This is a genomic window from Pseudarthrobacter siccitolerans, assembly GCF_030823375.1.
Classification (GTDB): domain Bacteria; phylum Actinomycetota; class Actinomycetes; order Actinomycetales; family Micrococcaceae; genus Arthrobacter; species Arthrobacter siccitolerans_A.
On sequence record NZ_JAUSXB010000001.1, the window covers coordinates 3,748,050 to 3,805,720 of the forward strand.

Annotated in this window: 51 protein-coding genes and 1 pseudogene (1 of these 52 only partly in view); 38 read left to right on the forward strand and 14 right to left on the reverse strand. The window is 65.1% G+C overall.

Translation table 11 applies throughout. The features are described from left to right. Positions 1–107: 107 nt before the first annotated feature. Complete coding sequence (locus QFZ36_RS17505; protein WP_306638266.1) at positions 108–347, forward strand: hypothetical protein; 240 nt, start codon at positions 108–110, stop codon at positions 345–347. Between the two features lie 124 nt (positions 348–471). Here the strand turns inward: QFZ36_RS17505 and QFZ36_RS17510 are convergent, their stop codons facing one another. Continuing rightward, positions 472–1,992, reverse strand: a complete 1,521-nt coding sequence (locus tag QFZ36_RS17510) for a sodium:solute symporter (RefSeq protein ID WP_306638268.1) — start codon at positions 1,990–1,992, stop codon at positions 472–474. A 270-nt stretch (positions 1,993–2,262) separates the two neighbouring features. Between QFZ36_RS17510 and QFZ36_RS17515 the strand changes: the two genes are divergently transcribed. The 11 genes and pseudogenes from QFZ36_RS17515 (at position 2,263) to QFZ36_RS17565 (ending at position 17,151) form a co-directional block, all read left to right on the forward strand. After that, positions 2,263–2,838, forward strand: coding sequence for a cupin domain-containing protein (locus tag QFZ36_RS17515; RefSeq protein ID WP_306638270.1), 576 nt, complete (start codon positions 2,263–2,265; stop codon positions 2,836–2,838). A gap of 372 nt (positions 2,839–3,210) precedes the next feature. Then, positions 3,211–4,275 (forward strand): agmatinase, encoded by a 1,065-nt coding sequence (gene speB, locus QFZ36_RS17520; RefSeq protein ID WP_306638272.1) that lies wholly within the window; start codon positions 3,211–3,213, stop codon positions 4,273–4,275. A gap of 5 nt (positions 4,276–4,280) precedes the next feature. Further along, positions 4,281–5,972, forward strand: a complete 1,692-nt coding sequence (locus QFZ36_RS17525; protein WP_306638274.1) for a thiamine pyrophosphate-binding protein — start codon at positions 4,281–4,283, stop codon at positions 5,970–5,972. Between the two features lie 152 nt (positions 5,973–6,124). Then, positions 6,125–6,622: a MarR family winged helix-turn-helix transcriptional regulator gene (locus tag QFZ36_RS17530; RefSeq protein ID WP_306638276.1), complete on the forward strand. Its 498-nt coding sequence runs from the start codon at positions 6,125–6,127 to the stop codon at positions 6,620–6,622. Then, the gene (locus tag QFZ36_RS17535; protein WP_306638278.1) at positions 6,615–8,819 is read left to right on the forward strand and encodes an MDR family MFS transporter; all 2,205 of its coding nucleotides are present in this window, start codon (positions 6,615–6,617) and stop codon (positions 8,817–8,819) included. The genes QFZ36_RS17530 and QFZ36_RS17535 overlap by 8 nt, the downstream gene beginning before the upstream one ends. 171 nt (positions 8,820–8,990) lie before the next feature. Then, on the forward strand, positions 8,991–10,724 hold the full coding sequence (locus tag QFZ36_RS17540) for an ABC transporter ATP-binding protein (protein ID WP_306638280.1): 1,734 nt from the start codon (positions 8,991–8,993) through the stop codon (positions 10,722–10,724). Continuing rightward, a pseudogene (locus tag QFZ36_RS17545) lies at positions 10,721–12,794 on the forward strand (ABC transporter ATP-binding protein). Before QFZ36_RS17540 ends, QFZ36_RS17545 begins: the two are co-directional and overlap by 4 nt. 92 nt (positions 12,795–12,886) lie before the next feature. Next, entirely contained in the window at positions 12,887–13,303 is a 417-nt protein-coding gene (locus tag QFZ36_RS17550) for an acyl-CoA thioesterase (protein ID WP_306639261.1), read from the forward strand. Between the two features lie 93 nt (positions 13,304–13,396). Further along, entirely contained in the window at positions 13,397–13,630 is a 234-nt protein-coding gene (locus tag QFZ36_RS17555; protein ID WP_306638282.1) for a PLDc N-terminal domain-containing protein, read from the forward strand. Positions 13,631–13,700: 70 nt separating this feature from the next. Further along, entirely contained in the window at positions 13,701–15,932 is a 2,232-nt protein-coding gene (locus QFZ36_RS17560; protein ID WP_306638283.1) for an McrB family protein, read from the forward strand. Then, entirely contained in the window at positions 15,919–17,151 is a 1,233-nt protein-coding gene (locus QFZ36_RS17565) for a 5-methylcytosine restriction system specificity protein McrC (protein ID WP_306638284.1), read from the forward strand. The genes QFZ36_RS17560 and QFZ36_RS17565 overlap by 14 nt, the downstream gene beginning before the upstream one ends. A 75-nt stretch (positions 17,152–17,226) precedes the next feature. Here QFZ36_RS17565 and QFZ36_RS17570 read toward each other — a convergent pair whose 3' ends face one another. Then, positions 17,227–18,882: a sensor histidine kinase gene (locus QFZ36_RS17570; RefSeq protein WP_306638285.1), complete on the reverse strand. Its 1,656-nt coding sequence runs from the start codon at positions 18,880–18,882 to the stop codon at positions 17,227–17,229. A 94-nt stretch (positions 18,883–18,976) separates the two neighbouring features. On the opposite strand from QFZ36_RS17570, the gene QFZ36_RS17575 reads away from it, so the two are divergent. Further along, positions 18,977–19,744: a response regulator transcription factor gene (locus QFZ36_RS17575; protein ID WP_306638286.1), complete on the forward strand. Its 768-nt coding sequence runs from the start codon at positions 18,977–18,979 to the stop codon at positions 19,742–19,744. Here QFZ36_RS17575 and QFZ36_RS17580 read toward each other — a convergent pair. The 3 genes from QFZ36_RS17580 to QFZ36_RS17590 form a co-directional block, all read right to left on the reverse strand. After that, positions 19,717–20,127 carry an Hpt domain-containing protein gene (locus QFZ36_RS17580; RefSeq protein ID WP_306638287.1) on the reverse strand — a complete coding sequence of 137 codons (411 nt, stop codon included), beginning with the start codon at positions 20,125–20,127 and terminating at the stop codon, positions 19,717–19,719. The two genes, QFZ36_RS17575 and QFZ36_RS17580, sit on opposite strands and share 28 nt — an antisense overlap. Before the next feature lie 377 nt (positions 20,128–20,504). Beyond that, a complete protein-coding gene (locus QFZ36_RS17585; RefSeq protein WP_306638288.1) occupies positions 20,505–20,969 on the reverse strand; it encodes a very short patch repair endonuclease in 465 nt (154 codons plus the stop codon). A 23-nt stretch (positions 20,970–20,992) separates the two neighbouring features. Beyond that, positions 20,993–21,421, reverse strand: coding sequence for a pyridoxamine 5'-phosphate oxidase family protein (locus QFZ36_RS17590; protein ID WP_306638290.1), 429 nt, complete (start codon positions 21,419–21,421; stop codon positions 20,993–20,995). 191 nt (positions 21,422–21,612) lie between these two features. On the opposite strand from QFZ36_RS17590, the gene QFZ36_RS17595 reads away from it, so the two are divergent. The 4 genes from QFZ36_RS17595 to QFZ36_RS17610 all read left to right on the forward strand — a co-directional run bounded on the left by QFZ36_RS17595 (position 21,613) and on the right by QFZ36_RS17610 (position 26,449). Next, entirely contained in the window at positions 21,613–23,340 is a 1,728-nt protein-coding gene (locus QFZ36_RS17595) for a purine-cytosine permease family protein (protein WP_306638291.1), read from the forward strand. A 212-nt stretch (positions 23,341–23,552) separates the two neighbouring features. After that, entirely contained in the window at positions 23,553–24,215 is a 663-nt protein-coding gene (locus tag QFZ36_RS17600) for a DUF6318 family protein (protein ID WP_306638292.1), read from the forward strand. A gap of 65 nt (positions 24,216–24,280) precedes the next feature. Beyond that, positions 24,281–25,201, forward strand: a complete 921-nt coding sequence (locus QFZ36_RS17605; RefSeq protein WP_306638294.1) for a hypothetical protein — start codon at positions 24,281–24,283, stop codon at positions 25,199–25,201. 177 nt (positions 25,202–25,378) lie between these two features. Beyond that, positions 25,379–26,449: an alkene reductase gene (locus tag QFZ36_RS17610; RefSeq protein ID WP_306638295.1), complete on the forward strand. Its 1,071-nt coding sequence runs from the start codon at positions 25,379–25,381 to the stop codon at positions 26,447–26,449. 229 nt (positions 26,450–26,678) lie between these two features. Here the strand turns inward: QFZ36_RS17610 and QFZ36_RS17615 are convergent, their stop codons facing one another. Then, positions 26,679–26,975, reverse strand: coding sequence for a hypothetical protein (locus QFZ36_RS17615; RefSeq protein ID WP_306639262.1), 297 nt, complete (start codon positions 26,973–26,975; stop codon positions 26,679–26,681). Positions 26,976–27,118: 143 nt separating this feature from the next. Between QFZ36_RS17615 and QFZ36_RS17620 the strand changes: the two genes are divergently transcribed. The 11 genes from QFZ36_RS17620 to QFZ36_RS17670 all read left to right on the forward strand — a co-directional run bounded on the left by QFZ36_RS17620 (position 27,119) and on the right by QFZ36_RS17670 (position 39,046). Beyond that, on the forward strand, positions 27,119–29,536 hold the full coding sequence (locus QFZ36_RS17620) for a Tex family protein (RefSeq protein WP_306638296.1): 2,418 nt from the start codon (positions 27,119–27,121) through the stop codon (positions 29,534–29,536). Between the two features lie 122 nt (positions 29,537–29,658). After that, positions 29,659–29,979, forward strand: coding sequence for a hypothetical protein (locus QFZ36_RS17625; protein WP_306638297.1), 321 nt, complete (start codon positions 29,659–29,661; stop codon positions 29,977–29,979). A gap of 543 nt (positions 29,980–30,522) precedes the next feature. Next, on the forward strand, positions 30,523–31,299 hold the full coding sequence (locus QFZ36_RS17630; RefSeq protein ID WP_306638298.1) for a glycosyltransferase family 2 protein: 777 nt from the start codon (positions 30,523–30,525) through the stop codon (positions 31,297–31,299). Between the two features lie 25 nt (positions 31,300–31,324). Beyond that, the gene (locus QFZ36_RS17635) at positions 31,325–32,296 is read left to right on the forward strand and encodes a glycosyltransferase family 2 protein (protein ID WP_306638299.1); all 972 of its coding nucleotides are present in this window, start codon (positions 31,325–31,327) and stop codon (positions 32,294–32,296) included. A 181-nt stretch (positions 32,297–32,477) separates the two neighbouring features. Then, positions 32,478–33,569, forward strand: a complete 1,092-nt coding sequence (locus tag QFZ36_RS17640) for a hypothetical protein (RefSeq protein WP_306638300.1) — start codon at positions 32,478–32,480, stop codon at positions 33,567–33,569. 13 nt (positions 33,570–33,582) lie between these two features. Then, on the forward strand, positions 33,583–34,395 hold the full coding sequence (locus QFZ36_RS17645) for a glycosyltransferase family 2 protein (RefSeq protein WP_306638301.1): 813 nt from the start codon (positions 33,583–33,585) through the stop codon (positions 34,393–34,395). Further along, on the forward strand, positions 34,392–35,675 hold the full coding sequence (locus QFZ36_RS17650) for a lipopolysaccharide biosynthesis protein (protein WP_306638302.1): 1,284 nt from the start codon (positions 34,392–34,394) through the stop codon (positions 35,673–35,675). The genes QFZ36_RS17645 and QFZ36_RS17650 overlap by 4 nt, the downstream gene beginning before the upstream one ends. After that, complete coding sequence (locus tag QFZ36_RS17655) at positions 35,672–37,450, forward strand: glycosyltransferase (protein ID WP_306638303.1); 1,779 nt, start codon at positions 35,672–35,674, stop codon at positions 37,448–37,450. Before QFZ36_RS17650 ends, QFZ36_RS17655 begins: the two co-directional genes overlap by 4 nt. Beyond that, entirely contained in the window at positions 37,447–37,800 is a 354-nt protein-coding gene (locus tag QFZ36_RS17660) for a hypothetical protein (protein WP_306638304.1), read from the forward strand. Before QFZ36_RS17655 ends, QFZ36_RS17660 begins: the two co-directional genes overlap by 4 nt. Continuing rightward, a complete protein-coding gene (locus QFZ36_RS17665) occupies positions 37,797–38,000 on the forward strand; it encodes a hypothetical protein (protein ID WP_306638305.1) in 204 nt (67 codons plus the stop codon). Before QFZ36_RS17660 ends, QFZ36_RS17665 begins: the two co-directional genes overlap by 4 nt. Beyond that, positions 37,997–39,046, forward strand: coding sequence for a hypothetical protein (locus tag QFZ36_RS17670; protein WP_306638306.1), 1,050 nt, complete (start codon positions 37,997–37,999; stop codon positions 39,044–39,046). The genes QFZ36_RS17665 and QFZ36_RS17670 overlap by 4 nt, the downstream gene beginning before the upstream one ends. A 68-nt stretch (positions 39,047–39,114) precedes the next feature. On the opposite strand, the gene QFZ36_RS17675 is transcribed toward QFZ36_RS17670, so the two are convergent. The 4 genes from QFZ36_RS17675 to QFZ36_RS17690 are packed head-to-tail and all read right to left on the reverse strand — an operon-like array spanning position 39,115 to position 42,363. Next, on the reverse strand, positions 39,115–40,236 hold the full coding sequence (locus QFZ36_RS17675; protein ID WP_306638307.1) for a glycoside hydrolase family 16 protein: 1,122 nt from the start codon (positions 40,234–40,236) through the stop codon (positions 39,115–39,117). Between the two features lie 3 nt (positions 40,237–40,239). Next, a complete protein-coding gene (locus QFZ36_RS17680) occupies positions 40,240–40,635 on the reverse strand; it encodes a DUF1622 domain-containing protein (RefSeq protein ID WP_306638308.1) in 396 nt (131 codons plus the stop codon). A 51-nt stretch (positions 40,636–40,686) separates the two neighbouring features. Then, on the reverse strand, positions 40,687–41,547 hold the full coding sequence (locus QFZ36_RS17685; protein WP_306638309.1) for an NAD-dependent epimerase/dehydratase family protein: 861 nt from the start codon (positions 41,545–41,547) through the stop codon (positions 40,687–40,689). Positions 41,548–41,598: 51 nt separating this feature from the next. Next, positions 41,599–42,363, reverse strand: coding sequence for a nuclease-related domain-containing protein (locus QFZ36_RS17690; protein ID WP_306638310.1), 765 nt, complete (start codon positions 42,361–42,363; stop codon positions 41,599–41,601). On the opposite strand from QFZ36_RS17690, the gene QFZ36_RS17695 reads away from it, so the two are divergent. Continuing rightward, the gene (locus QFZ36_RS17695) at positions 42,313–42,468 is read left to right on the forward strand and encodes a hypothetical protein (protein ID WP_306639299.1); all 156 of its coding nucleotides are present in this window, start codon (positions 42,313–42,315) and stop codon (positions 42,466–42,468) included. The genes QFZ36_RS17690 and QFZ36_RS17695 overlap by 51 nt on opposite strands. A gap of 108 nt (positions 42,469–42,576) precedes the next feature. On the opposite strand, the gene QFZ36_RS17700 is transcribed toward QFZ36_RS17695, so the two are convergent. Beyond that, complete coding sequence (locus QFZ36_RS17700) at positions 42,577–43,497, reverse strand: MSMEG_6728 family protein (RefSeq protein WP_306638311.1); 921 nt, start codon at positions 43,495–43,497, stop codon at positions 42,577–42,579. 155 nt (positions 43,498–43,652) lie between these two features. On the opposite strand from QFZ36_RS17700, the gene QFZ36_RS17705 reads away from it, so the two are divergent. Then, entirely contained in the window at positions 43,653–44,243 is a 591-nt protein-coding gene (locus QFZ36_RS17705) for a hypothetical protein (RefSeq protein WP_373427054.1), read from the forward strand. A gap of 158 nt (positions 44,244–44,401) precedes the next feature. Here QFZ36_RS17705 and QFZ36_RS17710 read toward each other — a convergent pair whose 3' ends face one another. Then, positions 44,402–45,058 carry a LysM peptidoglycan-binding domain-containing protein gene (locus QFZ36_RS17710; RefSeq protein WP_306638312.1) on the reverse strand — a complete coding sequence of 219 codons (657 nt, stop codon included), beginning with the start codon at positions 45,056–45,058 and terminating at the stop codon, positions 44,402–44,404. 288 nt (positions 45,059–45,346) lie between these two features. Here QFZ36_RS17710 and QFZ36_RS17715 point away from each other — a divergent pair, with 288 nt between their 5' ends. The 3 genes from QFZ36_RS17715 (at position 45,347) to QFZ36_RS17725 (ending at position 48,039) form a co-directional block, all read left to right on the forward strand. Beyond that, positions 45,347–46,408, forward strand: coding sequence for an adenosine deaminase (locus QFZ36_RS17715; RefSeq protein WP_306638313.1), 1,062 nt, complete (start codon positions 45,347–45,349; stop codon positions 46,406–46,408). A 264-nt stretch (positions 46,409–46,672) separates the two neighbouring features. Beyond that, positions 46,673–47,599 carry a pullulanase X25 domain-containing protein gene (locus tag QFZ36_RS17720; protein WP_306638314.1) on the forward strand — a complete coding sequence of 309 codons (927 nt, stop codon included), beginning with the start codon at positions 46,673–46,675 and terminating at the stop codon, positions 47,597–47,599. Positions 47,600–47,736: 137 nt separating this feature from the next. Beyond that, positions 47,737–48,039 carry an acylphosphatase gene (locus QFZ36_RS17725; RefSeq protein ID WP_306638315.1) on the forward strand — a complete coding sequence of 101 codons (303 nt, stop codon included), beginning with the start codon at positions 47,737–47,739 and terminating at the stop codon, positions 48,037–48,039. A gap of 41 nt (positions 48,040–48,080) precedes the next feature. Here the strand turns inward: QFZ36_RS17725 and QFZ36_RS17730 are convergent, their stop codons facing one another. After that, a complete protein-coding gene (locus QFZ36_RS17730; RefSeq protein WP_306638316.1) occupies positions 48,081–51,737 on the reverse strand; it encodes a TM0106 family RecB-like putative nuclease in 3,657 nt (1,218 codons plus the stop codon). 86 nt (positions 51,738–51,823) lie between these two features. Next, on the reverse strand, positions 51,824–52,555 hold the full coding sequence (locus tag QFZ36_RS17735; protein ID WP_306638317.1) for a GntR family transcriptional regulator: 732 nt from the start codon (positions 52,553–52,555) through the stop codon (positions 51,824–51,826). Positions 52,556–52,772: 217 nt separating this feature from the next. Here QFZ36_RS17735 and QFZ36_RS17740 point away from each other — a divergent pair, with 217 nt between their 5' ends. The 5 genes from QFZ36_RS17740 to QFZ36_RS17760 form a co-directional block, all read left to right on the forward strand. Next, positions 52,773–54,194: an MFS transporter gene (locus tag QFZ36_RS17740; protein WP_306638318.1), complete on the forward strand. Its 1,422-nt coding sequence runs from the start codon at positions 52,773–52,775 to the stop codon at positions 54,192–54,194. Next, entirely contained in the window at positions 54,191–55,216 is a 1,026-nt protein-coding gene (locus QFZ36_RS17745; RefSeq protein WP_306638319.1) for an L-idonate 5-dehydrogenase, read from the forward strand. Before QFZ36_RS17740 ends, QFZ36_RS17745 begins: the two co-directional genes overlap by 4 nt. Positions 55,217–55,310: 94 nt before the next feature. After that, entirely contained in the window at positions 55,311–56,522 is a 1,212-nt protein-coding gene (gene manD, locus QFZ36_RS17750) for a D-mannonate dehydratase ManD (RefSeq protein ID WP_306638320.1), read from the forward strand. 35 nt (positions 56,523–56,557) lie between these two features. After that, a complete protein-coding gene (locus QFZ36_RS17755) occupies positions 56,558–57,523 on the forward strand; it encodes a sugar kinase (protein WP_373427088.1) in 966 nt (321 codons plus the stop codon). A gap of 65 nt (positions 57,524–57,588) precedes the next feature. Next, positions 57,589–57,671 carry the 5' portion of a mannitol dehydrogenase family protein gene (locus QFZ36_RS17760; protein WP_306639264.1) on the forward strand. Its footprint extends 1,306 nt past the window's final position, so the window shows 83 of its 1,389 coding nt (coding positions 1–83); the start codon lies at positions 57,589–57,591; its stop codon lies off the right edge, out of view.

Here is a 57,671-nt window from a genome sequence, read left to right on the forward strand (position 1 = left end):
CCGCCCACCCTTGACCGGGGCATCCTGCAGTGCTGTGATGAAAGTGTGGCGCCCGCCAGCGCCCACAGGAAAGAGCACGTCACCGGCGAACAAACGGAGGTTGCACAATGAACACCACCGGACAGCACCCGGACATGCCCCACCTTGATTCCGTAGAGGCCGATCCTGCCTACGATTACGCCGAAGACATACCCGTCAGCGAAGAGGACTGGGACACCGAGGATGAATTCCTGGACGCGGAAGAGCCTGTGGTCCAGTCGCCCCCGGTAGTGATTGATGCCGAGGACCGGGTGGTCCCGCTGGACCCTGACGAGGTCCGCGAACCTGAACAGAACGGCACCGAGTAGAACAGCCTAAAAAGATAGGGCGGCACCGGGCAGAACGCCACTGAGCCAGACGGACGACGACGGCACCTTCCTTCGCTGGGAAGCGAAAGGAGGTGCCGCCGTCGTGAGTTTCCTTGAAGCTGCCCTAGGCGGCGGGGACTGCTTCCGGGGAAGCCTCCGGTGCTTCCTGACCGGAGACGCGGCGCTGCCAGTTCCGCATTACCTCGGGATCGGTGGGCTTCGTCAGCAGGGAAACTGCCACGTAGACCACGGCCGAGGCGAGCAGGCCGTAGTAGATGGGCTCGTTGGCGTAGATGCCGTCCAGGGGCGCTTTGGCGTTGATTTCCAGGATGATCATGGTGCCCAGCGTCACCACGGAACCCACAGCCATGGAAGCTGCGGCCGCGGCGCCCGTGCCGCGCTTCCACACCAGGCCGCCGAGGATGGCCACGAGGAGTCCGCCCACCAGGATGTCGTAGGCGATGGTCAGGGCCGCGACCACGTCCTTGGTGATGATGGCGATGACAATGGCAATGATGCCCAGGACCAGGACCCAGATGCGGTTGGCTTTGACGTCATGCTCGGGGTTGTCGCTGTCCTCCGTGTTGATGTCCTTGCCGAACCAGCTGGCCACGAACGGCAGGACGTCGGCCCGGGCCACCGTTGCGGCGGCGATCAGCGCGCCCGAGGCGGTGGACATCATTGCGGCCACTGCTGCCGCGAGCACCAGTCCGCCGATGCCCAGGGGCAGCAGGTTCTGGGCCACCTCGGCGTAGACGTCGTCCTTGGCGGCGATCTTGATATCGGACAGGGCCACGCTCGCGGCCATGCCGATCAGGGCGCCGGCAACACCGTAGAGGATGCAGTAGATGCCGGCAGTGGCGCCGCCCCACCGGGCCACCGCGGGAGTCTTGGCCGTGAAGACCCGCTGCCAGATGTCCTGGCCGATAAGCAGGCCCAGGGTGTACACCACGAAGTAGGTGATGATGGTCTGCAGGCCGATCCCGTCGATCTGGAAGAAGCTCTCATCCACGCGACTGCGGATGCCGTCGAAGCCGCCCGCGGCGTTCAGGGTGAAGGGGAGCATCAGGAAGAAGATGCCCACGGTCTTGATGACGAACTGCACCTGGTCCGCCAGGGTGATGGACCACATGCCGCCGACGGTTGAGTAAACCAGCACGATTGCGCCGCCGACTGCGATGGCGATCGCCCGGTCCCAGCCGAACAGCACCACGAAAATGGTGGCGTACGCGCCGGTGGACGTGGCGCACAGCATGAGCGTATAAGCGAGCATCACAATCCCCGACGCCTCCGTGGCCCTGCTGCCGTAACGCAGGGTGAGCATTTGCGAGACGGTATAGATCTTCAGCTTCTGGATGGTTCCGGCGAAGAGCAGGCTCAGCAGCAGGACGCCCGAGCCGATGGCCACCACCAGCCACATGCCGGAGATGCCGAACTTGTAGCCGAGGCCAACCCCGCCAACGGTGGAGGCTCCGCCGAGGACGACGGCGGCCATGGTGCCGGTGTAGAGGAAGGGGCCGAGGCGGCGGCCGGCTACCAGGAAGTCACTGTTGTTCCGGGTGCGGGACTTGCCCCACCAGCCGAAGGCCAGCATTGCGAGAAGGTACACCACCACAATGGCGATGTTGATGACACTTGCATCCACGTTGGACTCCTTGGAGCTGTGTGGCAGCCGGGGTGGCATCCGGGATGACGGGAATCCGGAAACCGCTGCGCAGGGTGGGGTGAGAGTGGGTTCTCGATTATTGCCTGATAGGCAACAGATGTTTTCCAAAGAGTAGGCTGTGACCGTGGTAACAGTCAAGGGGAAACCGGTGCCGGAAACCACGCCCGCCATGGACGCGTCACAGAAGCGGCTGGCCATTAGTATTGCTCCAGAGTCGGGGCCGGGCTGCCGGCCATGAAAGGTACGCAGATGAAGGCACTGCCAGTTGAGCCAAGCAACGTGCCCGTTGCCATCGGTTCCAGGATCCGGGCCGCACGGCAGTCCCAGAGGCTAACCATCGAGCAGGTTGCTGATGCCACAGGGCTCACCAAGGGCTTCCTCAGCCGGGTGGAACGCGACCTGACGTCGCCGTCGGTCGCGTCGCTAGTGACGCTGTGCCAGGTCCTGTCGATTTCCATCGGAGACCTGTTTGCCGCGCCGGAAACCCACCTCACCAAGCGTAACGACGGGCCGCGGATCTCCCTCGGCGGGCAGGGCATTGTCGAGCGGTTGCTCACAGCCCGTTCAGAGCGGCGGATCCAGATCATCCAGGCCTGCATCGAGCCGCACGGCCGCGGCGAGTCTGAGCTCTACGCCGTGGACTGCGACGTTGACGTGCTCCATGTGATCAAGGGCAATATCCGGCTGATCCTCACAAATGAGCAGTACGACCTCAGCGCCGGGGACACCGTCACCTTCCCTGGCCGCGAGCCGCACACCTGGGTCAACCCCACAGACAAACCCGTCGAGGTTCTCTGGGTCCTGGTCCCCGCCGCCAGCCGGTGATGTGCGCCTCTGTGCGTTCCTCCCCGGTTCGTGCGGCCACCCTGGTTCGCTCTGCCCGAAACTGCGCTCCGCCGCCGTTATCCCGCACGGACCATGACGGCGTACCCCTTGACGGTTGATGTGTTGTTCCGGTCCCTGTCCCTGAGCGGTTCGCCCGTTTCCAGTGGGACGCGAATCCGTCAATCTCAAGAATGAGGTGGACCCGGGCGGCGGCAGGCCGCCCAAACCGTGCAGTACGACGTCCTCCAGCACACCGTTAAGACCCTTAGCCAGGGCACAGGCATCTTTAGTAAACATGTGGTGCACATATGAAAACAAGCTGTATGATGGCAGTCACATCAGTCCCTCAACTCCTCGAAGGAGAGGCCTCCATTGGAAGAGCTGCGCATCGAAGCCAACGGCAACCTTGGCCCCATCGATTCATCCCGTATTCCCCGCTACGCCGGGGCTGCCACCTACGCGCGCCTTCCGCGCCTTGACCAGGTGGATAAGGCTGACGTCACCGTGGTGGGCGTGCCCTTCGACTCCGGCGTCTCCTACCGGCCGGGGGCCCGCTTTGGCGCAAACCACGTCCGCGAAGCCAGCCGCCTGCTGCGCCCCTACAATCCCGCATGGGACGTCAGCCCGTTCGAAAACATCCAGGTGGCCGACGCCGGGGACATGGCGGTCAACCCGTTCAATATCAACGAAGCCATCGAAACCATCCAGCAGAACGCCCTGGACTTGACGGCGGCGGGCAGCAAGCTGGTGACCCTCGGCGGTGACCACACCATCGCCTTGCCCCTGCTCCGGGCTGCCGCCGAGCGTGCCGGCGAACCGGTCGCCATGCTCCACTTCGACGCGCACTTGGACACCTGGGACACCTACTTCGGCGCCGAGTACACCCACGGCACCCCGTTCCGCCGCGCCGTCGAGGAAGGCATCCTCGATACCGAAGCCATCAGCCATATCGGTACCCGCGGCCCGCTGTACGGCAAAAAGGATCTCGACGACGATCACCGCTTCGGGTTCGGTATCGTTACCTCGGCGGACGTCTACTACCAGGGCGTCCTGGAAACCGTGGCCAAGGTCCGTGACCGGATCGGCAATCGTCCCCTGTATATCTCGGTGGACATCGACGTCCTGGACCCGGCCCACGCTCCCGGTACCGGAACCCCGGAAGCCGGTGGCATCACCAGCCGCGAACTGCTCGAAATCATCCGGGGCTTCCGCGGCATGAACCTGGTGGGCGCCGACATCGTGGAGGTCGCCCCCGCCTACGACCATGCTGAAATCACCGGCGTCGCTGCCAGCCACGTCGCCTACGAACTGGTGACCCTGATGGCCGACAATGCCGTACCTGGTGACCGCTTCGGCGCCGAAACCGGCTACGCCGCCCAGGCCCTCGGCCATGAGGCCCGCCGCCCGGCAGGCTTCGCGGCTGCCGGCAAGGAGTAGCCAGGGTGATCGATTTCGATCCGGGGACCGCAGCCCCCACAAAAGGAACAGGCGCCCGCAACGGCGGGGACCTCGTCGTCGAGACCCTCGAAGCCCTGGGCGCCAAGACCGTCTTTGGCATTCCCGGGCAGCACGCGCTGGGACTTTTCGACGCGATGGGCCGGGGCAACCTGCAGTTCGTCTCCTCCCGGGTGGAGAACAATTCCGCCTTCGCCGCGGACGGCTACTCACGCGCCACCGGAGAGGTGGGCGTCCTGTTCCTCTCCACCGGTCCCGGGGCCCTGACGTCCCTGGCCGGGCTGCAGGAAGCCTACGCCACCGGCGTGCCGATGGTGGTGGTGGCCAGCCAGATCCCGCTGGATGGCCTCGGCGCCCGGCGCAAGGGAATGCTGCACCAGCTCGATGACCAAAAGGCGTCGGCCGCCAACGTCACCAAGAGCCAGCGGCTGATCCAGCATGCGTCCGGCATTCCGTCTGCCATCCAGGACGCCTGGACCGAAGCGATCTCCTCGCCCCAGGGGCCGGTGTGGATCGAAATTCCGCAGAACGTCCTGCTCGATCCGATCATGGTTCCGCCGGTGGAGGATGCGGTCGCGGAAGCGGCGGACAACCCGCCGCGCGTTGAGCTGGTCCGCGAAGCGGTGAAATGGCTGCAGGCGGCCGAGCGGCCGGCGATCATCGCCGGCGGCGGAACCCGCCGGGGCAGGGCGGAGAAGTCCCTGCTGTCCATTGCGGAGAAGCTTCGCGCCCCGGTCATCTGCACACCGGGCGGCAATGGCGCCTTTCCGTGGAGCCACGAGCTGTCGCTGCAGTCCTGGATCGAGGACCGCCACATGACCGATGTGCTGGAGGATGCCGACGTCCTGGTGGTCATCGGTTCATCCTTGGGCGAGGTCACCTCCAACTACTTCACCTTCGAACCGCGCGGGCGCATCATTCAGATTGACGCCGAGCCCCGGGTGCTGGAATCCAACCGGCCCGGGTTGGGCATCCGCGCCGACGCCGGGCAGGCCCTGGCAGCCCTGGACCAAGCCCTGGAGCCTTCACATCCCGGGCCCAACTGGCACGGAGTGTCCCCGGAGCACCTGGTGCAGGAATCGCTGGCCAAGGTCCGGGCACGCCTGGAATCACAGGACCTGGCCAAAGAACTGAAGTTCATGGCAGATATCCGCGAAGCGGTGCCGGCGGACATGCAGACCTTCTGGGACATGACAATCTCCGCCTACTGGGGCTGGAGCTGCTGGGACGCCCGCGAGGGGCAGTTCCATTCGGCACAGGGTGCCGGCGGCCTCGGCTACGGCTTCCCGGCAGCGATCGGCGCGGCAGTAGGTCTGGAAACCCTGGGCAAGCCCGGCCGGGTGCTCGCCGTCTCCGGCGACGGCTCGTCGATGTACTCCATCTCCGAACTTGCCACCGCCAGGCAGCACAACGTGCCGGTCACCTGGCTCATTGTGGACGACGGCGGCTACGGCATCCTGCGCGAATACATGGTGGGCGCCTTCGGCAAGGCGACTGCCACCGAGCTGGCACGGCCCGGCTTCGTCAAGCTTGCCGAAGCCTTCGGTGTGCCGGCCACAAAAGTGGCGCCCGAGGACGTGGGGGAGGCGCTCAAGGCGGGATTCGCCGCCGACGGGCCCAACGTCGTCGTGGTGGAAACGCTCCTGAAAATGTTCGCGCCCACGCACCTGCCTGAATAAAGTACGACCTTAACTCAATATCGAAGAAGGGTCCCGGCTCCCACTGTGGAGCAGGGACCCTTCGGCGTTCCCGCTTCCCCTCCTTTAGTTTCCCAAAGCAACCAAGTTAAGATATAGTTGCTTCAGGCAAACAAGTAAGGAGTGCCGAAGCAATGGCAGTAGCACCGGATACAGCAGCGGACCTTGTCTACCAAATCTTCGATCTCCAGCGCGCAGTGCGGTGCATCTCCAGCGCCAGCATGCGCGGGCAGGACACCGGAGTGGCCCTTCAAGGGGTGCTGCGATTCGTGGGGGAGGGGGAAACCCGTGCCACCCGGCTTGCTGAGCGGCTGGGAGTCAGCGCGCCCGTCCTCAGCCGCCACATCGCGGACCTGGAGGAGCATGGCCTGGTGGTCCGCCGGCAGGATCCCGACGACGGGCGGGCCCAGCTGGTTGCCCTCACGCCGTTGGGAGCCGAAAAACTCCGCAACATCGAGGAGCAGCGGACCGCGGTCCTGCAGGACTACTTGCGGGACTGGAGCGAGGAGGACGCCGGAGACACGGCGAAATCCCTCCGCAGGCTCATCGAATCACTCAAGAAATCAGCCCGGGCAACGGCGGCCGGCGCCACCAATGAAGTCAAAACCTTGGAGGAGTCCCTTAATGGCTAACGTCACCGCCACCGCGCCGCACGAGCGCGGTCGAGCCGGGAAGCAGGAATCGCGGCAGTCCAAACGCCACGAACCCGGCGCCCCGATGAACCACCGGCAGATCATGGAGGCCCTGACCGGGCTGCTGGCTGCCTTCTTCACCGCGATCCTCAGCAGCACCATCGTGGCGAACGCCCTGCCCACCATCATGTCCGAGCTCAAGGGCACCCAGACGGACTTCGCCTGGGTCATCACGGCGGCGCTCCTCGCGAACGCAGCAACCACGCCCATCTGGGGCAAGCTCGCCGACCTCTTCGACAAGAAGCTCCTGGTCCAGCTCAGCATCGTGATCTTTGTGGCCGGCTCCGTTATGGCAGGTTTGTCTGAGAACATCCCGTTCCTGCTGACTGCCCGCGTGATCCAGGGCATTGCGATGGGCGGACTTACCGCCCTTGCCCAGGCCATCATCGGCTCCATCATTCCGCCCCGCGAACGCGGCAAGTACTCCGGCTACATGGGTGCGGTTATGGCGGTTGGCACCGCTGGCGGCCCGCTGCTGGGCGGCTTCATCGTGGACAGCGCCCTGGGCTGGCGCTGGACGTTCTTCGTCTGCGTCCCGCTCGCCGTCGTGGCCCTGATCCTGCTCCAGGTCACGCTGAAGGTGCCGCACATCAAGCGCCCGGCCAAGATCGACTGGGTTGGAGCCGTCCTGCTGACCAGCGGCGTGAGCCTGCTCCTGGTCTGGGTTTCCTTCGCCGGTAAGGCCGACTACTACGACTGGTGGTCCTGGCAGTCCGCAGTGATGGTGGGCGGCGGCGTCCTCCTGCTCGCGCTGCTGGTACTGGTTGAATCCAAGGTCTCCCAGCCGATCATTCCGCTGAAGATCATCTCCGAGCGCACCACGGCCCTGGCCATCGTCGCTTCCGTAGCCGTCGGCGTAGCCATGTTCGGGTCCTCCACCTTCCTGGGCCAGTACTACCAGGTGGCCCGCGGCGCCACGCCCACCGAAGCCGGGCTGCTGACCCTCCCCATGATCGCCGGCAACCTGGTCGGCTCGGTGGTATCCGGCCAGCTCATCAGCCGCTACGGCAAGTGGAAGCGCTTCCTGATCGGCGGCACCGTCCTGCTGATCGGCGGCCTGGCGCTCGCCGGGACCATGGACCACACCACTGAACTCTGGCTGACCGGCCTTTACACCGCGATCTTCGGCATCGGCCTTGGCATGCTGATGCAGAACCTGGTCCTGGCCGTACAGAACACTGTCCAGGCTTCAGACATCGGTTCCGCCAGTGCCTCCGTTGCCTTCTTCCGCTCCGTCGGCGGCGCCATCGGCGTGTCCGTCCTCGGTGCCGTCATGGCCAACCACGTCAAGGACCTGGCCACCGACGGCCTCACCAAGCTGGGCATCCAGGCCTCCGGGAACAGCGGTGCCACGCTGGACCTGAAGGACCTGCCCGCCCCGGTGGCCGACGTCATGCGCGCCGCCTACGGTGACGCCACCGCCGGAATCTTTATGATCTCCGCCGCGGTGAGCGTGGTCGCCCTGCTCGCCGTCCTGTTCATCAAGGAAAAGCCGCTGCGCCGGACCGTGGACCTGACCCCCGAAGCCAATCTGCAGGCGAACGCTGCTGGCGAAGCTGGCATGACCGCCATGACCGGGCAGCTGCCTTTGGTATCGGCTGCCGTGTCCGGCAGGGGCGCAGGTCCGGTTGCCGGCAACGGTGCAGGGAGTGCTGGCAGCAAGACGTACGACGACGGCACCTCCAGTGTGCCGGCGGCAGGTTTCACAATGCTCGCCACGGACGATCTTGAAGAGGCCTTTGCCCTCAGCCTGCGAGCGGACCCGGTCCGGGGCAGTGGGGCCGGACGCGTCGAATCGCCTTCAGCGGACGGTGCCGGCGGAGCCGGGGGCTTTGCTGCCAGGGCCGCAGCCACTGCCGCCGCTGCAACGGCTGCGGCGACCGCCGCCGAAACAGTGCAGAAGCTCCAGGACACCCAGCACCTGCTGGCCCGGCAGCAGGTGGAGCTGGGGAAGCTGGTGCTGGACATCCAGGAACAGCTGCGGTCCCAGCGCGAGGTCGCAGCCCAGCAGGCCGCGACGGCAGCTGAGCTCAGCCGGCTGAAGCGCAGGCTCCTTAAGGAACGGAAGTCCCAAGCCGCCGCCGCGCTCTACATCGCCAGCCACGGCAAGCACAGCGCCACAGCACCCCAGGACTAAGGGCGGCAGGGACTAAACGCCGCAGGACTAAGGGTTACTTAAACCGCCGTCGGGCCGGAACAACCGTGCCCGGCGGCGGTTTGCGTTGCCCGGAGCCGAATTAATCAATTCCACAGGAAAATGTGCTTCCCGGTCGGCGCGTTGTCGGTGGCCAACACTAGAGTTGGAACCATGCTCCTCACCCTCATCCGGCGCTATTCAAAACCGTATGCGCCGTACATTCTGGCTGTCATTTTCTTCCAGCTGGCCTCCACCATCGCAGCCCTTTACCTTCCCAGCCTGAACGCCCGGATCATCGACGAGGGCGTATCCCGCGGGGATACCGACTTCATCTGGCGCACGGGTGCTGTGATGCTGCTGGTGGCTTTTGTCCAGGTGGGTACGGCGATTGCCGGCGTCTACTTCGGCTCCAAGGCTGCGATGGCGCTCGGCAGGGACCTGCGGCGGGCGGTATTCCGCAAAGTCACCAGCTTCTCGGCCAAGGACGTCAACGCGTTTGGTGCCCCCACGCTGATCACCCGCGGCACCAACGACGTCCAGCAGGTGCAGATGCTCATGCTGATGGGACTGAACTTCATGGTGGCCACGCCCATCATGTGCGTCGGCGGCATCATCATGGCGTTGCGCGAGGACATCAACCTGTCATGGCTTGTGTGGGTTTCGGTGCCTCTCCTGACGGTTGTGGTGGGATACCTCGTGGTCCGGCTCATGCCGCTGTTCCGGTCCATGCAGAAAAAGATCGACCGGATCAACGGGGTGCTGCGCGAGCAGATTATCGGTATCCGGGTGGTGCGGGCCTTCGTCCGCGAACCCTACGAAACCGAACGGTTCGGCGGGGCCAACAAGGAGCTGACGGATGTCTCGCTGAAGATCGGCTCCCTGTTTGTGCTGATGTTCCCCGCCATCAGCATGATCCTGCACCTTTCCACCGCCGCGGTTTTGTGGTTCGGCGGCCAGCGTGTGGACTCGGGAGACATGCAGGTGGGCGCCCTCACGGCGTTCCTTCAATACCTGCTGCAGATCCTGGTGGCAGTCATGATGGGCACCTTTATGGCCATGATGATTCCCCGGGCGTCCGTGTGCGCGGACCGCATCGGCGAGGTGCTCGACGTCGAACCCTCCATCCATGACCCCGAGCGGCCCGAAGCCCCTGCGTCGCTCAAAGGTGTCGTCGAATACCGGAATGTCACCTTTAACTACCCGGGCGCCGAAGCGCCGGTGCTGAGCAACGTCAGCTTCACCGCCCGCCCGGGGCAGACCATCGCCATCATCGGTTCCACGGGTGCCGGCAAAACGTCCTTGCTGTCGCTCCTGCCGCGCCTGTACGACACCGCTGAAGGGGAGGTGCTGCTGGACGGTGTGCCCGTCAGCAGGCTGGACCGTGCCGAGATCACCAGGCGGGTGGCACTGGTGCCCCAGCGGCCCTACCTCTTCTCCGGGACCATCGAGCACAACCTGCGCTTCGGGAAGACCGAGGCAACGGACCAGGAACTCTGGAACGCCCTTGAGGTGGCGCAGGGAGCCGACTTTGTCCGGGAGAAGAAGAACGGGCTGGACTCCCGCATCTCGCAGGGCGGCACCAACGTTTCCGGCGGGCAGAGGCAGCGCCTCTGCATCGCGCGGGCCCTGGTGACCAAACCGCGGGTCTACCTCTTTGACGACTCCTTCTCCGCCCTGGACGTCGCCACGGACGCCCGGCTCCGGGCGGCACTCAAGCACACCACCGCCGATGCCACCGTCATCATTGTGGCCCAGCGGATTTCCACCATCACAGAAGCGGACCAGATCCTGGTGCTGGACAACGGCCGGATCGTGGACCGTGGAACACACGAGGAACTCTTGGAAACCTCGCCCACCTACCAGGAAATTGTTGAATCCCAGCTGAGCGTGGAGGAAATGGCATGAGCGCCCGCAAGAAGGACGCCGCCGAGGCGAAAGGTACAGCCGCTGAGGAGCAGCCCAACGCCGGATCAACGGAAGACGTGCTGGAGGACGAGGAGTTCTTCGAGGAGGAGTTCAAGCCCTCTGAAGCCGACGGCGACATGTTTGGCGGCATGCCGGCCAAAAAAGCCGAACACTTCTGGCCTTCCGCCAAGCGGCTGATCGGGCTGCTGAAGCCCGAGGCGCTGGGGATCTACGTCGTGGTGGGCCTGGTGCTCATCTCCGTGGTCCTGAACGTCATTGCTCCCAGGATCCTGGGCCAGGCCATGGACGTAATCTTCGCCGGGGTGGTGGGCAAGCAGCTTCCCGCCGGGGCGGGCAAGGAACAGTTTGTGGACGGCCTGCGCAAGCAAGGCCAGGACAACTTCGCGGACATGGTGTCCCGGATGGAGCTGGTGCCGGGCACCGGGATCAACTTCCAGAAGCTCACGGTCCTCATTTCCATCGTGCTGCTGATGTACTTCGTGGCGAACATCTTCCTGTGGCTGCAAGGCTACGTCCTGAACCGCATCGTAATGAAGGTGATCCGCCGGCTCCGGGACGATACCGAAAAGAAGCTGAACCGGCTGCCCCTGAACTACTTCGACACCCGTCAGCGCGGGGACGTCCTGTCCCGGGTCACCAACGATGTTGACAATGTCCAGCAGGCCCTCCAGCAGGCGTTCGCGCAGCTGATCAACTCGCTTCTGACAGTCATCGGCATTGTGGTCATGATGTTCATCGTTTCCTGGCAGCTGGCCCTGATCGCCCTGATCGCGCTGCCGCTGTCCGGCGTGGCAGCGGGCATGATTGGCGCGCGCAGCCAGAAGCTTTTCGCCGCCCAGTGGAAGAACACGGGCTCCCTTAACGGGCAGATCGAGGAATCCTTCTCCGGGCACGACCTCGTGCGGGTCTTCGGCCGGGACGCCGACATGCTGGAACGGTTCGAGGAACGCAACGAGGCTCTCTACAAGGCCAGCTTCGGGGCCCAGTTCGTCTCCGGCATCATCTTCCCGGTGATGCAGTTCGTGTCCTACCTCAGCTACGTGGGCATCGCCGTGGTGGGCGGGCTCCGGGTCGCTTCCGGCTCCATGTCCCTGGGCGACGCGACGGCGTTCATCCAGTACTCCCGGGAGTTCACCCAGCCGCTGGGCCAGATGGCGGGCATGGCCAACATGCTCCAGTCCGGCGTCGCGTCCTCCGAGCGCGTGTTCGAGTTCCTGGACGCCGATGAACAGGACGTTGAGACGGCCACCGAGCACCTTCCGGCGAAGACCGACGGGCACGTGGACTTCAAGGACGTCACCTTCAGCTACACGGAGGACAAGAAGCTGATCGAGAACCTGTCCTTCACCGCCGAGCCGGGAAACACGGTGGCCATCGTAGGGCCCACCGGCGCAGGCAAGACCACCCTGGTCAACCTGGTGATGCGTTTCTACGAGCTCAACTCCGGGTCCATCACCCTGGACGGGGTGGAGATCACCCACCTGAGCCGGTCCGAACTCCGCTCCAAGGTGGGCATGGTGCTGCAGGACGCCTGGCTGTTCGGGGGGTCGATCTACGACAACATCCGGTACGGCAACCTCGACGCCACTGAGGAACAGGTGATGGCCGCGGCCAAGGCCACGTTCGTGGACCGGTTCGTCCGTGCCCTGCCGGAGGGCTACGACACGGTGATCGACGAGGAAGGCAACAACGTCAGTGCCGGCGGAAAAACAGCTCATCACCATCGCCCGCGCGTTCGTGGCCAACCCGTCCCTGCTGATCCTCGATGAAGCCACCAGCTCCGTTGACACCCGCACTGAGCTGTTGGTCCAGAAGGCCATGGCCGCACTGCGGACAGACCGCACCAGCTTCGTGATCGCCCACCGGCTCTCCACCATCCGCGACGCCGACACCATCCTGGTGATGGAAAACGGCAGAATCGTGGAGCAGGGCAACCACAAAGTCCTCCTCGCCGCGCAAGGCGCCTACTACCGGCTGTACATGTCCCAGTTCGCTGGCGCGGACGCCGGGGAAGCGTCGGTGGATGACTCGACGGCGGTGCACAGCTGAGCGCGCACGAGGCCCCGGTGCAGGAGGACGCCGCAGCGCAGTTGGGGCCCCAGCACGCAGTCGGCGGCAGCCGGATCGAGGTGCTGGTCCCCATGCGCTGGGGCGACATGGACGCCTACGGACACATCAACAACGTCCAGATCGTGCGGATGCTGGAGGAAGCCCGGATCGCGGCCTTCGGGACGCCGCGCGGTGCGGGCCTGCCCGGCGTGGAACCGCACGTCTCCCTGTTCAATGACGTCCCCGAGGGCACTATGGCGCTGGTAGTGGACCACAAAATCCGCTACGTCAGGACGTTGGAGTACCGGAACGTTCCGGCCGTGGTGCAGGTGTGGATCGGCGCGGTGAAAGGCGCCAGTTTCGATATCCACTACGTGCTCCAGGACCCCGTGACACGGGAAGACTGCGTGAAGGCCAGCAGCCACCTTGCTTTTGTGGACGAAGCCACGGGGCGGGTGCAGCGCCTTACGGCCGAACAGAAGGAACGGATGGCCCCGTTCACGATTTGAGCACACGCCCGCAGCCGGCGCCCGGCAGAAATGCGTTGCACAGGAAAGCCCAGCATCGGAAACTGATAACCCCCGACGAAGGAGCAGATCATCATGGCTAAGAAAAAGACCTGGAAGGAAATGTCCCCCACCGCGAAGGCGGGCATCATTCTGACGGGGATCGTCAACCTGTCCCTGCTCGTGGCAGCGCAGCGGGACATCTCAAGGCGCCCCGCGGCAATGATCAATGGTCCCAAGGCGGCCTGGCGGGCGGCGTCCTTCATCAACTTCATCGGCCCGGTGGGCTACTTCACCTTCGGCCGGAAGAGGCCAACACCGGTGATGTAGCCATCCGCAACCGGACTGGCGCGCGGCCGCTCTGAGCGCCCGTCCAGTTTCACCCTGTAAATTTGAATCCATGACCCCCGCTTCCACGACTGCCATCGCCCGTGCCCTCGGTATCTCGAAGGAAATTGAGGATGCGGCGTGGTTCGTCCTTGGCCCGGGGCTCCTCGGCAAACCGTCCGCCCTGGATGGGCGCACCGTGACCTGGACTTCGGAGGCCGCGGCCGAGCTGCTGGAAAGGCTGGAGCTGGGCACGCCGGACCCGAAGGCCCCCATGATGACCAACCTTCGGCAGAACCTCGAGGGCGCATCCAGGGAAGCCAAGCAGTTGGCCGTCGAGCTGCTGTTCCTGCAGTCGCTGCCCTTGGCCCACGAGGTGAAATCCCTGAAGGTCAAGCGTGCCCGGGTGGCCGAGGCTGCTTCCTGGCTGGAGCCTCCGCTGGAGCTGCCGGAGGAGCTCTACCAGGGGCTGACGGACCACGGCGTGATCCGCGACCGGACGGCAGAATTCAACTGGACCATTTGGGACCACCTGAAGTGGCTGTGCCGATTTGTCCAGCACGTGGACCAGCAGCCCACCGCAGATATTGCCGCGGCGCTGCAGGACCCGCTGGATTTCCACCGGCTCGCCGCAGCTACGCCGGGGGACCAGCCCGCCATCCGCCGCAGCATCGAGTTCCTCACCTGGCCCAGCTACTTCGAACCTGTGGTGGCTGACGTGGAACGCCAGGAGATCCGCGACGCGTTCGCCTCGCTGGTGGGCGGCGCCAAGGGCGACGCCGAGGAGGACATCACCGCAGACATCCACCGCATTCGCCTCCACCTGGATGAACAGGCCGGGCAACGCATCGACTGGTACGCCCGGCAGCTGGTGAGCCAGTGGCGCAAGGTGGGCGACCCCGGCCGGCGCGCATGGCTGCTCCGGACGCACAGCGACAACACCGAACTGCTCACACCCTGGCGGGACGAGGAGAAGGTGACGCTCGACGTCGAACATCTCCGCCTGCTGGGCCCGGGCGTCACCGCCGGTGTGGTCCAGCACGCGGTGGACGAGGACTACAAGCACCTCGGCTACGTGGAACGAGAAGACACCAAGACGGCTGTCTTTGCCTTCCTGACCGTGATGAAACCCGGGGACCTGGTGCTTTACCAGCACGCCGGAACGGTGCGGCTGGGCGGGGTGCTCGGCGAGCCCGAACACAATGAGGACAACCGGCGGCTCCGCCGGAAAGTCCGCTGGTTCGACGAAGGCCACACCACCACCAGCCTTCCCCGGCACGTCCAGCGGCAGCTGGCCACCCCGGGCATCGTCGTCGACGTGACCCGGGTGGTCCAGGCCCTGCAGGGCCTGCTGCCCGCCGAAGCGGAAACGGAGCCCGACGGCGACGCTGAAGCGGCCGCCGTCGTCCCTCCCGTCCAGGAAGGCTTCCGTCCGCTCACCCGCGACTTCGCTGACTCGCTGCACATGGAACTCGAGCCGCTCCAGGAGATTGCAGAGCTGCTGGAGGAGAACCGGCAGCTGGTCCTGTACGGCCCGCCCGGCACCGGCAAGACCTACCTGGCCAAGCACCTCGCCGCCGAGCTCGCGGACGACACCACCGACGAGCGGGTCAAGCTGGTCCAGTTCCACCCGTCTTACGCCTACGAGGACTTCTTCGAGGGCTACCGGCCGGACAAAACGGACGAGGGCCAGGTGTCCTTCAAACTCGTCGCCGGCCCGCTGCGCCGCCTGGCGGAGGAAGCCGCCAAGCCGGGCAACGAGAAGAAGCCGTACTTCCTCATCATTGACGAGATGAACCGCGCCAACCTGGCGAAGGTGTTCGGCGAGCTGTACTTCCTGCTGGAGTACCGCGATGACCGGATCTACCTGCAGTACAGCCCGAACGAGCCGTTTACGCTGCCGGACAACCTGTACATTATTGGCACCATGAACACGGCAGACCGGTCTATTGCCATGATGGATGCCGCTATCCGCCGCCGTTTTGCCTTCATTGAACTGCACCCTCAGACGGAACCGGTGAAGGGTTCCCTCCTGCGGTTCCTTGAAGCCCGCCAGCTGGATGCCACCCCGGCGCTGCTGCTGGATGCCCTGAACAGCGCCATTGACGAGTGGGACCGGGACCTCATGATCGGCCCGTCCTACTTCATGAAACCGGCGGCCCAGACCCCGGCCGGGCTGCGGCGGATCTGGAAGTACGAGCTGATGCCCCTGCTCGAGGAGCACTACCACGGCCAGCTGACCCGGGCGCAGCTCGAAGAGCGCTTCGGGCTGGACAGGCTGCTGGAACGCCTTGCAGGCCGCTGACCCGCGTGCTTCCGTCCGGCACCTGGTGCTGGACGAACTGTCCCGGGGCATCGTGGAACGGCTGGACCCTGCCAGCGCTTCCTTCCTGAACTCCAGCGGCCTGGCCAAAGCGTCGCCGATGGGCATGGGGCTCTACCGGATTGAGCCGGTGGGCAAGGTGGGCTCGGTGCGGACTCCCACGGTGCAGCTGGACGTCCGGCCCAAGGACCGGCTGGGGCTCAGCCGGCTCCTGTTCCTGCTCAGCTATGCGGGTGAGCAGGGTTTCCGCCCCGACTCCGTGGCGGCCGTCGAGGAGCGGGAGCTGTGGAGCGCGCTGGCTGAGTCCCTGGGCCAACTGGCCGAGCGGGCGCTGGGGCGCGGTGTCCTCCAGGGCTACCGCACCGTGGACGAGTCGCTCCGGACGGTCAAGGGCCGGATCCGGATTTCGGACCAGATTTCCCGCCGGCCCGGCATGCTGGTGCCGCTGGAGGTGTCCTACGACGAGTTCAGCGAGGACATCGCCGAAAACCGGATCCTGCGTGCCGCCCTGGAGCGGATGGGCCAGATTCCGCGGGTCCGGCCTGAGGTGCTGAGCAGGCTGCGCCAGCTCAAGGGAAAGCTCGACGCCGTCACGCGCCTTCCAGCGGGCGCTCCGCTGCCGCCGTGGACGGCCAGCCGGATGAACGTCCGCTACCACTCGGTCCTCCGCCTCGCAGAGCTCGTCCTGCGGAACGCGTCCGCGGAAGCCGGCGAAGGCAAGCAGCAGACCGCCTCGTTCGTGGTGGACATGGCGCAGGTGTTTGAGGACTTCGTTGGCAAAGCCCTGCGGGAGGCGATGGCGGCGTACCCGGGGGAGCTCCGGCTCCAGTACAACGCGCTCCTGAGCGAGGCCGTGCGGGACACGGACCGATTGTCCGTGCGGCCGGACGCCGTGCACCTGCTGGGCGGGCGGCCGGTGGTGGTGTACAACGCCAAGTACAAGGCCGCCTCGGACCTTGGGGCCTCCCTGACCGCGGACCACTACCAGATGCTGGCGCACTGCACCGCGTTGGCCGTCCCTACCGCCTGGCTGGTTTACGCGGGTGCGGGGGAGGTCAAACTGCGGCGCATCCTGAATGCCGATATCGACATTGTGGAGTTCCCGCTGGACCTGTCCCGGCCGCCGTCGGAAATCCTCGCCAATATCCGGGAACTCGCCCGGCAGTCCTGGGGTGAAGTGGTCCGGCAGGCAACCGCTTAACGTCGGTGTTGATGGATGGGCCCACGCCCGCAGGGTTCCCTGACCGAGCGTGCGAGGTTAGGGTGCGGGTGGGGACTACACCGGAACGTGGAACGTAAACGTCGTTCCCTCGCCCAGGCTGCTTTCAACACCAATGGTTCCGCCGTGCGCTTCCACAATGGCCTTGCTGATGGGCAGGCCCAGGCCGACCCCGGGGATGGCGGTCCTGCGGACGTTGCTGGTGCGGAAGAACTTGGCGAAAACCTCTGACGCGTCTTCGGCGGTCATGCCCATGCCGGTGTCGCTGACCCGGCAGGCCAGCTGGCCGTCCTTCTGCGCCAGCGAGACCAGCACGTTCCCGCCGTCGGGGGAGTACTTGATGGCGTTGGACACCAGGTTGTCCAGGACCTGGGAGATCCGGGGCCCGTCCACGTGTGCCTCCAGCCGGTCCGGAGTCTCCGCGGACAGCACCACACCGGATGCAGCCGCCCTGGGAATGGCCGAGGAAACACTCGCCCGCACAAGCTCGGCCACGTCCACAGCGTGGGGTGTAACGATCAGTTGGCCGTTGCGGCTGGAGAGCAGGTCTGACACCAGGGTCAACAGCCGCTCCGAGTTCCTGCGGACGATCTCCAGCATGCCCCGCTGCGATTCCTCGGGTTCGTCGCCCAGGAGGATCTCCACATACCCGAGGATCGACGTCAGCGGTGTCCGGAATTCGTGCGAGACGCTGGAGACGAAGTCATCCTTGGCGGTCAGTGCGTTGACGAGGTCGGTCACGTCGCTGAAGGCGATCACGGAGCCGGCAAATTTCCCGTCGGCGTCCTTCATGGCGCGGGCGGTTGTCACGAAAGCGCGCTGTTCGCTTCCGGAGCCCAGCCAGACCAGGTAGTCGGTGAAGGTTTCGCCCAGCACGGCCCGGCGGACCGGGCGGTCCTCCACCGGAACAAGTGTCTTCCGGTCCGGCCCGAAAACCAGGAGCTGCGACTCATTCGGGTCCGCTATGTCCTTGGGCCGGGCCAGCTCGTGGTTGGTCCGCTGCTTCCGGTTCATCAGCACGTCATGCCCGTCGGCGTCCACAGCGAGGACGCCCAGGTGCACAGTGTCCAGGACGGTATTGAGCAGCGACTCCTGGCGCTGGCTGATCCGCAGGTTGTCCTGCAGCTGGGCGTCCTTTTCCTCCAGCTCCCGCTGCTGCCGCATCATGCTGAGTGTCAGGACACTCACGGAAACGCCGATGCCGAGCATCATCACCGGCAGGAGCAGCGACCGGGCCAGGTCCTGCCCGGTGAGGGCGCCCCTGACCAGCAGGGGGACCCAGATGATTGCCAGCGGCCCAAGGAAGGACAGCCACAAGGCGGCCCGGGGATAGTAGCCGGAGGCGCATAGCCAGATCACCGGGAAGACGGCAAGGAGGCTGATGCCGGTCAGGCTTTCCTGCCCGCCCTCCCGGCCCAGCGCAATGGAGACGAAGTCCAGCAGCGGGATAACCAGGAAGCTCGTGTACGGCAGCCGGCTCCAGGGAACCAGGTAGCACAGCGCCATAATGGCGATCTGTGACACCAGGAAGGTCACGAACAACGGGTTGCCCATGGTTGTGGGGAAGAAAGCCCAGATGAGGAACGCCGTCAGCAGGGTGGTCACGAACAGTGGCATCTGGCTCAATGCCACGCGCTCGGTCAGCGTGTACTCATGGAAGGGGCGCCGGAAAAACCTCAGCTTCCCCGTGGACCATGCGATGGGGTTAGTCATTGCGCGGTGATTCACGGGGCAGGGTGTGCAGAGCCATAGCAGCAGGATATCCGCAGGCAGCTATACTTCTGACGTCGGCTGCTGAGGGGGCGCTATGAGTGATGCACGTGTGGGACTGGTCATCGAGGATGACCACGACATCCGCGAACTGGTCCGTACTGTCCTGACCCAGGCCGGCTTTGAGGTGACGGTGGCCAGCAGCGGCGCCGAGGGTGTCCTGACTGCAAAGACCCTGAATCCGGACGTCATTACCTTGGATCTTGGCCTGCCGGACATCGACGGTTTTGAGGTGTCCCGGCAAATCCGCGAGTTCTCGGATGCCTACATCGTGATGCTCACGGCCCGTACCGAGGAACTGGACACCCTGATCGGGCTCGAGTCCGGCGCCGATGATTACCTCACCAAGCCGTTCCGTCCGCGGGAGCTCCGCGCCCGCATCGCCGCCATGATGCGCCGCCCGCGTTCTGTTCCGGACACCGCAGAAGCATCAGGCGTGGAGGCCTCGGCGGATGCCGCCCCGCATCCCGAACGGGGGAACTACAGCCACAACGGGTTGGAGCTGAGCTACGCGTCCCGCACGGTCACCGTGGACGGCGCGGAAATGAACCTGACTCGCACGGAGTTCGAACTCCTGCACGCCCTCCTGGAAGCAGGCCGGACGGTCCGGACCAAAGCGGACCTGGTGCGTCGGTTGCGGGACGAGGATTACGACGTCGGGGGCTACATCAGCGAGGCGGACGAACGGTCCGTCGAGGTCCACATGGGCAACCTGCGCAAAAAGCTTGGTGACTCACCGCAGAAGCCGCGGTGGCTGCAGACGGTCCGCGGCGTCGGCTACCGGCTGGCTCCGGCCGAACACTGAGCCTGCAGCCGGTGCATGGTCTGCCGGCTGCACTCGTTGATGGGCGGCAAAAAGGACGCCGCAAGCCGGGGCAGAACCACGGTGACGTCGGCGGCGTAAGCTTCGGAGCGGATTTCGTCCTCCAGCGCCATGGCCAGGCCCGCCAGCTGTTCGGCACCCACCATCTGGCTGGAGGTCTTCAGGCTCAACACTGCGTCCACTGACCCATCGAGGTCCCCGATGGTCAATGTCCGCCGCAGCCGCGCGATCCGGTGGGGGAGACAGTCAATGAAATTCCCCACGAAGGCCCTGCAGTAACCCTCGGCCTCCCCGAGTTCCCCGCGCAGCCGGTCCAGGACTGACTCGTCCACGAGCGGTCTCCCGGCACCATCAGACGGCATCATTACGGTCCTTTCGGCTGGACTTTTCCACCTCGGGAAAGGGGCGGTCATCGGGGGAATTTCTTCTTCTTCAGATTAGGTGTGTTCCTTTTGCGCAAAAGAGCTTAGGACGAGAATTGCGGATTTCTTGATGGGACTGCGGGTTTATGCTGCGGCTGCACTTTAAGGCAGGGCTGGCTGCGTTCCGAACCCTGGGAAAATTAGCCGCCGCACTTTTCCTTGCCACGGCTAAGAGGCCATTGTTGGCGACCTAACATTTACCTGGTGGTAGGGAATGGCGTTGCTTCGGAAGTGTAGGGTTTGTAGCCCCTAACCGGGGGCATGCATCCATCCTGCAGGAACCGCATCAAGAACGGCTAGGACAAAGCCCAAAGATTGCCTCAAGAATGCCTTTCCGGAGGAATGGGTTTCTGCGGTTGGCTGGTGGCCTCAAGGAACCGCACCAGCTGGGATTCGAGTGCTGAACTATTCTTGAGCTCACATTCCCAGACCGTCAGGACCTCCCAGCCTGCCTCCTCCAGCTGGCGGCGCTGGCCGGCATCGCGTTCCTTGGTGCGCTCCCGCTTCGCGGCCCAAAACTCGGCATTCGCCTTCGGAGCGTGTTGGCCGACGCGGCAGTCATGGAAGTGCCAGAAGCAGCCGTTGACAAAGATGACTTTCCGCCGGCCGGCAAACACCAGGTCAGGGTTGCCCGGCAGCCGGGTACCGCCTGCCTGCCCGTGCAGGCGGTACCGGTACCCCCTGGCATGAAGGAGGCGGCGGACCAGCAGTTCAGGTTTGGTGTGCTTGCCCCGGATCCGGGACATGTTCCAGCTGCGCCGCTCCGGGGTGAGCTTATCCGCCATGCTTCCAGTCTAGAATCCTGGACTCAGCGCTCTGGTTGCTCCCCAAGCTGGAAATGGCGACCGCTGATGGCGGTGGGTTCGATCTCGACGTAGAAGTCCTTCAGCGTCGGCACCCAGGATTTGAGACCCAGCTCCTCCACCTCCGCCAGCTCGGCCGCGGTGTTGAGCACGCGGGCCTTTCCCCGAATGACCACCGACCATGCCTCGTCCGAGAGGATGCCGTCAGCCTCGAAAAGCACTGCCGAGTTGATGGTCAGCTGGGCCAGCTTGTTGCCCGGCGCGGTCCGTAAGTACAGCCTCCCGCTGGAGCTGACGTAATTGACCGGAAAGATATCGGGTTCGCCTGCCACGGAAACCACCAACCTCCCGTGCTTGGTCCCTTCCAAAAGGCGCCAGGACTGCTCGTCATTGAGTTCCAGGACAGGGTTCCCATCGGCATGTTCAAACATCATGAGGCCATTCTTCTGAGTCGGTGGGGAACGCGCCAGAGGGCGGTTCTTGGCGCGCGGGAATTCGACGAGGAACCTGCTCTTGACAGGGCTGTCAAGACTTAACCGCGCCGAAACAATCCCGTGACCAACCCGTCGCTCTGGCTGGATAGCGTCGCACCAGACAAGTTCCAGAAACGAAAGCGGCGCAATCGATGAGCAATGACCAGGAAACAACGCAATTACTGGAGCCGACGGCGCAACCAGGTTCCGCCGTCGTCGGCGGTACCCGGACAGCCGAAACGCCGGGCAACGCGGCAGCGGTTAACGCCACTAAGGAAAGCCTGGAGGATTACACTCTGCGCTTCGCGCCGCGGTCCTACCGGAAATGGAGTGCGGGGGTGGTGGCCACCAGTGCGCTGGGCGGCATCGCGTACCTCGCGGACTTCTCCATTGGCGCGAACATCGGGATCGCTTACGGAACCGTGAACGCGATCTTCGGCATCCTTGTGGCGGCCGTGATCATCTTTGCCACAGGGTTCCCGCTGGCTTACTACGCTGCCCGCTACAACATCGACCTGGATCTGATTACCCGAGGCTCCGGCTTCGGTTACTACGGCTCCGTGGTCACCAACGTCATCTTCGCCACCTTCACGTTCATCTTCTTCGCGCTGGAAGGATCAATCATGGCGCAGGGGCTGGAGCTGGGCCTGGGCGTTCCACAGTGGCTGGGATATGCCGCCTCCACGGTGATCATCATTCCGCTGGTGATTTACGGGATGAACACTTTGGCCAAGCTGCAGGTGTGGACCACTCCACTGTGGTTGCTCCTCATGGTGGTACCGGTGGGATACCTGCTGATTTCCCACCCCGAGAGCATCGACAGCTTCTTTGCATACACCGGTGGATCGGGCGACGGCGGTCCCAACCTCGCGTCGGTGATGCTTGCCGCCGGCGTCTGTTTGTCCCTCATGGCGCAGATTGCCGAGCAGATCGATTACCTCCGGTTTATGCCGCCCAAAACCGCGGCCAACAAGGGTGCATGGTGGCGTGCAGTGATTCTGGCGGGGCCGGGTTGGGTGATCTTTGGCGCGATCAAGCAGATTGTGGGCCTGTTTATTGCCATCTACCTGATCGCCTCCTTGGATCCCGCAGCCGCCGCCACCGCCAATGAGCCGGTGCACCAGTTCCTGGGCGTTTACCGGGAGATGATGCCGGCCTGGCTGGCCATGACGCTGGCTGTGGTGCTGGTGGTTATTTCCCAGATCAAGATCAACGTCACTAATGCCTATTCGGGGTCGCTGGCCTGGACCAACAGCTTTACCCGCGTCACCAAAACGTACCCGGGCCGCATGGTTTTTGTGGTGGTGAACCTGGTGATTGCCCTGATCCTGATGGAAGCCAATATGTTCGACTTCCTCAACACCATCCTCGGCTTCTACGCGAACTGTGCCATGGCGTGGGTGGTGACGGTGGCGTCCGACATCGCGATCAATAAGTACCTGCTGAAGATTTCTCCCAAGGTGCCGGAGTTCCGGCGCGGCATGCTTTACGCGGTGAATCCCGTCGGGTTTGTCTCAATGCTCGTGTCCGCAGGGATTTCGATTGCCGTTTTCTTTGGTGCTTTTGGGTCCGCCATCCAGCCGTTCTCACCGATCTTTGCGGTGGGCCTGGCCGTGGTGCTTCCGCCGTTGCTGGCTCTCCTGACGCGCGGCCGCTACTACCTGCGGCGTACCGACGACGGCATCGACCTGCCAATGTTCGACGCCGACGGGAACCCCAGCGACGCCAAGCTCCTTTGCCACGTGACGGGGATCGAGTTCGAGCGTCCGGACATGGTCCGCTCGGCCCAAAATGCGCCCGACGGCGGCCCCCAGTATGTGTCGTCCCTCGCCCTTTCGACGGATAAGACGGGGGAATTGGTACTGCCGCCCCAGCCTTGACGGTGCTTGTCGCTTGTCGCTGATTTGGGTCCTGAGAGAGGCCGGTGCATTTATGCACCGGCCTCTTTCACGACTTTCGGATGGTTACCGCCGGTGGTAGAAACATCGGCGGGTACCTGTGGATAACTCTTATCGCTGAAATGTGATGTGGGCTACCCTTAAGTCATTGTCCGGAGCATGCCGTCTTGAAACTACTGGGGGAATAGCGGCCCATGACATCGCACAACACTCGTACGCCCCGTGGCCTGCGCTTTGGCGTTTTGGCCTTCGTTGTTGGCGGCTTGCTCCTGCTGTCCGGTTGCTCGGGCGGAGCACCTGCAGATCCCGGCGCAGCATCCCCGATTTCCGCGGACTCGGCTTCCCCCAGCGCCACACCCACTCCGACACCGACCCCCAGCGCCGTCTACAAACCCGCCGACGCGTCAGGCCCCGCCCAAAACGTTCCGGTTCCGGTGCTGCCGGAGGTGGCGAAGACGGAGACGAAGGAGGGGCTTGAGGCGTTTTCGAAGTATTGGTTTGAACTTCTTAGCTACGGCTATGAGACGGGCGATACCCGAGCCCTTTCCGCCATAACGAGCGCAAACTGCGTGATGTGTGAACGCACTAAGCAAGTGCAGACTGGTTGGCACGAGGATGGTCGATGGTTAGCCGGTGGAAAGGTAACAACGCCGGTCGTAAACACCACTTTCAATAAAGGATCGGACGGCCAGTACCAGGTAGCAGTGCAGGTGTCGCAGGAAGCTTTGAGCTACTACAACCCGGATGGTTCGTTAGATAGCACTGACCCAAAGCCAGCAGACTCAGGAAGCCTCATGTTCGCGGTTTTTAGAGATGGAGACTGGTATGTAAACACCATCCAGCCGATAGTTGGCTGAAGGTGAAAGGCGTCTTGCTTCGCTGCCTGCTTGGAGCCTTAGTCGTCACGCTCGTCCTTCCCGCGATGGGATTTTCTGCCCTGGGGTTTGCCCGCGGACAATTGATCGTTCGCGCCAGCGACGACCAAAAAGAGGATCCAAAAGCGCCCCCACCAAAAGGTGTATGGTCAGCGACCGGAACTGACATCATCGGCTGGGCTCGGGACTCGGTCACAGGTGACTTTGCTCCACTGTCGCCCGGCGCGGTAAACACTGACCCCAACGAATACAAGTACGAACTGCAGTGCCACCTCGGCGGGGGCGACTTCGATACCCCTTGTCTCGCCCGGCAGGTCGAGTGCAACGACGGGCCCGACGGTGAAGAAGGCATTCCGGTCATGTGGTACTCAAGGCCGCGCGGTGTTCCGGGAGCCGTTTGGGCGATCCACTCCGGCCCGACCTGTCTTTACGATGCAAAGCCGGAGGACCTGCTGCCCCGCATTGCCGCCGATATTCAGCGGCAGTTCCAAAGCCTCCCCGTAAATGCCGGAACGGTGGTGGCGCAGCCCAGCCCGCACACACTGCGGGGCGCCGAAACGAACTTCTATGCCGAAGCCGTGGAACAGCAGTTTGACGTCACCATGTTCGGCCAGCAGGTTCACATCGTCGCCACGCCGGTCCAGTACACCTGGAGCTACGGCGACGGCACGGTCTTCGGGCCCCAGCCCTCGATGGGAGGCCCGCTGCCGCAGGACCGATGGGGTGAAAAGACCCGGACAAGCCATCCGTACGGCGCTACCGGCGACTTCCAGGTTGTGTTGACCACCTCCTTCCAAGGAACGTACTCGGTCAACGCTGGCCCGCCGTTGCCCATCCCGGGCCAAGGGCAATTCAATGCACCGCCACAAACCATCAGCGTATGGCGGTCGCTCACCCGGAACTACGCCGACGACTGCAACGCCAACCCCCAGGGCCAGGGCTGCCCGGGAGTTGGGGCAACGCGCTAGGGGCTCGCGGTCAGCAGAACCCGATCACGGTGCAGCGCGACCCGCGCACCCACCGGAGCACAAGCCACAGCACCACGCGCCGCCGGACGCTGTGTGATTCGCGCCGCAGCCGGAATAGTTGCTCACGCCTCCCAGTTGGGCCTAACAGAACGTTGGAAACATCGAAAGGAACCGCGCATGCTGTTTTCCCCTCTGGCCCTTGGCGAACTTGAACTCCCGAACCGACTTGTGATGGCGCCCCTGACGCGGCTGCGCGCAGGCGAAGAAGGTATTCCGGGCCCCCTGCTCGCCGAGCACTACCGCCAGCGGGCCTCCCTGGGCTTGATCGTCAGTGAAGGAACCTACCCCAGCATCGCGGGCCGTTCCTACCCCGGCCAGCCCGGCATCGTCACCGAGGAGCAGATCGCCGGCTGGAAGACGGTTGCCGACGCTGTCCATGCCGAAGGCGGACGCATGTTCGCGCAGATCATGCACGGCGGCAGGGTTTCGCACCCGGACATTACGGGCGGCCGCACCATCGTCGCCCCCAGCGCCGTTGCCATCGAGGGCGATGTCCGCACCCCGTCCGGCAAGCAGCCGTACCCTGTCCCGCACGCGCTGACCACCGATGAACTGCCGCTCGTGATGCGGGAAATCGTCGACGCCTCGCTGAACGCTATCGAAGCCGGCTTTGACGGCGTGGAGCTGCACTCAGCCAACGGCTACCTCCTGCACGAGTTCCTGGCGCCGAACTCCAACGTCCGCACGGACAGCTACGGCGGTTCCCCTGAAAACCGGGCGCGGTTCGTCATCGAGACGGTCAACGCCGTCGTCGCAGCAATCGGAGCCAGCCGCGTGGGTATCCGCATTTCGCCCGAGCACAACGTCCAGGGCATCGCCGAAGTCGATACCGCAGACGTCCGCGCCACCTACGAGGTGCTCGTGGACAGCATCGCCCCCCTGAACCTCGCCTACCTCAGCATCCTGCATCATGAACCCACCGGGGTACTGGTCCAGGACCTCCGCACCCGCTTCGGCGGGACCTTCCTGGTCAACACCGGCTTTGGAGTAGTGACCACCCGCGAGGAAGCTGTGGCCCTGGTGGCGGACGGCCACGCGGACGCCGTAGTGGTGGGCCGTCCTGCAATCGCCAACCCGGACCTGGCCCGCCGCTGGAACGAGAGCCTGCCGCTGAACGAGCCGGACCCGTCCACCTTCTACGCAGAGGGCGCAGAGGGCTACACGGATTACCCGGTGTACGCGGGCTAGAACCGCCCTTGACGGCAACTCCTTAAGACAGGCGACGGCGGCACCCGGCTTGGGTGCCGCCGTCGTCTGCTGCTCGAGGTGCTGTCCCGGCAGCGGGCGCCAAAGGAATCCGACCGCCTTTGGCTAGTGAAGTTGGCCCGCCGGGCTCCTCGGGGAAGCCGGCGGTGATCAGATGCTACTCCAGCAAATGGATATTTACCAGAGGCCCGTCGGGCCGACGCGGAAAGGGCTAAAGGACCGCCTCCCGGCCCGTTCCTTCAGTCATTACAAGCCTCCCGTCCTGGATGTTAACAAGGACGCTTTTGGGCTTTCCGCTGACCTTCGTGATCGCCTTCAGACCGCGGTTGGTCACCTCAACCCCCACATGCGCACCCTTCGCCGGCAGCTCTACAGACACCTCGTTTGCGATGCCGAGGATCGGGTTGGTGGAAACGTCCAGGTCCCGCCGAGCCTGCTTGCCGTTCACCGTCACGGTGATGTTTGCCTCCTCGAACCCCTCCTGAAACACAATAAGCAGTTCCCGCATCATGCCCTCTTCCTCGAGCGTTGGGTTGCCTGTGACGGCATTTCAACTACAGCACTTTGGAGGCGGCAGCGGAATACCTTGCCGGAGGCCCCGCGCGATCAGCAGCAGTGGAGCCCGCAGCCCGCTTAGGGCAAGATGTTCTGGTGACCCAACTGCCGCAGGCCCCTTCCGTACCTCCGTCCACACACCGGAAACGGGAGGACGACATCTATACCCAGATTGCCACGGAGCTGGGGGTCAAAGCCTGGCAGGTCAAGGCGGCAGTGGAGCTTCTCGACGGCGGATCCACCGTGCCCTTCATCGCCCGGTACCGCAAGGAAGCCACCGGAACGCTGGACGATACCCAGCTCCGCGACCTCGACGAGCGGCTGCGCTACCTCCGCGAACTCGAGGACCGCCGTCGTACAGTGCTTGAGGCTGTTGCTGCCCAAGGCCAGCTGACCCCCGAGCTGCAGAAAGCCATCCTTGCTGCCGACACGAAGTCCCGGCTCGAGGACATCTACCTGCCGTTCAAATTCAAGCGGCGGACCAAGGCTCAGATCGCGCGTGAAGCCGGCCTGGAACCGCTGGCTGACGCGTTGCTCAAGCGTCCCGAACTCAGCCCGGAGCGCGAGGCTGCCAAATACCTGAACCCGGAACATGCTGTTGGTGACGCCGCTGCTGCGCTCGCAGGAGCCCGGGCCATCCTCGTTGAGCGCGTCGCCCAGGACCCTGACCTGGCCGCCAACCTGCGCGAGCGGCTGTGGACACAGGGCCGCATGGTGTCCCGCGTGAAGAAGGGAAAAAAAGCCGACGGGCAGAAGTTTGCGGACTACTTCGAGTTCGCACAAGCCCCAGCCGGCATGCCGTCCCACCGGGTTCTCGCCTTGCTGCGCGGGGAGAAGGACGGCATCCTTGACCTGGACCTCACCGAAGCGGATCCCACGGACGACGCCGCCCTCGCCGCCGCACGTTCCCGGTACGAGTCAGCGGTGGCCAAGTGCCTCGGCGTTGCCGGCCGTGGCCGTCCCGCTGATGGGTGGCTGCTGGAAACGGCGCAGGTGGCGTGGCGGTCCCGGGTGCTGGCCCGGCTCACCGCTGACCTGCGCGGCAAGCTGTTCGCCGCGGCTGAGGACGAGGCGGTCCGCGTTTTCGCTGCGAACCTCCGGGATGTTCTGCTGGCAGCGCCCGCCGGGAACCGGGCAACGCTGGGCCTGGACCCGGGGCTCCGAACCGGCGTGAAAGTCGCTGTGGTGGACGGTACCGGCAAGGTCGTCGCCACCGACACCGTCTACCCGCACGCTCCCGCCCGGAAGTGGGACGAAGCGCTGGCAAAGCTGGAGCGCCTGGCGCGGCAGCACGCCGTCGAACTCGTGGCAATTGGTAACGGCACCGCCTCCCGGGAGACGGACAAGCTCGCCGCTGAGCTGATCAAGCGGCTGCCGGACGTTGACAGGAAACCGCAGAAGCTTGTGGTTTCCGAAGCCGGAGCATCCGTCTACTCCGCTTCCGCTCTTGCCGCGGCCGAGCTCCCCGGGATGGATGTCTCGCTGCGCGGTGCTGTGTCCATCGCCCGCAGGCTGCAGGACCCGCTGGCCGAGCTGGTGAAGATTGATCCGAAGTCCATCGGCGTGGGCCAGTACCAGCATGACGTGACGGCGTCGAAGCTTGACCGGAGCCTTGACGCGGTGGTGGAGGACTGCGTCAACGCCGTAGGAGTCGACGTGAACACTGCTTCGCCGGCCTTGCTGAGCCGGGTGGCCGGCGTGGGGCCGTTGCTGAGCGAAAATATCGTCGCCTACCGCAACGAGCACGGCCCCTTCGCCAAGCGTGCCGACCTGAAAAAAGTGCCGCGGCTCGGTGCGAAGGCCTTCGAACAATGTGCCGGCTTCCTCCGGATTACCGGCGGAACCGAACCCTTGGATGCTTCGAGCGTGCACCCTGAGTCCTACCCGGTGGCGCGTAAGATCCTGGTTGCCGCGGGCTCAGCGCCTGCTTCATCCTTGGATCCCCGCGATTTTGCGGACGGCACCTTCGGCCTGCCCACCGTCAAGGACATCTTGGCGGAGCTGGACAAGCCGGGCAGGGACCCGCGCCCGGCGTTTGCGGCGGCGACCTTCTCTGAGGGGATCGAGAAGATCTCCGACCTCAAGCCGGGCATGATCCTGGAAGGGACGGTGACCAATGTTGCGGCCTTCGGCGCGTTCATTGACGTGGGCGTCCACCAGGATGGCCTGGTCCATGTGTCTGCGCTCGCGAACCGCTTCGTCTCTGACCCCCGTGAGGTGGTGAAGTCCGGCCAGGTGGTCCGGGTGAAGGTGCTGGAGGCAGACCCCGAGCGGAAGCGGATTTCCTTGACCTTGCGGCTCGACGACGAATCTTCCGCCGGCGGGCAGGGCAGCGGAGGGTCCGGTGCGGGGAGGTCCGGTGCCGGGAGGCAAAATCCGGACCGTTCCGGACAGGAACGGCAACGGTCCGCCAAGAAGCCGGGCCGTTCCGACGGACGTAACGCCGCTCCCAGGCCAGCACCAGTGGATACCGCTCTGGCCGAGGCCCTGCGGAAGGCCGGGCTCGGTAAGTAGCCATTTTTGCCCCCGGGGGAGGGCTTCCCTGTGCTCGGGCAAGGGGCGGGCGCCCACACATTTATTTCGCCAGGGCCGCGGCTGGGCTTTCGGCGGCGGTGGCTTTCTGTAAAAGTGGGTCCATGACCTACTTCCTGGAGTACATCATCCCTGCCGCCTCCGCCGACGCCGAGTTTGAGTTCCCCCACGACGAGATCAACTCCGGCACGACGATTCCGTTGAGCGAGACAGACGCGGAGGTCGTACACACTCCGGAACTGCCGGCGCGGACCGGAATCATCGGCGCCACCGTACCGGAAGCAAAGCTTGAAGCCGAACAGCTGATCACCCACAGCCGCGCGTCCGAGGCGTCCTTGTATTTTGATCCGTCCAACTCCCTCCAGGCGGGCGTGGGCACGCTTGTTGCCACCTTCACCGAAGGCAGTGGCTGGCAGGACGCCTAGGTTACCGGCGCTCCGCCGAGCTGCCCATACGGCAGCGAACGACGGCGGAGCCCCCATGCTCCATGAGGTCACCGCGCGTGCACGCGCGGTGACCTCATTTGCGCTGCCCAGTTTCGGGATCCCCCGGGCGCGCCCGGTTTCGGCGTTTTGATGCGGAAACGGGTAAGTCCTGCCAGGGAGCCGATGTGGAACCCCTCACTCCACCACGGCCTCAGGAGGAACAGGCCGCATGATTAGTGGCTAATGAGGCACCGGTAACCCCAATGTACCTAATGCGCCAACCGGCATTGCCCCTCCACCCCTAATCCTCCAAACAGGGGAAATTCCCCACGTAGGAAGGGTTATTAAAGCAAGTACCCACTACTGATGTTTACACAGCGGGGCCTACCCTACGCTCAATTTACGAATTAGTTCCACCGGCCACTACCGGCCAAAGTTCTCTAAACACGCCATGAAGCGGTGAGGGATTTGTCTATTTCAATTCAGCCCCCAATTTCATTCTCCAAGCCGGCGGCAGTACCGGAAAGAGCGTCCATAAGCGTTGTGATCCCAACACTAAACGAAGCCAAAAACGTCCCTTGGGTCCTTCGGCGTATGCCTTTATACGTGGACGAAGTGGTGATTGTTGACGGCCGTTCCACGGACAATACGGTTGGGGTGGCGCGGGCAGTCCGCGGGGACATCGTGGTGGTGAACGAGCAGCGCAAGGGCAAGGGTGTGGCGCTGCGGTCAGGATTTGCCGCAGCAACGGGCGACATCATCGTCATGCTGGACGCCGATGGAAGCATGGACCCCCAGGAAATTGGCTGGTTCGTTTCTCCGCTCCAGCACGACTATGACTTCGTCAAAGGCTCCCGATACGTCACAGGTGGGGGGTCCGAGGACCTGACTTGGCTGCGTCGCGCAGGAAACCGGGCGCTGACCGGATTGGCCAACACGGTCCTGCACAGCAACTACTCGGACCTTTGCTACGGCTACATCGCTTTCCGGCGGGAGTGCCTGGAAGTCCTGCAGCTGGAATCCGATGGATTTGAAATCGAGACAGAACTGATCGTCAGGGCTGCGAAGGCGGGCCTTCGGATTGCCGAGGTCCCCAGTTTCGAACTGGACCGCATCTCCGGGGCGTCAAATCTCCAGACCTTCCGGGACGGCTGGCGGGTATTGGGCACCATGGCCCATGAGTGCCTTCTGTGGGAGGCCCCTACCGCCGGCGCACGCCCCGAGGCGCTTCGCCGCGTGAAGTACGCCTACGCCAACGTGAGCTTCCCGCGCACGCCCACGGATCCACAAAGCGTTCTTCCCGTCGTAAGCGTGGCATGACATGGCGTACGTTCCCTTCCCAAGCGTGAGTGTGATCGTCTGCGCCTACACGGCTGAGCGTTGGAATTTGCTGCTGGGCGTCATCGAGTCCGTCCGCACGCAAACCCGGGCGCCCAGTGAAGTCATTGTCGTGATCGACCACAACGAGGAACTTTACGACCGGTTGGCCGAGACCGTTGGTGACGTCACCATTGCCAAGAACACCGGCCCGCGCGGGCTCTCCGGAGCACGCAACACCGGCGTGGGCCTGGCTGACTCGGACATTGTCGCCTTTCTCGATGATGACGCCGAAGCCGCGCCAGACTGGCTTGAACGCCTAACGGCGCTCTATGACGATCCTGAAGTGCTTGCGGTAGGCGGTCGGGTGGAGCCTGTCTGGGAAGCTGGACGTCCCGGATACTTCGGTGAAGAGCTCGACTGGATCGTTGGCTGCAGCCATCGAGGCTTGCCACGGGTTGCCTCCGAAGTCAGGAACGTGATCGGGGCCAACATGTCGTTCCGGCTCGACGTCATTCGCACGGTGGGCGGCTTCAACATCTCCTTGGGCCGGCAGGGTTCCACTCCCTTAGGCTGCGAGGAAACCGAGATCTGCATTCGGTCGACGATGGGCGCACCCTGGTGCCGCATCGTTTACGAGCCCGCCGCAGTGGTCCGCCATCATGTGCCGGCAAGCAGGGGATCCGTCCGCTACATGCTTTCAAGATCCTGGTCGGAAGGGATCTCAAAGGCCCAAGTCAGTCACGTCGTAGGGCACAAGCGGGCACTCGGCCCGGAGCGCCGATACGTCCGCAGCATCCTGCCCCGGGCCATCTTTTCAGCCATAAATGACTGGAGCCATGGCGATCCTGCAGGACTTGGCCGTGCGGCTGCCATAGTGGCCGTCGTGACGTGTACGGCGGCAGGCTACCTCCGGGGACGTCAGCTTGCGCATGTGCCCGGACGCCCCCTGAACCACCCGGTCCTGGCCGGAGTCAGTCCGTGGCGGGAAGTGAAGTGACCGGGGGTTTGGGGCTCGGGATCGTCAGGGCCAGAAACCTGCACCGCGGCTTCGTCAACGACCTACTCGCAGCCACCGCCACAGCGACGCCAGCGCGGACAGCGTCCATACGGCCAACCCGGACGACACCGCCCGCACCAGCAGCACCATCCGACCGACACCACTTAGACAGGGGACGACCATGAGCACCAGGCAGACCAAGAATCTTCACTTCGACATCCACGGCCGCGTCACGATCAGCGTCGACGGAAAAGCGCCGGCGGCACACCAGCTCCGGACCATGCTGGCGTGTTTCGCCACGGACGCTGAACGGCCGGCCGACATCGTCGTCGATGACCGGCCGGAGCCACTGCCGGATGCTGGCCTGCTCGAGCACGAGCTTGCGTACACGGAGACCGGCGTGCGTTTCAATGCCGACCGGGTCCAGGTGGTGAGGGACGCAGAGCAATGGCGCGTACACGGATCGGGCGAGCTGTTGACCTCTGTGGTCCCTGTTCTCGACGCCGCCATGATCGCTCGAGGAGCTGCGATGATCCATGCGGCAACGATGGCGTACCGGGGCCACGCGATCGCGCTTCCCGCGGCCGGAGGGACCGGTAAGACGAGCACCGCCGCAAAGCTGATGCGGCGTGAGGGCTGGTCGTTTATGGGCGACGACTGGGCCTTCCTCGCCGAGGACGCCACACTGCTCGGCTATGCGAAGCCGATGTTCATCAAGCCGCATCACCGGGCCATCTACCCGCACCTGTTCGAAGGCGTCCGGAAGCCCCTTGTCCCCCCACGGTTCTCGCAGACCGTCGGCAGTCTCACCACGCTGGTGCACCCGTACGTCATCCGTTATCCGCGGCTCGCGGACTTCTCCCGCCGGTGGTCGCCCGAACACCGCATGGTTGACGCGGCCACCGCGTTCCCCGGGCGGGAAGTGACCACCACGGCCCCGCTCGCGGCCGCCATCTATGTTGAGCGGTTCGAAGGAACCAAGACCCGGATTCTCGACCGGACGACCGATTGGATGGTCGACCGCATGATCGGAAACTTCCACATCGAGATGGCAGGCTTCTCGCAGCGGGTTGTCACCGGCCTGGCAGCCACGTCCGTCGTCCCGTGGCGCGAGCACTTCGCAGCGAAAGGCCTCGTGCTGAGCAAAGCACTGGACGGACGTCCCTGCCACCTGCTGCAGGTGCCCGCGGCGTACTCGGCCGACGAGGCGTCGGACGACATCGTCCGGCATCTTGAGGAGCTGCTGCCGTCGGTCCTCGACGAGCAGGTCTGAGGGGTTGGACACAGTGGGCCCCAACCCTGCCGAAGTCACCGCCGTCGTACCGGCCCGCAACGCGGAGCAAATGCTCCCGCGCTGTCTGGAGGCCCTGCGTCAGTCCGGCGTGGCCGAGATCATCGTGGTGGACGGATGCTCCACCGACGGCACCGTCGACCTCGCCCTCGCGGCCGGTGCCCGGGTCCTAAGCGACGAGGGGCGCGGCCTGCCGTGGGCTCGAACGCTCGGTGTGCAGAGCAGCACCACCCGTTGGGTCCTGCTCGTCGACTCCGACGTCGTGTTCGGGCCCGGAGGGGTTGCGGACCTGCTCACGGAGCTCGTCGAGGAAGGCTACGATGCCCTCCAGGCCGGGCTGGAGAGCGTCGCCGGCCCGGGCTACTGGGGGCAGGCGCTGGCACGTCACCACCGCACTGGCCGCAGCCGCAACTGGTTCGGGCTGGTAGCGACCGTCGTGGACCGGGAACTGATGCTGGGTGTGGGTTTCGACGACACCTTCAAGTCAGGCGAGGACATCGAACTGCGTTGGCGGATGCGGAATTCCGGGATGCGCACTGCGGTGTCACGCCGGGTCGTCGTCGAACACCGTTTCGCAGCGGACGACTTCGACTTCGCGCTCGACCAGTTCCTCATGGACGGAACAGGACTGGGAAAGATGATCCGCAAACACGGCTGGCGCGGTGCGAGGTTGGCGCTGCTGCCCGCCGCCGCGGCAGTTCGGGGCAGTGCCTTGAGCCTTGCGGCGGGGCAACCCCGGTGGCTGCGCTACTACATAGCCTTCTGCTGGTACAACTACGCGGGTTTGGTCAAGGGTTTCGCGTCGTGAGCGCCTTGAGGGGGGACCGAGCCGTGGACGCCCCGCCCGTCCGGCACTCCGCCCTGCGCAGCTCACTCGGCCTCATCATCGCCAAAGGCGCCCAGACCGGCTCAGGTTTCGCCTTCTGGGTGGTGGCCGCGCATGCTGCGTCCGAGCGTGAGGTCGGGCTCACTACGGCGGCGGTCTCGGCGGTGTTGATCTGCGCACAGCTCGCGGTGCTTGGCGCCGGGTCGGCCGTGATCGTCTCCATCGGGCGGGGGGAACCGCCGGCACGGGTGCTGGATGCGGCGTTCGGCATCGTGGCACTGGCCAGCACCGTGTTGGGCCTCGGGTACCTCCTGCTGCAGTCGGCCGTGGCGCCGGACACGGCCTCGGTATCGGTTCTCTTCTGGCTCATGTTCCTCGTGGCCGCCGTCACCGGGACCATGGGCACCGTGCTGGACCAGGCGCTCGTGGCACTGGGACGCGGTGCCAGCGCGACCTTGAGGTACACGGTGGGCGGTCTGGTCTCGCTCGGGGCTGCAGCACTCGTGGCCTGGCAAGCGAATCCCGCCGCGGCGGACGTGCTGATGGCATGCTGGACCCTTGGCACCGCCTCTACGTGCATCGTGGGTGTGGTCCAGTTGCGCAGACTCGTCGGCTACCGGCCGCGGCCATCCTTGCACCCGGCGCGTGGCCGTCCGCTGCTGATGGTGGGCATTCCAAACCAGCTCCTCACCCTCACCGAGCGCGCCCCCGGGCTGGTGCTGCCGCTCCTGCTCGTCCACATCGTATCTCCCGAGGCTGCTGCCTACTGGTATCCTGCGTGGATGATGGCTTGGGCGGCCTACACCGCCCCGATGCTGATGGGCATCGTTCAGTTTTCCGAGGGTGTGCGGGAGCCTGGCCGCCTCGTGTCGACCACCTGGGCCACACTCCGGTGGTCGCTCGCCATAGGAGGCCTGGCTGCCGTCGTCCTCATCGTCTTCGCCCGCCCCCTGCTCCATCTGCTGGGAGACCGGTACGCTGATGCATCCGCCGGCGCCCTGCGGTGGCTGGCGGCCGGTGTGGTTGCCTATGCGGTGCTGCAGTCTTACAACGCCGTGTGCCGGGCCCGCGGCCGCTACGCGGAGGCCATCACGGTCGGCGTGGTCCTCGCAGTCGCCCTCTGCGTCGCAGCATTGTCCGCCGCCGAAAGCGGTCCCAGCGCCATGGCCCTTACCTGGCTGGTGGTGCTCTCCATCGGAGCCCTGGCGGTCGGCCTTCGGCTGCTCGCAGTCCTCCGGCACGTCAAACAGGAGGTACGATGACCAGCACGCTTGATGCGCCGAGCCGCTTAGACAGGCGCTGGAAACCCCGTGACCTGTGGTGCGCCCTCGCGGGACTCGTGTCACTGGTGCTCGCCGCGGGGGCCGCTTCCACAGTGTCCTTGCCCGTGAACAGCGATCTGGGGCTCGTCGCCGTCCTGCCCTACCCGTTCTGGGTGGGGGTCCTGATACTTAACGCCGCCTTCTTCGTGGCCTTGCGCGGGGACTCCGCGGGACCGGCGAGCCGACCGGTGATGGTCTGGCTCGTGGCTGTGCTTGTGCTCGTGCTCTTCGGGGCCGCAGCCTTTGTGACAGACGTACCGCGGGGTGAGGTCGCGTTCCGGCATCTCGGCATCGCGGATGCCCTCTCCGGTATGCAGCGGATCGATCCGAACATCGATGCGTACTTCAACTGGCCGGGCTTCTTCGCTCTCCTTGCGACGGTGCTTGGGGCGACCGGCCTCGACCCAGTGACCCTTGCCCTGTGGGCTCCAGTGCTCAACGTGGGCCTGTGGCTGACTGCCGTGGCCGTGCTCACCGGCTATTTGACCCGGGATCCAAGGCGGCGCTGGCTGGTGCTCTGGCTCTTCTGCCTCGGCAACTGGCAGGACCAGGACTACCTGTCGCCCCAGGCCTTCGGCTTCTTCCTGTATCTCGTTGTGCTTGCGATGCTCCTCGGTCCGCTGGCAGCGCGGTCCGCCAAGTTCCACGGCTTCCGGCGCGCCGACCTGGCGGAGTGGTGGCGGGGGCGCTCGCCAGCCGAACCCCAGCCGGCGCGCCGGCTGGCCGCTCTCGTCGTGACCCTCCTGCTCATCACGGTCATCAACGCCAGCCATCAGCTGACGCCGTTTATGTTGCTCATTGTCATTACCGTTCTCACCCTGAGCGGGCGGGTATGGCCCAGCAGGCTGCCTCTGATCGCCGGCCTGGTGCTGATGCTCTGGCTCGTCTTCCCGGCGAGTACGTACCTCGCCGGGCACCCGCTCCTGCAGGACGCAGGACTGCAGATTGCGGCCGAGTCCAATGTGGTGGATCGTGTGAGCGGGACTCCCGGGCACCTGCTCGCGGTGCAAATCCGGGTCGGCCTCACCGTCCTCCTGTGGGTGCTCGCCGCTGTCGGGGCAGTGCTCGACCGGCGCCGGGGGCGCCTCGACCTCCGTGTGGTCCTCCTCGCCCTCACCCCACTGCTGCTCTTCCCCGCGCAGGCGTACGGCGGAGAAATGCTCATTCGCGTTTCGCTGTTCGCACTGCCCTTCGTAGCCCTGTTGGCGAGCTCGGTGCTGCTCCCCGGAAACGGCGTCGCTCGCCCGTCCGTCCGCGCCGTGGGAGGCCTTGTCCTCACCTGCCTCCTGCTGGCCGTACTGACCGTGACCGGCCGGTTCGGAAACGCCCAGTATGACGTCTTCACCGACAATGAGATGGAGGCAGTCGCCGCCGCGGAGCATCTGGCGCCTCCCGGCTCGGCGGTCATCTCCGCAGCCCACCCGACGCCGTGGCGCAGCGGGTCCTACCTCGATCACCGTTACCGGACCATGGATGACCTGTGCCGGGAGGACCTGTCAACTCAGACGTGCGGTCCCATCGTCTACAACTTTGCCCGGCACACCCCGGCCGGCGCCCACATGCTCTTCCTGCGCTCGTCGGAGGCGAGCGTGGTGCTCCAGGGCGACAACAGTGCGGGCGAATTCACCGAGCTGGAGGAGTGGTTTAGCATGCAGGACGGCGTGGAGCTGGTGTTCAACAACGTGGATGCACGTGTGTACAAGGTGGCGCCATGAGTGCCATGAGTGCCATGACTATCGTCAAGCGGCCCACCATGGCGCTCGGTCTCGCCGCCGTCGTGCTGGTGCTCCTAACGCTTGTGGGGCTGCCGACTCCGCTGCAAACGGCCGCCGCGGCAGCTGTCCTCATCCTGCTCCCGGGACAGGCACTGGCCCGGCTCACGCCGGTAACCGACTTCGCCCTCGAAGCGCTGCTCGTCCTGGCGCTTGGCCTCGCCACGCTCACCGTGGTGTCCACGGCGATGTTCTACCTTGCCGTGTGGTCGTGGCAGGCATGCGTCGTCTCGATGGGCGCCATCACCATCCTCGCGTGCCTTGCACGCGCACGGCAGGAGGCTGCGTCATGACCGATCTTGCAGGACTGTTGGTGGCTGCCGCCCTGCTCGTCACCCTCGTCACCCTCGAGGTCCGGCACGCCGGACCAGACCCCAGGCAAACCGCAGCCCCGAGGATTCTCAACCGGGCGGTGAGCCGCGGGGCCGTTGCCGTCATGTGGATAGCGTGCCTGCTCCTCCTCCTGCCACGTCTGCTGGAACTACTCACGTGAGTGGCGCAGCCCGGTGGTGGCTCCTCAGCGACCTCCACTTGGGCGCGGCGGACGAGGACCCCCGGCGCCCCGGCAAGGTGCTGCCAGAGTTCCTGCACCGCGAGGTGCTGGCGGCCGCCGGCCAGCAGCACGTCGTTTTTGTCGGTGACACCTTTGAGCTGGCCGGGTTCCCCGAAGAGGAGAGCCTGGCCCGGCTGGAGTCCATCCTGGACCGCCACCCGGACACCTTGCAGGCGCTCAAGGCGTGCGCGGCGCGCGGCGTGCAGTTGCACTTCGTGTGCGGCAACCATGACGTGGAGCTGGCCCGGCCCTCCGTTGGTGCCCGCCTGTCATCGCTGCTGTCACCGGCCGGGCCCGCGCAGGTCCGGGTGCACCCCTGGTTCCTGCACGTGCCCCACGTCCTCGTGGCCGAACACGGGCACCAGCATCACGCGCTGCACCGGATCCCCGAACTGCTGCGCACCGCGGTCAGCGGTACCGACGAGCTGGACCTGCCTCCGCTCGCCGCGTGGCACGCCCAGCCGTCGACATCGCGCCTGAGCCGTGCCGGCGCTGTTGCCCGGGCCTGCCTGGCGTCTGAACGGGCGGAACGCCGCGTCCGTGAGGTTGCCTACGGCGAGCTGTTGCAGGCCGAGTCACTGCGGCTGGAGCTCGACGGGGAGGCTGTCCGGGACCTGGCGCGCCTGTCCCGGTTCCGGACGGTGGCGGTGCTCCCGCGCACGGCCTCCCGCATGGTGCTCGCGGCCGCCGGGCGCAGCATCGCCAGCGAGGAGGCTCCTGCCGCAGCGGCCCGCGTCGCGCGCACCCTCGAAGCGCACAGTTCCGCGGTAGCCTGGTACGTTTCGGCCCACACCCACCGTGCCCTCGAGTCGGCCCTCGGAGAATCCGCCACCCGGTATGTCAACACCGGCACGTGGTCTTCGGACGTCCGGGGCCGCGGACCTGACCAGTGGGACCGCGGTGCTTTCCCGTACGCTGTGGTCGACCTCGCCGAAGAAGGCGCCATCAGCGGCGGGCTGCGGTACTGGCGTCCGGACAACGGCTGAAGCCCGGCCGGTATGGGCTCAGTTGGCGTGAGCCAGGGCTCAGCCTATGCCGCGGGGAGCTGGTGCGGTCAGCCCTTTTCCCAGATGGCCACCCAATCCACATACAGATGGCCGCTCGTTGCCGGATCCGGGCACTCCGGCAGGCAGGATTCGGTCTGCAAAATGTAATGCATCGGCGTATCCGGCGTGGCGGTGGTACTCATGCCAATTGATCTGCCGTCAAGAAAAAACTCAACCCGTCCGGGGCTCCATTCGGTGGTGGCCGTGTGCCAGAACCTAAAGGAAGACGGGGTGTGGAACATATCGATCAGCCCGCCCTCATCGCTGCCAGTGCCGTGCATGGCAGCATAGATTGTTGCCGCCAGGTCTCCCTCCGGGAAGTCTATTTCGCCGTCCCGCGGCCACTGTTTGCTGTCGGGCCAGAGCAGCCATGCGGTTTTGAATCCCTTCAGTGCGTCGCCCTTAAACCGCACGGAGTATCGTCCGTAGAGTTGGCTGTTGTAGGGCCGTTCACTGGTCTCCGTAAGCTTGGGCGCCGGTGCCGCGCCCATTGAGTAGCCGTTTTCGGAGTGCAGATACATGTCCAGGACGCCGTCCTGCACACTAAGGACCTTGGACGGGAAATACCCGGACTTTGCCTGATTCAACTGGGCAGCCGTATCCGGCGTACCGTCAGCGTAATTGGCGCTCCACTTCGGGCCGTAGACGTCGCCCGGGAATCCGCCCACCGGCACATTCCCGCTGACAAAATCCTCCGTAAAAACCTGTTTCCACCCGGGCAGGTTGCCGACGGGCATGGCCTCTCCGCTGGGCCGGCTGGTGTTCTTAACCGCTTGGTGCGGCGAAGCAGAGGCCGCATCCGCCCGTCCGGTTCCCTGGGCTTCAGCGCTAAGGGTGGGCGGCGAATCGGAAGCGAAAGTCATCGAGCCCAGAACCGACAAAAGGACCGCCGAAACGAGGGGGAGTACCCGCATGCGACGCCAGGACCTCTCCAAGTTGTCACCCCGCGGCGGGGCCGCGTCGATGGTTCTGAATCCGTTCATTGCATTCAGTTGCCTCTGTGATGCGGAGATCGGCCAGGCATCCTCCCAATGCACCGGGGAAAGATACAGGCACTGTACCCCAGTCTGTACGGACCGGGTATGACGTCCCGACTCACGCCGGGCCCGCTCCTTGGAGCCGTCCGGCAATTCCTATCCTGCAGGTACCTCTGAGGGATCACCGGATTCCCTGGACTCCTTTTGCCACGGCCAGCGTCCGGTAATTTCAAGCTCAAGGGAAAAACTGAGGAATGTCCGGATCAGCACGATGATGGCCAGGACTCCAACGGTCTCGAAGGTCGGTGTCACCGCGACCGTACGGATGATGTCGGCGGCAACCAACAGCTCAAGCCCCAGCAAAATGGACCTGCCCAGGAGCTGCCGGTATAAGCGGTAGAAGTTCAATTTCCCACTGCCCGCAGGAAGGTTTCGCGGCTGATGACCGCGCAGTGCCAGAGGGACGGACACCAGGGCGCCAACCACCATGACAGCTACTCCGGCAAAATCGACAACCTGCCCGGCAGCCTCAATAACTTCCCGAAAGTCCAAGTTTCCTGCCTCACTCATCCCGCATCACGTCGCTTTTGTTCAGGGGACAGCCTACGGGTGGCGGATGCCGTTGCCGGCCAGGACGTCCCGGTAACCGTCCCTGAAGGAAGGAAACGCGAAGGTGAAGCCCGTGCTTTGGAGGAGTTTGTTGCTGCAGCGCTTGTTCCCGCCGCGGGCAGGTCCGGCGTCTCCCACCGGCGGCGCAGCCATGCCCAGTTCGCCGGCGAGGAAACGCAGCACGGCTCCGAGATCGGCCGGGTCGTTGTCCACGCCAACGTAGACCGGGCCCGGGCTTGCAGGCATGGTGGCCAGATGCACGATCGCAGCCGCAGCGTCGTCGCGGTGGATACGGTTGGTGTACCGGACGTCCTGGGGAATAACGGCGGAACTGTCGCGCACCTGGTCGATCAACCTGGTCCGGCCCGGCCCATAGATCCCGCCCAGCCGAAGGGACACGGCAGTTGTGGGGGTTCCCTCAAGCCTCTTTCGGAGAAGCTCCTCCGCCTCCCTCAGGATCCTGCCGGAAAAGCCGCCCGGCGCAGGTGCCGTGCCCTCATCAACCCAGCCGCCTCCCGCGTCTCCATAAACCGCGGTGGAGGAGACAAAGAGCACCCGGCCCGGCGTCACGCCGTCGCGCTCCAAAGCATCCAGGACGTTGCCCAGGCCCCGCACATACGCGGACCGGTAGGCATCCTGCGAGGATGAATCTGCGGCCACGGCAATGACGACGGCGGAAGTGTCCGCCGGGACCGGCGGCAGGTTGGGTGCGCTCAGGTCAGCCGCCACACCTTCGATCGCGGCCGGCAGCTTTGCGGGGGAGCGGCGCCAGCCCACTACACGGCGACCGCGGGCAGCGAACCGCAAACCGGCTTCAGTCCCGAGGTCGCCGCAGCCGGCCAAGAGGATCGTCATGGATGACAGTCTGCCATCAGCGCTGCGCTGACCGTACTCACGGAAGCTGGGTCAGGGCGGCCCTGGGAGGGTGGAAACAATCTCCGGACTAGGAACCGGGACCCGTTGGGGCTGGGGCGAAAGCTGTGAAAGGGCGTTGAGGATCACGCCCAGGACGAAAATGATGAGAGCCAGCCGGAAGAGTATGCCGAAGCAACCCGGTTTTTTCGTTCCCTCAGGCTTCGGCCGGCTTGTTCCCGAAGGGCGAAGGGTGCGCGGGTCGTCGGCAGGATCACGGGCGGTGCGCCAGCGCTGCAAGGTCGCTGCAGGGCCTGAAGAATGGGCGAAATCCGGCGGTCCTGTAGGTACATGTCCGGTCGTCAGTACTGAAGGACTCGAGCCCCCCGCAAGTTGGTTCGTGAGGTAGCGGTGAACGGCTCCCACTGTCCCGGGATCAAGCACAGCAGCGGTAGCTGCTACTGCCTGAGGCAACGTTTCGATCCCTTGGACCCGGGCCCCGCTGGCCGTGGTCCCTTGTAGATTGGGCTGACCAACCATACAGAGCCAGGCCTGGACGTAGCGGCGGTGCTGCGGTTCGAGGAGGGCGGCCACTGCTGCACCCTGCTCCAGAACTCCAGTAACTTCCCGCTCCCGGGAGTAGCCATTTTGCCGCAGGATACCATTACGAAGTTGCAGGTCGCCCGACCAATTCTTTGCGTCTATGACGATGACGCCGCCGGGCCCGACCAGAATATGGTCAAGGTTCGCTTTGGGACGTCCGGGCCAATGGACATCGTGCAGGGCCATCCAGCCCTGGGACTCCAGGGCCTCAAGCACGGCGGCAACGCGGGCTTCGCCGGCGGCGCCAGCCGCCCACGCCCGTTCAGCACGTTCTGCATAGTCCAGCTGCCGCCGCAGTTTTGCAGCTCGTTCAGCAGCTAAGCGCGCCTGCTCTGCCGCGCCGTCGCCAGCACCCATATGTTGCCCCCATGCTTATGGTGTGCGTCCCCCGCACCCAAGCCTTACTGTATGCGATTAACTTTGGGTGCTCTACGGTGCCTCCACCGGGAAGAACACGCGGGGATCCTGCAGGAGTGCCGGGTAGGTGAAGGCCGACCGGTCGATGATCTCGGTAACCGTGAAGTTTCTTCCGAACCTGCCGTCCTCCAGCGTGATGGGCCGGCCCACAACCTGTCCCACCGCAAACTTGTGGCCGTGTTCGAACGGGACGGCGACGGGAGTTTTTCCGGGGAGGGTGGCGAAGGCTTCCTCCTGGGCCAGGCGCTTGCGGGTGGGCTTTTTCAGCTGAGGCCTGGGCGGCGCCTTCCGCGGCTGCTTTGAGGGGCGGCGGGATCCGTCGTCGATGTAGACAGGAGAGTAGCCGTCATCCGGTTCGTCCGCGGCGGGCGCGGCAGCGGGGAAACCATGGGCCGGCGGCAGTGCCACCGTGTCCAGGGCCTGGGGATCGACGTCGTGATGCGGGGAGCGGAGGATCCAGAGGATGTCGCCCTCAGGTTCCTGGGGCAGGAACTCGTGTTTGGGTTCGGGCCAGAGGTAGTCCATATCCGGTACCGCGTCTTCAAAAACCGAGCTGTAGAACTTTGGTTCCTTGCGCACCAGCTTGGAGCGGTGGCTCAGGTGGAAGTCGGGGTCGCCCAGCCAGGGCGGCATCGGAATCTTGTCCGCGTAGTCCGGGTGGGCCGCCTGCGGGGCGAACTCTGTGATGTTTTCACGCGTCTTGTCCGGGTGTCCGCGCTTGGTCCATTCGTCCACCATCGCCAGCCCGTACATAGTCAGGGCCGGCACATAACCCATCCACATCCGGATCGCCGGGTGGGTCTGCCAGCCGTATCCGGGAATCACCAGGGCACGCAGTGTCTGGAGCGCTTCGACGCGCTGCTTGCCCAGGCGGGCGGTGTCCAGGGCCGCGGCGCTCTGCCGGAAATCGGGGTACGGGAGGAAGGTTTGCATCCCTTCAGTCTGACGGCAGCTTGCGGATGTGCCAATTGCAGTGCCGGGCGCCACACCTCCCTCAGCGAAGTGTTCACATAGTGGACTCATGCATACACCGGGCAGTCGAACCCACTAGGATCGCCGCAACACCCCACCGTTTTGGAAGCCTACTCATGACATCAACACCTGAAAAAATCGCCGGAATCACCCACTCCTTCGCGCCCCGCTACGGGCAGATGCTGAGCCCGGACGCAAAGGGCATCCTGGTCCTTGACGAATTTACCCTTGATCCCGAGACAGCACGGAAGGACCAGCACCGCTTCCGCGACGGCATCGCCGCCGTCGCCCGGACGGTCCGCCGCATCGCGGCCCTTCGCGTGATCATCGCGGTCGTGGCCATCGCCAATCTTCCACTGTTCCTGCTGTCCAGCGGATGGTGGATTTACGCCGTTTCGCTCGCCCTCGTCGTGGGCGTTCACACCGCGGTCACCCTGCTGAACCGGCACGAGCCGAGGCTCAAGCAGCGGTCTGCGCTGGAGCTGCACATGCACCGGGAGAAGAGCGCCAACTACCGCAAGGTCCGCGACGCCGTGAAGTACATGATTGACACTCCGGGCCGCATGAACGAGCACCTGTACCTGGAGCTCCTGGTGGTCAAGCGCGTGGCCCTCAACCTGGCCCACGGCACCGTTGCCCTACTGGACACCAGCGACGAGTCTGCATGGAAGGTGCGCATCGTGCGCGAGATTCCCGCGAACAGCTGAGTCTCTGCCTTCAGCAGCTTTAAAAGCACGACGCCGGCGTGCCCCTTCTGGGGGCACGCCGGCGTCGTTGTTGGTCAACGGAATTTGTCTATCGCCGACCGGTTTGGGGAGGCCGTGCCGGCCTCGGATACTGCGCCGTCATTCTCGCGGGCAGTGATTCACGCGGGAAGCTGGATGACCTGTCCCTCGAAGACGAGGTTGGGGTCGGAAACGGTGCCGAGGTTGGCGTCGGCAAGGTGCTGCCAGCCGCCGTCGATGCCCAGCTTCGCAGCCACGATGCTCAAAGTGTCGCCCGCCTGCAGCGTGTAGGTCTCGCCACTCAGGGCAACCGCCGTGACGTGCTTGGCAGCCGGAGCCGTGGCGGTGGCTGCCTGGACAGGAGCAGCCTGGACCGGTGCAGTCTGGACTGGTGCCGCCTGGACAGGAACACTCTGCGCCGGCGCACTTTGCGGTGCTGTGCCGGTACCGCCGCCGCTCAAGCCCAGCTGCGCTGCACAGGAGGGCCAGGCGCCCCAGCCCTGCGCTGCCTGGACCTGCTCGGCGACTGCAATCTGCTGCTCACGGGTGGCGTCCGAGGCCGAACCTGCGCCGCCGTACGCTGCCCAGGTGCCGGGGCTGAACTGGAGGCCTCCACTGAAGCCGTTGCCGGTGTTGGTGGCCCAGTTGCCGCCGCTCTCGCACTGCGCCAGGGAGTCCCAGGTGGAGGCACTCGTGGTGGCGCTGGCCGCGGTCGCTGACAGCGCGAGGCCGGCGGCTGAAATAGCGGCCACGGTGGCTCCACGGCGTGCGGCAGCACGGAATCTGGTGTTTTTCATGATGGTTATGCTCCTGAAGGCCACCTGCGCTGGTTCCGTCCCCGGAGATCATCGCGCCACTGCCCGCCCCTGACGAATAGAGGTCAATATCGGTGTCTGCCTGCTGGGCAGTTCTGGTGGAGGCAGCACCGGGCATTCATGTCGCCCGCTGTCCGGGCATGCATTTCACGCTAGGACATAGCAGTGCCGTTATCAAACTGAGATCTTTTCTGGGTGCAAGCTGGTGGTTTGCTGGGTGCCTCATTGCCAAGCGAGACGCGAATCCGGTCGGGGCACTATCCTGACCGGATGGATAACTATGCAGGCAGCAGTGCCGTGCCTGAGACCGAACCTGACGCAGTCGAGCCGGAGACGCACGCCAAGCCCCTCCCGGTGGCCGAACTGCACCTTCATATCGAGGGGACGCTGCAGCCGGAACTGATCTTTGCGCTGGCCGAGCGGAACCGCATCACACTGCCGTACTCCGGGCTGGATGAGTTGCGGGCGCGGTATGAGTTCACGGACCTGCAGTCCTTCCTCGACCTGTACTACGCCAACATGGCCGTGTTGCAGACGGAGGAAGACTTCGCCGACATGACTTATGCCTACCTGGAGCGCGCCGCTGCTGCCGGGGTTCGGCACGCTGAGATCATGATGGACCCGCAGGCCCATACCTCGCGCGGCATCCCCTTGAAGACCTGCGTCAACGGCGTCGCTTCCGTCCTGGCCACCTCCCAGGAAGACTTCGGGATCTCCACCATGCTGATCGCAGCTTTCCTGCGGGATCTTTCCGAGGAATCCGCGTTGGAAGTCCTCGACGGTCTGCTGGCAATGAACGCGCCCATCGGAGCGGTGGGGCTGGACTCGGCGGAGGTAGGGAACCCGCCGTCGAAATTCGAGCGGCTCTATGCCAAAGCCCGCGAAGCGGGCCTGCGCCTGACCGCGCACGCGGGCGAGGAGGGGCCGCCGTCGTACATCCTTGAAGCCCTCGATGTCCTAGGCGTGGAGCGGATCGACCACGGTATCCGGTGCATGGAAGATCCTGCCTTGGTGGAACGCCTGGTGGACGCGCGGATCCCGCTGACCGTCTGCCCGTTGTCGAACGTTCGGCTGCGCGCGGTGGACACCCTGGCCGACCACCCGCTGCCCGCCATGCTCGCCGCGGGCCTGAACGTTTCGGTCAATTCTGATGACCCGGCCTACTTCGGCGGCTACGTGGACGACAACTTCAGCCAGTTGGACGCAGTGTTCGAACTCTCCGATTTCGACAAGGCCAGGCTTGCCGCCAACTCCATTCATTCGTCCTTCGCATCTGAGGAGCGGAAGGCGGAACTGCTGGCAGAACTGAACGGCCTCGACGCGGTCCGCTGACGCCAGTTGTGTCACAGGCAACAACGGCGCCAACATGCAGCTAAACTGGGTGCCGCAGGCGTGTCCGGAGGGGTGCAGGGCGGCAGCTGTGAACGCACTCCAGGGTTATGCAGCAAGCCCTACACCCGATACTCCAGACTCACTTCCGGGAATGTCCGCTTCATAGTCGGTCACGACACGCAGAGTTAACCGTATTAAGTCGCGCGATGTAACGGGCAGTTGGCAAGATGCCTAAGACCGATCGCTTTTATAAAAAGGGGAATCATGGCCAAGTCCACCGCAGAAAACACCTTCCTTCGACTCAAGACCGTTTTGGATGTCCTGACCGAAGGCGTGTGGTCCGGTGATGCACTGAACGCGGGGCAGGTCCTCGCGGAGGCTACGGCACGCGTGCCGTTCAACGAGCACGAGGCCGAACTGCTCAGCGGCGGGATTCCCCGCGGGCACAAGACGCTGACTTCCGCCACGGCCAAGCTGGTCAAGGCCGGCTGGCTGGTCAAGGGCCGCTCCGGCTGGACCATCACCGAGGACGGCATGCGTGCCACGGTCGCCTACCCGGACGCGGTGTCCTTCGCCACCGCGCTCGACGCCGGCGCTCCGGTCCCTGCCGGCACTCCGGTTCCTGCGGCTCCCGCAGGGTTCGTCCGCCAGACCACCGCCGTTCCTGAAACAGCGGCGCCGGTTGCTGCCAAGGCCGAGGCCAAGAAGACCACCAGGAAAACTCCTGCCAAGAAGGCCGCTGCTGCCGTGGAAAAGGCAGCGAAGGTGCTTGAAGACGCCGTTGAGCCCGTGGTGAAAGCCGTGCGCAAGGGCAAGGCTCCGGCCAAGACCACGGAAGCTGCAGCACCTGCGGCTGCCGAGCCGTTCGAGGACGCGGACGTTGAGACGCACCCGCAGCCGGAGGCAGTGGCTGTTGCCGGCGACTTCAACACCTTCCTCGGTGCACCCGAGAACTGGGCGCCGCAGTACGACGAGGCGCAGATGGAGTTCGACTTCCTGGACCAGCTCTGGAAGAAGAGCGCGGAACTGCCGGCCGGGCACTACACCTTCAAGATCGCCATCAACCGGTCCTGGGACGAGAACTACGGCGCGTTCGGCACCTTCGACGGCCCGAACCATGAGCTGTACCACGACGGCGGGACTGTCACCATCCGCTACAACCACAGCACCCGCGACATCACCATCAACTAACCGCTCCGCCCTCCCAAGTAAGTAGCGCTAAGTGTCGTTTTGGAGCCCCATAACGACACTTGGCGCTACTTACTTGGGAGGAGCGGCACTGACGGAGGGGAGGCGCCGTGGCGAGGCACGCAGGTCCATCATCAGGGGTGCCTGATTCTTCTGATGAGTCGGACACGGGTTCGGTCCGGCTGACTGCCCGCGTTTTTGGCGTGGTGCAGGGTGTCGGTTTCCGCTTCTGGACCATGGGCAAGGCGGAAGAGCTCGGTCTCAGCGGCGAGGTGAAGAATCTCGACGACGGTTCGGTCGCCTTGGTGGCCGAGGGGCCGCAGTGGAAGGTCCACGAGCTCCGGGAATGGTTGAACTCGAACCGGACACCCGGCCAGGTGGAACGGGTGGAGGACTCCATTTCTGAAGCTGAGGGTAAGTTCCGCGGCTTCAACGCACGCTGACTTGCTCGTTTATCCGGCCCTGCTTCCTGTCCGGGGATGCTTCACTCCCTTGGGCTAAGCCCGATGAAGGCGCCCAACTCCTCCAGGGCTGCGGGCCGGTGCGGCATGTAGCTGGTGAGCTCGGGAGAGCGGATGATGACTGCCCGCCACTGCCCGCGTGAGACCGCTACGTTGATCCGGTTCCGGTTCAGCAGGAACTCGGCGCCGCGGGGTGCCTCGCTGACCGCGGAACAGGCCATCGAGACAAGCACTACGGGTGCCTCCTGGCCCTGGAACTTGTCCACGGTCCCGACGCGGACGTCAGGCAGGCCGTCCTCCGCGAGGGCTCTCCGGATGAGGTGGACTTGGGCGTTGTATGCGGCCACTACCAACAGGTCTTCCTGGCCCAGCGGACGGGACTCGCTGTCCCCGCCCAGCGTCCACTTCAGCCCCAGGTGCCGCCGCGCCTGGCGGACCACCTCGGCGGCTTCCTCCTTGGACGCGGTGGCGTTGCCGCTGTGGTTGACGAATACTGTCTCCACCCCGGGAGGCAGTTGTTCCAGCTGGCGCCGCGAGGCCGCGGGTGCCGCCTGGAGCTTTCCCTCGTAGCTCAGCCGCGAGACCGCGCGGCACAGTTCAGGATGCATTCGCCAGCTGTCCGCCAGGAAGTAGCCGAGGCTGGCCGGCAGGGTGGCGTGCCCGGCGGCCAGCCAGCCCAACGCGGATTCGTCCACGGGTTCCGGGTGGGCGCCCTGGCTGACCTGCGGCAGTTGCTGGGGATCCCCGAGCAGGAGGAGCCGCTTCGCTGACCGGGAAACGGCGAGCGTATTGGCCAGCGAGAACTGCCCGGCCTCATCGATGACCAGCAGGTCCAGCGAACCGGCCGGGACCTCCTTGCCTGTCATGGTCCAGGCAGTGCCGCCCACCAGGCAGCCGCCGGGAGAGGCCAACAACCTGCCGACGTCGCCCTCAGCGGTGCCCTGCCACGGAACGTCGTGCGGGGATGCCAGCTTTTTCGCGACCACAGCCGGGTCCACTCCACCGGTGGCGATGGCACAGCACAGCAGGTTTTCGACCACATTGTGAGACTGGCCCACCACACCGATTTTCCAGCCTTCACCCACCAGGCGGCCGATGACATGAGCACCAACGTACGTCTTTCCGGTGCCGGGAGGGCCCTGGACGGCGAGGTAGGAACGGTCGAGATCACGAACGGAGCCAGTGATGGCGGCGGCATAATCGGCGGAACCATCGGGCCCGTGCGGAACGTCCACTGGCTGCCGGAGGGTTCGGAAGCGCGGGGGCTGCTTGCGCAGGATGTCCAGTCCCGGCTGGGCAGGCAGCGACGGCACCGATGTTCCGACGGCGCCAGCAATCTCGGCGATGGCAGCCTCGATACTGGCGGTGGCCAGCGGTTGGTCCTCAGTGAGGGCTACCGGCAGGTGCGGGTACGCGGCAACCTTCCCGGACTCGCGCTCGGCGATGGTGATGACGACCTGTCCGGGGTTGTCCGGGGCAGGCGCGATCTCACTGATCCTGGTTCCAAACGTGAACGCCCGGGCACCGGGAGCGGCGTCGGGGCCGGCCATGCCGTCCGGTGGAGGAGCGTCGTAGAGCCGGCACCAGCTGGAGTCAGCCCGAAAATCAGATCCCTCCGTCATAGTGCCCTGGAGCCGCAGGATCCGCGTGCGCATGCGTTCCCGTGGTTTCGCCAGTGCCCAATCGGAGGTAACTTCGGCGGACGCCACCACAAAAACGTTCCGCTGGTCCGACCAGTTCTCGATGGGTGCTTCCACCCGGTCAAAGTGCTGCCACCAGAACTGCTTACGCTCACGGCGGTGGTAGCCGGTAGCTGCGGCGACCATGGCGATGGCGCGTTCGTCGTCCGTCCAGGGGCGGTTGTCCGGCAGACCCGCCAGGTACTCCCGCAACCGGCGTTCCTCCGCAGTTTCAGGAGCCTCAGCCGTCTCGTCAGGCGCTGCGGGGCGGTCATCGGCTTCAGTAACGGCAGGCAAACCGGGTGGCGCTTTCGACGTAGCCGAAGGAGGTTCCGCGCCGGTCAGCCCGGCGACCTCCAGCAGCCAGTCGCGCAGTCGAAGCGTGGAGAGGCAGTCGTACCGGTTGTAGTCCGAGATGGACGCCAGGATTGTCGCCGCCTCGGCCGTGTTCCCCCCATCGCGTGCCGCGCAGTAGGCGGCGTAGGCCACCACCGAGGCGCCGGCGTCCTTGACGTCCCCGGAGCGGAGGTTGTCTCCCATGTACAGCGGCTCGAGCTTCTTGATCGAGTAGGACGCTTCGGAAATGCGCAGGGACTGCCGGACCGTGGCGTAGAGGTCAACGAGCAGGCCTTCACGGAGCCAGGCGTCCACCGTGTCCTCGCCGGCCTGGTGGGCCAGGGAAAGGTTCCGCAGGGCTGTCTTTTCGTAGGCCGCGTAGTGGTAGACGTGCATGTCCGGGTAGCGGGCCCGGCGTGCCTCCACGTAGTCCAGGAAGGCCAGGAAGGCTCTGCGTTCTTCGGAGCGGGAGTGGGCCCAGAACGGGCGGAACACGGGATCGCCGGGATCGCCTTCAACCGGGTCGCTTGTAACCGGAGCCTCAATCACGCCGAACAGGTACTCAATACCCCATGCCCCGGTGGCCGGGTCCTGCCACAGCGGATCGCCTTCGAAGTCGAAGAAGATGTCACCCGGACTGGGCGCAGGGATAGATGCAATGGTGTTCTCCAGCAGGACTGTATAGGAAACGGTGTGCGGCTGGCCGTCCTTGATGAACGTCCTGGATCCTGCGGGCGCGTCAAGGCCCAGTTGCATCCGCGCCTGGGCCCGGAGCCGGACCATGGAGTTTCGGGCGTCTTCTGCAGGCATGGCTGCGAGCTGGTCGATGGTGGTGATGCCGGCAGCGTGCAGTTTCCTCCGCTGCACCACGGACATGCCGGCCACCATCAGCAGGTCCCGGTGCTCCTGCACCTGCTCGGCGCAGTAGTCGCAGCGGCCGCAGTGGACGATGCCGGGCTGCTGCCAACGGACGGTGGTATCGGCGGCCCGGTGTTCCGCTGTCAGCTGGCGGAAGCGCCGGCGTCGTTCGCGGAAAACAGGCAGCAGGTCGGGGAGGGAGTGGCTGCTGCGGAGCCAGTCCTCACCTACCCGCGTTCCGAGGACCAGGGTCACAGTGGGGGAGGGGGCGAGGCCCATCCCGAGGAGCTGGTCACCGTACGCTGCGAGTTGCAGCAGGGCACCCACCTTCGCATGGCGGGCCAGCTTGGTGTCCCAGACTTCGTAACGGCCGGGACTGCCTGTGCCGGCGCCCTCGTTGACAAGGAAGTCCGCGTAGCCCAGGAATTCGCCGTCGAAGAACGTGGCCTGGAAAACAACGTCGGCACCGGAGCGGAGGGCGAGCTCGGTTTCCGCGTGCTTGGCCTGGAGCTCTCCGCGCAGGTTCTGCCCGCGGTCAAGTGAGTAGACGCCCGTTCCGCGGCTGGCATCCCACTCGCCGTACTTGGTGATCAGGCTGGCCAGGACGGTGTGCTCGTGCTTGTCGCCCAGCTCACCGGCGCGAACCTGCATCTCGTCCGCTTCAAATTTCGCTTTGGGGGTGCGGCCCAGCTTTTCGTCGAGGATCCGGAGCGTGCGGTACTCACACTCGCTGGCGGCTACCAGATCGCTGGCAGAAAACACCAGGTCCGGCAGCGCACCGGCAGTTGCAGCTTCGAGCAAAAACACGGGGCCTCCCCATCGACAGCCGGGCCGGAGGACGGTTCCCCTGGCCTTGATTCAAACGTAGCAAGAGGGGCCGACAATTCCCCGTCCTAGGACAGGCGGGCCACATTCCGCCGGACGGGGCGGCGTGCAGTTCCGTCGGAAAAGAGATCGGGGGAGGACGCCTGGATCCGCTTGATGTCGTCAAAGACGCCGCGAAGATGCAGCCGCAGGGAGTTGTCCGCATCTGCGAGGTTCCGAGCCTCCAAAGCGTCGACCACGGCGGTATGCTGCTCAATCAGCGTGGACACCGGCCGGGTGTCGATCAGGCTGAGCCGTCGGGCACGGTCCAGATGTGCCTTCGCGGAGTTGACTGCATTCCAGGCGGACTCATGCCCGGCCAAACGCAGCAGCTCACGGTGGAAATCCTCGTCCAGGCGGAAGAACTCTTCGATGTCGCCACTGGCCTCGGCCTCACGCTGGCCGGCCAGGATGTCCCGAAGGCCAGCCACGGCGTCAGCATCCGCGGCGAAGTCAGTCAGTGAGGCGCATTCGATGGCTTCCCGGACAAACTGGGCCTCCGCAACGCGGGACAGGTCCACCAAGGAGACGAAGGAACCGATTTGCGGGAAGACCTGTACCAGGCCCTCCTCGCGCAGGAGAATCAGGCTCTCCCGGACGGGAGTGCGGCTGATGCCCATCTCCTGGGCCAGTTCATTCTCGGAGAGGGGTTCTCCGGGAGGCAGCTCCAGCGAGATGATCCGACGCCGGAGCGTCTCGAGCGTCTGGTCCCTTACGGACAGCCGCGGGGACGGAGCCTTTTCGCCTTTGCCTGATGCCATGTATCCAGTGTAGCTACCATTGACAAACTAGAATGGTAGTGCTTGTATGGTAGTAAGAAATCAGCCGATCCGCAGGCCGAATGCCACTTCCGGGAATAGTCTGGAAGCTACGGCAGGTAGGGCCCAAAAACCGCGACCTGCCCCTTATCCAAGGGCGGCAATCTTCGAAGCACACTCTCCCCAAACCCCCTTTTCATCGCCTGCAAAGGAGCAACAGATGACCGAGAGCATCGCGCCCCCTACTGCCAAGGCAGAGTCCCGCAGCACCAAGGACCTGGCCAAGGTGGCCGTTTCCGGCTGGTTGGGCACCGCCATGGAATTCATGGACTTTCAGCTTTATTCCCTGGCCGCGGCCATTGTTTTCAATAAGATCTTTTTCCCTGACGTCAGCCCGGTCATCGGCCTCATCGCTGCGATGGCGACCTACGGCGTCGGCTACGTTGCCCGCCTCGTGGGCGCTGTCTACTTTGGCCGCATGGGCGACAGGATCGGCCGCAAGAAGGTCCTCTTCATCACCATCGCGCTGATGGGTGCGTCCACCACGCTCATCGGCGTCCTGCCCACCTACGGCATGGTGGGCATCTGGGCGCCCATCCTCCTCGTGGCATTGCGACTGATCCAAGGCTTCGGTGCCGGCGCCGAAATCGCCGGCGCCACCGTGATGCTGGCGGAATACGCCCCGGCCCGCCGCCGCGGCCTGATTTCCTCGCTCGTCTGCCTCGGCACCAACTCCGGCACCCTCGCCGCCACCGCGCTCTGGGCCATCCTGGTGGCGGTACTCTCCGAGGACCAGCTGCTGACCTGGGGTTGGCGCTTGCCGTTCCTGGCAAGCTTCCTGCTGATGATCTTCGCCGTCTGGATCCGCCGCTCGCTCAAGGAGAGCCCGGTCTTCGAACAGCGTGAGGACGTCGTCGATGGCGTCGCACTCGCCAAGCGCGACCTCGCCGCTGAACTAAACGCGTCCGCAGCAAACGAAGCAGACCAGCCCAAGCACCTGACCGAGTCCACCGGCACGATCGAAGCCGCGCTGCACCAGCGCAAGGGCAAGTCCTTCCTGATCGCACTCGGCCTCCGCTTCGGACAGGCCGGCAACTCAGGCCTCATCCAGACCTTCCTCATTGGCTATCTGGTCACGGTCCTGCTCATGAACAAGTCCGTCGGCACAACGGCCATCATGATTGGCTCGATCATCGGGTTCGCCACCATCCCGCTGGTCGGCATCCTGGGCGACCGCTTCGGCCGCCGGCCCCTGTACATCATCCTGAGCGCCACCACCGCCGTCTTCGCAATTCCCATGATGCTCATGGTCACCAGTGGCAACCCGACCCTCGTCACCATCGCGATCGTGGCCGGCCTGAACCTGGGTGTGCTCAGCCTCTTCTCGATGGAGAGCGTCACCATGGCCGAGTTCTTCGGAGCCCGCCCCCGCTTCACCCAACTCGCCCTGGCCAAGGAAATCGGCGGGATCCTCGCCACGGCCATCGGCCCGATCCTCGCCGCCACGCTGACTGCCGTCACCGGGCACTGGTGGCCGCTGGCCGCCATGCTCGTCGGCTACTCGCTGATCACGCTGCTCGCCGCAGTTGTTGGCCCCGAAGTCCGCGGCCGCGACATGGTCCGCCTGGAAGACGCCGCATGAAAGCAGTAGTCGTCCACGGTGCCAACGACCTCCGCATCGACGAACGCCCCGAGCCCGTCGCCGGGCGGGGGGAGGTTGTCCTCGACGTCGAATGGGGCGGGATCTGCGGCTCCGACCTTTCCTACTGGCGCCACGGCGCCTCCGGGACCGCCCAGCTGAAGTCCCCGCTCGTCCTCGGCCACGAGGTGGCGGGCCGGATCGCCCAGCTGGGCGACGGCGTCGAAAACCTCGAGGTCGGCCAGCCGGTCACCGTCCATCCCGCGGAACTCGTGGGGGACGGGATCATGCCGGAACGGCTCAGCGGCCGGACCAACCTGTACCCCCGGATCCGGTACTTCGGATCGGCAGCCTTCGATCCGCACACCGACGGCGGTTTCAGCGAACGGAAGCTGGTCCGCGCGTCGCAGATCCGTCCGCTTCCCGACGGCGTGGACACACTGCGCGGGGCACTTGCTGAACCGCTCGCCGTCGCACTTCACTCGGTGGGCCGGGCGGGTTCGCTGACCGGCCGCGACGTGCTGGTCAACGGCGCCGGGCCGATCGGCTCCCTGGTGGTCGCGGCTGCCAGGTACGCCGGGGCACGGACCGTCATCGCCACGGACATCAACGATGCCTCGTTGCGGATCGCAAAGGCCATGGGCGCCGACGAGGTCCGCAATTTATCCGACGGAGCAACGCTGCCGGAGGATGTGGAGCTCGTGTTCGAGGCCACGGGGATCCCCACCGTACTGGGCGGCATCCTCCGGGCCACCGCCCGGGGAGGCACGCTCGTCCAGGTGGGCAACCTGCCCGGAGCCCCGGCTCCGGCCGCCCTCGGGGATCTCGTGACGCGGGAAATCACGTGGATCGGCTCGTACCGGTTCGCGGACGAGATCACCGACGCGCTCAAGGCCATGTCCGACGGCCTGGACGTCTCACCCGTCATCACCCACAAGTTCGGCATCGACCAGGCCGCGGAAGCCATGCAGGTCTCCGCGGACCCTGCCGCCGGCAGCAGCAAGGTTATGCTCCGCCTCTCCTGACCCAAACCAAGGAGCAGCAGATGGCGTTCTGGGGGCTCAAAACGCCATCTGCTGCTACCTACTTGCAATGCCCGACACACAAAAGGACCCACCAGTGAAGATCACCGACGCACGGGTAGTGGTTTCGTCGCCAGGACGGAACTACGTCACGCTCGTTATCGAAACCGAGGACGGCATCACCGGCATCGGCGATGCCACCCTCAACGGCCGCGAGCTGGCAGTAGCCTCCTACCTGGCCGACCACCTTTGCCCGCTGCTGATCGGCCGGGACGCCCGCCGGATCGAAGACGCCTGGCAGTACTTTTACAAGGGTGCCTACTGGCGCCGCGGACCGGTGACCATGACTGCGATTGCCGCCATCGACGTCGCGCTGTGGGATATCAAGGGCAAGGCCGCAGGCATGCCCGTCTACGAACTCCTGGGCGGCGCGGCCCGCGAAGGTGTTATGGTCTACGGCCACGCCAGCGGTTCCACTGTGGAGGACCTCAGCGCTGACTTTCAGCACCACCTGGACCTCGGCTACAGGGCGATCCGCGCCCAGGCCGCCGTGCCCGGACTGGAGAAGACCTACGGGATCGCGCCCGTGGACGGCAAGCTCTACGAGCCGGCCAGCGGCAACGTCCCGCAGGAGGACACCTGGGAGACGACGGCCTACCTGGACTTCGCGCCGAAAATGATGGCGCATGTGCGTGAAGAGTTTGGCTACGGCGTGCACGTCCTGCACGACGTGCACCACCGCCTGACGCCCATCGAGGCTGGCCGGCTGGGCGCCTCGCTGGAGCAGTACCGGCCCTTCTGGATCGAGGACCCGACGCCGGCCGAGGACCAGTCCGCGTTCCGCCTGATCCGCCAGCACACCACCACGCCCATCGCCGTTGGCGAGGTGTTTAACTCGATCTGGGACTGCCAGCAGCTGATCACCGAACGGCTGATCGACTACATCCGCACCTCCGTCTCGCACGCCGGCGGCATCACGCACTTGCGCCGGATCTTCTCCCTCGCCGACCTGTACGGCGTGCGCTCCGGTTCGCATGGCGCCGGTGATCTCTCTCCGGCCTCCTTCGCCGCGGCCCTGCACGTGGACATGAGCATCCCCAACTTCGGCATCCAGGAATACATGGGCCACAGGGATCCCGCCGGCGAGGTCTTCAAGACCTCCTACACCTTCAACGACGGCTACATGCACCCCGGTGATGCACCCGGCATCGGCGTGGAGTTCGACGAGGAAGCCGCCGCGCGGTTCCCCTTCGACCCGAAATACCTGCCGGTCAACCGCCGGCTCGACGGATCGGTGCACGACTGGTGAACGGCGCCAAGCACGATAACTTCGATGTGGTGGTGATGGGGGAGATCCTCGTCGAAGTAGCCACCGACCTCCCCTTCGCCCACGGCGTCCCGGCGCAGCTGGGCATCTCGGGGGACGCGCTCAACGTGGCAGCCGCGTCAGCCGCGGCCGGCGCCAGCGTGGGCCTGCTGGCCGTGCTGACCGACGACGACCTGGGCCAGTCGATTGCTGCCAGGATCGCGGAACTGGGCATCTCCACGGACCTCCTGAAGTACCGCCAGGGGCAGCAGGGCGTTTACCTGGTGCACAGCGACCCCGAAGGCCAGCGCGAATTCTCCTACGCCCGCAACGGCAGTGTCGGGTCCTCGCTCGGCCCGGATGACGTCGACCCCCGCGTCTTCCAGTCAGCGGGGGCCGTGGTGGCGGGCGGCATCGCCTGCGCCATTTCGACGACGTCCCGCGCCGCCGTCGTCAAAGCCGCCTCCCTCGCCCGGCGCTTTGTGTTTGATCCCAACTTCCGTCCCCGCCTCACCACTGTGGAGGACGCGGCGGCGGTGCTTGCCGAGCTGGCGCCGCAAGCTTTCCTGGTCACGCCCTCCTTTCCCGGCGAAACCAGCATGTTGCTGGGCACTTCCACACCACGGGAAGCGGCAGCCAGACTCCGCTCCATGCGTACGGAACTTGTGGCCGTCACGTGCGGTGCGGAAGGCGTCCAACTGGAATGGGACGGGGATTCCGCGTGGATCCCTGCCGTCCCGGCTCCGGCAGTGGTGGACCAGACCGGGGCGGGCGACGCCTTCGTGGGTACGCTGACCGCCCGCCTGGTGCTCGGTGACAGCTTCCCGACGGCGGCCCGTTACGGTGCAGCGGCATCCTCGCTGGTGGTGGGCGGCAAGGGCGGAACAGGGTTCATCCCGACGTTCGAGCAGACCCGCAAGCACGCCGCGACTGGAACCCCCGCGACCGCCACGTCCGCAAAAGCGGCAAACGCTGTGGAAGGAGCCGTGTCATCGCACGCCTGAACCTCGCGACGCTCTCGGCCGGCGGGCAGCAGGCCGCGCTGCAGCGGGACAAGCTGCAGCCTGGAATCGTCCACCTCGGGCTTGGCGCCTTCGCCCGTGCCCACACCGCGGTCTTCACCGAGGACGCGATGCTGGCTTCCGGTGACTT

Excerpts from the sequence above, each read along its gene's own strand:
- QFZ36_RS17655 (WP_306638303.1), top strand. The coding sequence starts at position 35,672 with ATGACCAGCACGCTTGATGCGCCGAGCCGCTTAGACAGGCGCTGGAAA.
- QFZ36_RS17695 (WP_306639299.1), top strand. The coding sequence starts at position 42,313 with ATGGACATCGTGCAGGGCCATCCAGCCCTGGGACTCCAGGGCCTCAAG.
- QFZ36_RS17590 (WP_306638290.1), bottom strand. The coding sequence starts at position 21,421 with ATGATGTTTGAACATGCCGATGGGAACCCTGTCCTGGAACTCAATGAC.
- QFZ36_RS17610 (WP_306638295.1), top strand. The coding sequence starts at position 25,379 with ATGCTGTTTTCCCCTCTGGCCCTTGGCGAACTTGAACTCCCGAACCGA.
- QFZ36_RS17720 (WP_306638314.1), top strand. The coding sequence starts at position 46,673 with ATGGCCAAGTCCACCGCAGAAAACACCTTCCTTCGACTCAAGACCGTT.
- QFZ36_RS17745 (WP_306638319.1), top strand. The coding sequence starts at position 54,191 with ATGAAAGCAGTAGTCGTCCACGGTGCCAACGACCTCCGCATCGACGAA.
- QFZ36_RS17540 (WP_306638280.1), top strand. The coding sequence starts at position 8,991 with ATGCTCCTCACCCTCATCCGGCGCTATTCAAAACCGTATGCGCCGTAC.
- QFZ36_RS17555 (WP_306638282.1), top strand. The coding sequence starts at position 13,397 with ATGGCTAAGAAAAAGACCTGGAAGGAAATGTCCCCCACCGCGAAGGCG.
- QFZ36_RS17585 (WP_306638288.1), bottom strand. The coding sequence starts at position 20,969 with ATGGCGGATAAGCTCACCCCGGAGCGGCGCAGCTGGAACATGTCCCGG.
- QFZ36_RS17710 (WP_306638312.1), bottom strand. The coding sequence starts at position 45,058 with ATGAAAAACACCAGATTCCGTGCTGCCGCACGCCGTGGAGCCACCGTG.
- QFZ36_RS17665 (WP_306638305.1), top strand. The coding sequence starts at position 37,797 with ATGACCGATCTTGCAGGACTGTTGGTGGCTGCCGCCCTGCTCGTCACC.
- QFZ36_RS17575 (WP_306638286.1), top strand. The coding sequence starts at position 18,977 with ATGAGTGATGCACGTGTGGGACTGGTCATCGAGGATGACCACGACATC.
- QFZ36_RS17705 (WP_373427054.1), top strand. The coding sequence starts at position 43,653 with ATGACATCAACACCTGAAAAAATCGCCGGAATCACCCACTCCTTCGCG.
- QFZ36_RS17640 (WP_306638300.1), top strand. The coding sequence starts at position 32,478 with ATGAGCACCAGGCAGACCAAGAATCTTCACTTCGACATCCACGGCCGC.
- QFZ36_RS17615 (WP_306639262.1), bottom strand. The coding sequence starts at position 26,975 with ATGCGGGAACTGCTTATTGTGTTTCAGGAGGGGTTCGAGGAGGCAAAC.
- QFZ36_RS17550 (WP_306639261.1), top strand. The coding sequence starts at position 12,887 with ATGCGCTGGGGCGACATGGACGCCTACGGACACATCAACAACGTCCAG.
- QFZ36_RS17660 (WP_306638304.1), top strand. The coding sequence starts at position 37,447 with ATGAGTGCCATGAGTGCCATGACTATCGTCAAGCGGCCCACCATGGCG.
- QFZ36_RS17535 (WP_306638278.1), top strand. The coding sequence starts at position 6,615 with ATGGCTAACGTCACCGCCACCGCGCCGCACGAGCGCGGTCGAGCCGGG.
- QFZ36_RS17715 (WP_306638313.1), top strand. The coding sequence starts at position 45,347 with ATGGATAACTATGCAGGCAGCAGTGCCGTGCCTGAGACCGAACCTGAC.
- QFZ36_RS17625 (WP_306638297.1), top strand. The coding sequence starts at position 29,659 with ATGACCTACTTCCTGGAGTACATCATCCCTGCCGCCTCCGCCGACGCC.
- QFZ36_RS17505 (WP_306638266.1), top strand. The coding sequence starts at position 108 with ATGAACACCACCGGACAGCACCCGGACATGCCCCACCTTGATTCCGTA.
- QFZ36_RS17580 (WP_306638287.1), bottom strand. The coding sequence starts at position 20,127 with ATGATGCCGTCTGATGGTGCCGGGAGACCGCTCGTGGACGAGTCAGTC.
- QFZ36_RS17605 (WP_306638294.1), top strand. The coding sequence starts at position 24,281 with ATGGGATTTTCTGCCCTGGGGTTTGCCCGCGGACAATTGATCGTTCGC.
- QFZ36_RS17515 (WP_306638270.1), top strand. The coding sequence starts at position 2,263 with ATGAAGGCACTGCCAGTTGAGCCAAGCAACGTGCCCGTTGCCATCGGT.
- QFZ36_RS17735 (WP_306638317.1), bottom strand. The coding sequence starts at position 52,555 with ATGGCATCAGGCAAAGGCGAAAAGGCTCCGTCCCCGCGGCTGTCCGTA.
- QFZ36_RS17530 (WP_306638276.1), top strand. The coding sequence starts at position 6,125 with ATGGCAGTAGCACCGGATACAGCAGCGGACCTTGTCTACCAAATCTTC.
- QFZ36_RS17600 (WP_306638292.1), top strand. The coding sequence starts at position 23,553 with ATGACATCGCACAACACTCGTACGCCCCGTGGCCTGCGCTTTGGCGTT.
- QFZ36_RS17740 (WP_306638318.1), top strand. The coding sequence starts at position 52,773 with ATGACCGAGAGCATCGCGCCCCCTACTGCCAAGGCAGAGTCCCGCAGC.
- QFZ36_RS17755 (WP_373427088.1), top strand. The coding sequence starts at position 56,558 with ATGGGGGAGATCCTCGTCGAAGTAGCCACCGACCTCCCCTTCGCCCAC.
- QFZ36_RS17700 (WP_306638311.1), bottom strand. The coding sequence starts at position 43,497 with ATGCAAACCTTCCTCCCGTACCCCGATTTCCGGCAGAGCGCCGCGGCC.
- QFZ36_RS17570 (WP_306638285.1), bottom strand. The coding sequence starts at position 18,882 with ATGACTAACCCCATCGCATGGTCCACGGGGAAGCTGAGGTTTTTCCGG.
- QFZ36_RS17685 (WP_306638309.1), bottom strand. The coding sequence starts at position 41,547 with ATGACGATCCTCTTGGCCGGCTGCGGCGACCTCGGGACTGAAGCCGGT.
- QFZ36_RS17595 (WP_306638291.1), top strand. The coding sequence starts at position 21,613 with ATGAGCAATGACCAGGAAACAACGCAATTACTGGAGCCGACGGCGCAA.
- QFZ36_RS17560 (WP_306638283.1), top strand. The coding sequence starts at position 13,701 with ATGACCCCCGCTTCCACGACTGCCATCGCCCGTGCCCTCGGTATCTCG.